The sequence below is a fragment of the Pseudomonas sp. GW821-FHT01D09 genome, assembly GCF_059422465.1.
The window spans coordinates 1-43,438 of the sequence record NZ_JBWKWY010000041.1 but is presented as its reverse complement, the minus strand read 5'-3'; the positions used below and the strand labels follow the sequence as shown (position 1 = coordinate 43,438).

37 protein-coding genes and 1 tRNA gene are annotated in these 43,438 nt (G+C 62.2%); 18 read left to right on the top strand and 20 right to left on the bottom strand.

Annotation, left to right across the window (positions count from 1 at the left end):
- Window positions 1-208: 208 nt before the first annotated feature.
- Window positions 209-667, bottom strand: a complete 459-nt coding sequence (locus AC07W7_RS24740; RefSeq protein ID WP_495040299.1) for a hypothetical protein — start codon at window positions 665-667, stop codon at window positions 209-211.
- Window positions 668-1,023: 356 nt separating this feature from the next.
- Between AC07W7_RS24740 and AC07W7_RS24735 the strand changes: the two genes are divergently transcribed.
- Window positions 1,024-3,282, top strand: coding sequence for a TonB-dependent siderophore receptor (locus AC07W7_RS24735; RefSeq protein WP_495040298.1), 2,259 nt, complete (start codon window positions 1,024-1,026; stop codon window positions 3,280-3,282).
- Between the two features lie 79 nt (window positions 3,283-3,361).
- Here AC07W7_RS24735 and AC07W7_RS24730 read toward each other — a convergent pair whose 3' ends face one another.
- Window positions 3,362-4,945 carry a peptide chain release factor 3 gene (locus AC07W7_RS24730; protein WP_076964048.1) on the bottom strand — a complete coding sequence of 528 codons (1,584 nt, stop codon included), beginning with the start codon at window positions 4,943-4,945 and terminating at the stop codon, window positions 3,362-3,364.
- 329 nt (window positions 4,946-5,274) lie between these two features.
- On the opposite strand from AC07W7_RS24730, the gene AC07W7_RS24725 reads away from it, so the two are divergent.
- The 5 genes from AC07W7_RS24725 to AC07W7_RS24705 all read left to right on the top strand — a co-directional run bounded on the left by AC07W7_RS24725 (window position 5,275) and on the right by AC07W7_RS24705 (window position 10,336).
- The gene (locus AC07W7_RS24725; protein ID WP_495040297.1) at window positions 5,275-5,991 is read left to right on the top strand and encodes an ABC transporter permease; all 717 of its coding nucleotides are present in this window, start codon (window positions 5,275-5,277) and stop codon (window positions 5,989-5,991) included.
- A 20-nt stretch (window positions 5,992-6,011) separates the two neighbouring features.
- Window positions 6,012-6,905 carry a glycine betaine ABC transporter substrate-binding protein gene (locus AC07W7_RS24720; protein WP_076964050.1) on the top strand — a complete coding sequence of 298 codons (894 nt, stop codon included), beginning with the start codon at window positions 6,012-6,014 and terminating at the stop codon, window positions 6,903-6,905.
- Between the two features lie 13 nt (window positions 6,906-6,918).
- Window positions 6,919-7,572: an ABC transporter permease gene (locus AC07W7_RS24715; RefSeq protein WP_076964051.1), complete on the top strand. Its 654-nt coding sequence runs from the start codon at window positions 6,919-6,921 to the stop codon at window positions 7,570-7,572.
- On the top strand, window positions 7,569-8,726 hold the full coding sequence (locus AC07W7_RS24710; RefSeq protein WP_076964052.1) for an osmoprotectant ABC transporter ATP-binding protein OsmV: 1,158 nt from the start codon (window positions 7,569-7,571) through the stop codon (window positions 8,724-8,726). The genes AC07W7_RS24715 and AC07W7_RS24710 overlap by 4 nt, the downstream gene beginning before the upstream one ends.
- A gap of 446 nt (window positions 8,727-9,172) precedes the next feature.
- Window positions 9,173-10,336 (top strand): type III PLP-dependent enzyme, encoded by a 1,164-nt coding sequence (locus AC07W7_RS24705; protein ID WP_032861941.1) that lies wholly within the window; start codon window positions 9,173-9,175, stop codon window positions 10,334-10,336.
- Between the two features lie 26 nt (window positions 10,337-10,362).
- On the opposite strand, the gene AC07W7_RS24700 is transcribed toward AC07W7_RS24705, so the two are convergent.
- Both AC07W7_RS24700 and AC07W7_RS24695 read right to left on the bottom strand, forming a co-directional pair.
- Window positions 10,363-11,109, bottom strand: a complete 747-nt coding sequence (locus AC07W7_RS24700; RefSeq protein WP_495040296.1) for a tetratricopeptide repeat protein — start codon at window positions 11,107-11,109, stop codon at window positions 10,363-10,365.
- A 2-nt stretch (window positions 11,110-11,111) separates the two neighbouring features.
- Window positions 11,112-11,792, bottom strand: a complete 681-nt coding sequence (locus tag AC07W7_RS24695; protein WP_495040295.1) for a Fe2+-dependent dioxygenase — start codon at window positions 11,790-11,792, stop codon at window positions 11,112-11,114.
- A gap of 216 nt (window positions 11,793-12,008) precedes the next feature.
- Between AC07W7_RS24695 and AC07W7_RS24690 the strand changes: the two genes are divergently transcribed.
- Together AC07W7_RS24690 and AC07W7_RS24685 are read left to right on the top strand one after the other, a co-directional pair.
- Window positions 12,009-14,306 (top strand): TonB-dependent receptor, encoded by a 2,298-nt coding sequence (locus AC07W7_RS24690; RefSeq protein ID WP_236309092.1) that lies wholly within the window; start codon window positions 12,009-12,011, stop codon window positions 14,304-14,306.
- A gap of 136 nt (window positions 14,307-14,442) precedes the next feature.
- Complete coding sequence (locus AC07W7_RS24685) at window positions 14,443-16,965, top strand: PepSY domain-containing protein (RefSeq protein ID WP_495040294.1); 2,523 nt, start codon at window positions 14,443-14,445, stop codon at window positions 16,963-16,965.
- A 154-nt stretch (window positions 16,966-17,119) separates the two neighbouring features.
- Here AC07W7_RS24685 and AC07W7_RS24680 read toward each other — a convergent pair whose 3' ends face one another.
- From AC07W7_RS24680 to ptsP, 4 genes are all read right to left on the bottom strand, one after another.
- Window positions 17,120-18,661, bottom strand: a complete 1,542-nt coding sequence (locus AC07W7_RS24680) for an alkaline phosphatase D family protein (protein WP_076963615.1) — start codon at window positions 18,659-18,661, stop codon at window positions 17,120-17,122.
- 78 nt (window positions 18,662-18,739) lie between these two features.
- Complete coding sequence (locus tag AC07W7_RS24675; RefSeq protein ID WP_495040293.1) at window positions 18,740-20,446, bottom strand: PTS fructose-like transporter subunit IIB; 1,707 nt, start codon at window positions 20,444-20,446, stop codon at window positions 18,740-18,742.
- A gap of 11 nt (window positions 20,447-20,457) precedes the next feature.
- Entirely contained in the window at window positions 20,458-21,399 is a 942-nt protein-coding gene (pfkB, locus tag AC07W7_RS24670; RefSeq protein ID WP_495040292.1) for a 1-phosphofructokinase, read from the bottom strand.
- Window positions 21,400-24,258 (bottom strand): phosphoenolpyruvate--protein phosphotransferase, encoded by a 2,859-nt coding sequence (ptsP, locus tag AC07W7_RS24665; protein WP_495040291.1) that lies wholly within the window; start codon window positions 24,256-24,258, stop codon window positions 21,400-21,402.
- 283 nt (window positions 24,259-24,541) lie between these two features.
- On the opposite strand from ptsP, the gene cra reads away from it, so the two are divergent.
- Both cra and AC07W7_RS24655 read left to right on the top strand, forming a co-directional pair.
- Complete coding sequence (gene cra / locus AC07W7_RS24660; RefSeq protein ID WP_169866051.1) at window positions 24,542-25,537, top strand: catabolite repressor/activator; 996 nt, start codon at window positions 24,542-24,544, stop codon at window positions 25,535-25,537.
- A 2-nt stretch (window positions 25,538-25,539) separates the two neighbouring features.
- On the top strand, window positions 25,540-26,343 hold the full coding sequence (locus AC07W7_RS24655; RefSeq protein ID WP_495040290.1) for a TatD family hydrolase: 804 nt from the start codon (window positions 25,540-25,542) through the stop codon (window positions 26,341-26,343).
- On the opposite strand, the gene AC07W7_RS24650 is transcribed toward AC07W7_RS24655, so the two are convergent.
- The 5 genes from AC07W7_RS24650 to AC07W7_RS24630 form a co-directional block, all read right to left on the bottom strand.
- Entirely contained in the window at window positions 26,263-26,703 is a 441-nt protein-coding gene (locus tag AC07W7_RS24650) for a hypothetical protein (RefSeq protein WP_495040289.1), read from the bottom strand. The genes AC07W7_RS24655 and AC07W7_RS24650 overlap by 81 nt on opposite strands.
- A 129-nt stretch (window positions 26,704-26,832) precedes the next feature.
- Window positions 26,833-27,537, bottom strand: coding sequence for a methyl-accepting chemotaxis protein (locus AC07W7_RS24645; protein ID WP_373562103.1), 705 nt, complete (start codon window positions 27,535-27,537; stop codon window positions 26,833-26,835).
- Window positions 27,538-29,150: 1,613 nt separating this feature from the next.
- Window positions 29,151-29,987, bottom strand: a complete 837-nt coding sequence (gene ampE / locus AC07W7_RS24640; RefSeq protein ID WP_076963607.1) for a regulatory signaling modulator protein AmpE — start codon at window positions 29,985-29,987, stop codon at window positions 29,151-29,153.
- Window positions 29,984-30,547 carry a 1,6-anhydro-N-acetylmuramyl-L-alanine amidase AmpD gene (ampD, locus tag AC07W7_RS24635; protein ID WP_076963606.1) on the bottom strand — a complete coding sequence of 188 codons (564 nt, stop codon included), beginning with the start codon at window positions 30,545-30,547 and terminating at the stop codon, window positions 29,984-29,986. The genes ampE and ampD overlap by 4 nt, the downstream gene beginning before the upstream one ends.
- Before the next feature lie 62 nt (window positions 30,548-30,609).
- The gene (locus AC07W7_RS24630; RefSeq protein ID WP_169866044.1) at window positions 30,610-32,766 is read right to left on the bottom strand and encodes a DUF1631 domain-containing protein; all 2,157 of its coding nucleotides are present in this window, start codon (window positions 32,764-32,766) and stop codon (window positions 30,610-30,612) included.
- Between the two features lie 267 nt (window positions 32,767-33,033).
- Between AC07W7_RS24630 and nadC the strand changes: the two genes are divergently transcribed.
- Complete coding sequence (nadC, locus tag AC07W7_RS24625) at window positions 33,034-33,882, top strand: carboxylating nicotinate-nucleotide diphosphorylase (protein ID WP_099167521.1); 849 nt, start codon at window positions 33,034-33,036, stop codon at window positions 33,880-33,882.
- A gap of 66 nt (window positions 33,883-33,948) precedes the next feature.
- Here nadC and AC07W7_RS24620 read toward each other — a convergent pair whose 3' ends face one another.
- The 4 genes from AC07W7_RS24620 to AC07W7_RS24605 form a co-directional block, all read right to left on the bottom strand.
- Window positions 33,949-34,254 carry a DUF6388 family protein gene (locus AC07W7_RS24620; protein WP_076963603.1) on the bottom strand — a complete coding sequence of 102 codons (306 nt, stop codon included), beginning with the start codon at window positions 34,252-34,254 and terminating at the stop codon, window positions 33,949-33,951.
- A 137-nt stretch (window positions 34,255-34,391) separates the two neighbouring features.
- A tRNA-Thr gene (locus tag AC07W7_RS24615) sits at window positions 34,392-34,464 on the bottom strand.
- Window positions 34,465-34,503: 39 nt separating this feature from the next.
- Complete coding sequence (locus AC07W7_RS24610; RefSeq protein ID WP_495040288.1) at window positions 34,504-35,910, bottom strand: O-antigen ligase family protein; 1,407 nt, start codon at window positions 35,908-35,910, stop codon at window positions 34,504-34,506.
- A gap of 63 nt (window positions 35,911-35,973) precedes the next feature.
- Complete coding sequence (locus tag AC07W7_RS24605; RefSeq protein WP_076963601.1) at window positions 35,974-36,384, bottom strand: pilin; 411 nt, start codon at window positions 36,382-36,384, stop codon at window positions 35,974-35,976.
- A 218-nt stretch (window positions 36,385-36,602) separates the two neighbouring features.
- On the opposite strand from AC07W7_RS24605, the gene AC07W7_RS24600 reads away from it, so the two are divergent.
- The 4 genes from AC07W7_RS24600 to yacG are packed head-to-tail and all read left to right on the top strand — an operon-like array spanning window position 36,603 to window position 39,503.
- On the top strand, window positions 36,603-37,808 hold the full coding sequence (locus AC07W7_RS24600) for a type II secretion system F family protein (protein ID WP_495040287.1): 1,206 nt from the start codon (window positions 36,603-36,605) through the stop codon (window positions 37,806-37,808).
- A 2-nt stretch (window positions 37,809-37,810) separates the two neighbouring features.
- Window positions 37,811-38,683: a prepilin peptidase gene (locus tag AC07W7_RS24595; protein ID WP_099167515.1), complete on the top strand. Its 873-nt coding sequence runs from the start codon at window positions 37,811-37,813 to the stop codon at window positions 38,681-38,683.
- Window positions 38,680-39,303 carry a dephospho-CoA kinase gene (gene coaE, locus AC07W7_RS24590; RefSeq protein ID WP_169900958.1) on the top strand — a complete coding sequence of 208 codons (624 nt, stop codon included), beginning with the start codon at window positions 38,680-38,682 and terminating at the stop codon, window positions 39,301-39,303. The genes AC07W7_RS24595 and coaE overlap by 4 nt, the downstream gene beginning before the upstream one ends.
- Window positions 39,300-39,503, top strand: a complete 204-nt coding sequence (gene yacG, locus AC07W7_RS24585; protein ID WP_032861907.1) for a DNA gyrase inhibitor YacG — start codon at window positions 39,300-39,302, stop codon at window positions 39,501-39,503. Before coaE ends, yacG begins: the two co-directional genes overlap by 4 nt.
- Here yacG and AC07W7_RS24580 read toward each other — a convergent pair.
- From AC07W7_RS24580 to AC07W7_RS24570, 3 genes are all read right to left on the bottom strand, one after another.
- The gene (locus AC07W7_RS24580) at window positions 39,500-39,715 is read right to left on the bottom strand and encodes a hypothetical protein (RefSeq protein WP_076963597.1); all 216 of its coding nucleotides are present in this window, start codon (window positions 39,713-39,715) and stop codon (window positions 39,500-39,502) included. The genes yacG and AC07W7_RS24580 overlap by 4 nt on opposite strands.
- Window positions 39,716-39,778: 63 nt before the next feature.
- Window positions 39,779-40,468, bottom strand: coding sequence for an energy-coupling factor ABC transporter permease (locus AC07W7_RS24575; protein ID WP_495040286.1), 690 nt, complete (start codon window positions 40,466-40,468; stop codon window positions 39,779-39,781).
- Window positions 40,465-40,932: an FAD/FMN-containing dehydrogenase gene (locus AC07W7_RS24570; protein WP_495040285.1), complete on the bottom strand. Its 468-nt coding sequence runs from the start codon at window positions 40,930-40,932 to the stop codon at window positions 40,465-40,467. The genes AC07W7_RS24575 and AC07W7_RS24570 overlap by 4 nt, the downstream gene beginning before the upstream one ends.
- Before the next feature lie 101 nt (window positions 40,933-41,033).
- Between AC07W7_RS24570 and AC07W7_RS24565 the strand changes: the two genes are divergently transcribed.
- Genes AC07W7_RS24565 through AC07W7_RS24555 form a run of 3 tightly spaced genes read left to right on the top strand, consistent with a single transcriptional unit; the run spans window position 41,034 to window position 43,235 of the window.
- Entirely contained in the window at window positions 41,034-41,663 is a 630-nt protein-coding gene (locus AC07W7_RS24565; protein WP_029292005.1) for a DUF1780 domain-containing protein, read from the top strand.
- Window positions 41,664-41,702: 39 nt separating this feature from the next.
- Window positions 41,703-41,876, top strand: a complete 174-nt coding sequence (locus AC07W7_RS24560) for a DUF3094 family protein (RefSeq protein ID WP_076963594.1) — start codon at window positions 41,703-41,705, stop codon at window positions 41,874-41,876.
- A gap of 60 nt (window positions 41,877-41,936) precedes the next feature.
- Window positions 41,937-43,235 (top strand): NAD(P)/FAD-dependent oxidoreductase, encoded by a 1,299-nt coding sequence (locus AC07W7_RS24555; RefSeq protein ID WP_076963593.1) that lies wholly within the window; start codon window positions 41,937-41,939, stop codon window positions 43,233-43,235.
- Window positions 43,236-43,438: the final 203 nt, after the last annotated feature.

Here is a 43,438-nt window from a genome sequence, read left to right as displayed (position 1 = left end):
GCCCGCGATAGCATCACCGCGGTTTAACTGACAGCACGAGGCGCCTGCATCGCGGGCAAGCCCGCTCCCACACAAGCCCGCTCCCACAGGGCGATACAGCGTTGTACAGCCTCTCCCGCCAGATTGCGCATCAGTCTGGCGGGAGGGGCTTTTTTCGAGTGTGCCGGCGACAGAACTCCACCTTTGAGCTCAGGTTTGACTAACTGCATTACCTTTCGGGGTTGTCTTCACCTGCTGCGTCCTGCAAAAGCCCTTCATACCGGTTGCAGAACAAGGCCCCCTCAAGGTCACGATACAGAGACGGTGCGGAGTCCATGCTCACTTTCACCTTGAATGTCAGCATAGCCAACGTATTCGACACATCTTCAGCGTCCAACAAGATATCAGCGGTGCCACTTCTACCAAACCATGTACGCTGCAGCGAGTCACTATTCAATGTGTACTCAAAGCGCCAGACTGAGCGGATAGGACTCTCGAATAACCATAATTTCCTGCCTTCGAGAAAAACTTTCAGCCTCCCTGCCGCAGGATGGCTGCTGCTAGCCACAAGAACAACGCTTTGCGAGCTTTGGCCCCAGAGGCTGGCTTCCCCCTGGAAATTCGTATCAGAAATATTGTTGTCCCTGAATATGACTCTGCCAGGGTCAGTATTTTTTTTGCCTACCATGATCTTTCTCCTTATCACATCAACATGAGCCGAGAGATAGTTCTTTGCCAATCCAAACTAGAGCGCCTTAAACCAAACGTCTACTGTCAGTAATGACAGTAGAAAGCCGTACATTTATTCGAAAAAACCAGCGTCGACCAAGCCCATTGCTGTACCTGACCAGCCTGGCGTGAGGCGGTTTTTGTGTTTTTACGGAGCCTGCATCCAGGAGGACCAAAGCGTAAAATTTGTAAATGATATTTACTTGTATTTGATAATCAATACCATTCCGGCGCACAGAGCGCGCCGAATCCTGCTGGAAGGCAATTCTGGTGCATCTCGCTCAGTTGCCACCTTCCCTAAAGGATTCTGCGGACATGTCACCTCGATTCAGGCTCAGCCATTTCTCCCTGGCGTTTATCGCCGCCCTCTCATCGCCCACGCTGCTGGCGGACACCCAGGAAAGAGAACACGGCAAAGTGCCGATAGAGGCAACCGACCTGCCCGTCGATGGCACCTCCCAAGCCCTGGAGCTGAGTGAAACGCGCATCCTCGGCACCGCCGCCGAAGAACTCAAGCAAGCTCCCGGCGTGTCGATCATCACCGCCGAAGACATCAAGAAGCGCCCCCCCACCAACGACCTGTCGGACATCATCCGCCGTGAGCCGGGCGTCAACCTGAGCGGCAACAGTTCCAGCGGCAGCCGTGGCAACAACCGCCAGATCGACCTGCGCGGCATGGGCCCGGAAAACACCCTGATCCTGATCGATGGCAAGCCCTCGACCTCACGCAACGCCGTGCGTTACGGCTGGAGCGGCGACCGCGATACCCGTGGCGAAACCAACTGGGTGCCGGCCGAGGAAGTCGAGCGCATTGAGATCCTGCGTGGCCCGGCGGCTGCGCGCTACGGTTCCGGGGCCATGGGCGGGGTGATCAATATCATCACCAAGCGCCCCACCGACCAGTTGCACGGCTCGCTGACCACCTACGTGTCGCTGCCCGAAGACGATGCCGAGGGCATGAGCAAGCGCACCAACTTCAACCTCAGCGGCCCGTTGAGCGACACCTTGGCCTTCCGCGTCTACGGCGGCCTGAACAAGACCGATGCCGACGACTCCACCATCAACCAGGCCGAGCAGGCCAGCGTCGACTCCCTGGTAGCGGGCCGCGAAGGTGTGCGCAACAAGGACGTCAACGGCTTGCTCAGTTGGCAATTCACCCCCGAACAAACCCTGGACCTGGAAGCCAGCTACAGCCGCCAGGGCAATATCTTCGCCGGCGATACCATGCTCAATGGCGGCGGCACATTCGTGAACAGCCTAGTCGGCAAGGAAACCAGCGTGATCCAGCGCAGCAGTTTCTCGGCCACCCACCGTGGCGAATTTGACTGGGGCTCGACCCTGGCGTCCCTGAGCCACGACCTGACCCGCAACGCACGCCTCAACGAAGGCCTGGCCGGCTCCGGCGAAGGCGCACCTTCCGCCACTGCTGGCCGCTTCGAGTCGCGTTTGCGCAACACCCGCGCCACCGCCGAGGTCAACCTGCCGCTGAGCTTCGGCACCGAACAGGTGCTGACCCTGGGTAGCGAATACCTCTACGAATCGATGAACGACCCAGGCTCATTGCGCCCACAAAGCTACGATCCCGGCACCGGTGGCGTACCAAGCATTCCAGGGATGAGCCGCAGCAGCACCAAGACCACGGCCTCGAGCTACGCGCTGTTCGCCGAGGACAATATCGAGCTGGGCAGCAAGACCATCGTCACCCCTGGCCTGCGCTACGATCACCATGAAGAGTACGGTGGCAACTGGAGCCCAAGCCTCAACGCCTCGCACCAGTTGACCGATGAACTGAGCCTCAAGGGCGGGATTGCCCGGGCCTACAAGACGCCCAACCTGTACCAGTCCAACCCCAACTACTTGCTGTACAGCCGTGGCAATGGCTGCAACGCCAGCGAAGCCAACGCCGGCGGCTGCTACCTGGTGGGCAACCCGGACCTGAAACCGGAAATCAGCGTCAACAAGGAAATCGGCCTGGCCTTCGACAAGGGCACCTGGCGCACCAGCGCGACGTACTTTCGTAATGACTACAAGAACAAGATCAACGCCAGCAACACCGCCGCCTACCGCCTGGACGGCGGGCGCCGCGTATTGGAGTGGGAAAACAGCGGCGCCGCGCTGGTGCAGGGGGTCGAAGGCAACCTGTTCATGACCCTGCGCGACGACCTGGACTGGAACACCAACCTGACCTACATGATCGACTCCAAGAACAAGGACACCGGCGAGCCTTTGAGCGTCATTCCCAAATACACGGTCAACACCACCCTGGACTGGCAAGCCACCGACAAGCTGTCGTTCCAGGTCAGCGGCACCTACTACGGCAAGCAGGAGGCGCCGACCCTCAACTCCCGCAGCGCCAACCGCTATGATCGCAGCGCCCAGCAGGATGTGGACCCGTACGGCTTGATGGGCTTGAGCAGCGGCTACGAGTTCAGCAAGAACCTGAGCGTGCGCGTGGGTATCGAAAACCTGCTGGACAAGCGCCTGTACCGCAAAGGCAATGCTGATGATGCCGGTGCCCAGACTTATAACGAACCGGGGCGGGCTTATTTTGCGTCGGTAACTGCATCGTTCTAAACAGGCCCCGCGCCTACCATGTGGCTACAAAAAAGGGCGAAGCCATCACGGCTTCGCCCTTTTTTGTACCGTTCAGACCTTAGTGGTGTTCACGGGTCGCCCGGAATTTCACATCCGGCCAGCGCTCTTCCATCAGCGCCAGGTTGACCCGCGTCGGCGCCAGGTAGGTCAGGTGACCGCCGCCGTCGATGGCGAGGTTTTCCACGGCCTTGTTGGAAAACTCTTCGAGCTTCTTCTTGTCACTGCAATCAATCCAGCGCGCGGAGTACACGGTGATTGGCTCGTAGGAGCATTCGACCTTGTATTCCTCTTTCAAGCGGCTGGCCACCACATCGAACTGCAGCACACCCACGGCGCCGAGGATGATGTCGTTGCTGCGCTCGGGGAAGAACACCTGGGTGGCGCCCTCTTCCGCCAACTGCTGCAAGCCTTGGCGCAGTTGCTTGGATTTGAGCGGGTCGCGCAGGCGTACGCGGCGGAACAGTTCCGGGGCGAAGTGCGGGATACCGGTAAAGCTCAGGGCTTCGCCTTCGGTGAAGGTGTCGCCGATCTGGATGGTGCCGTGGTTGTGCAGGCCGATGATGTCGCCGGCAAAGGCTTCTTCCAGTTGCTCACGCTCCGAGGAGAAGAACGTCAGGGCGTCGCCGATGCGCACGTCCTTGCCGGTGCGGACGTGGCGCATCTTCATGCCTTTTTCGTATTTGCCGGAGCAGATGCGCATAAAGGCGATACGGTCGCGGTGCTTGGGGTCCATGTTCGCCTGGATCTTGAACACAAAGCCGCTGAATTTCTCTTCCACCGGCTCCACAGTCCGTTCGTTGGCCACCCGGGCCAGCGGCTTGGGAGCCCAGTTGACCACCGCATCCAGTACGTGATCGACGCCGAAGTTGCCCAGGGCCGTCCCGAAGAACACAGGGGTCAGTTGGCCGTCGAGGAACTCCTGCTGGTTGAATTCGTGGCAGGCGCCCTGCACCAGTTCCAGTTGGTCGACGAAGCGGTCGTACTCGTCGCCCAAGTGGGCGCGGGCTTCATCGGAGTCGAGTTTCTCGATGATTTTCACATCGGTGCGTTCATGCCCATGGCCGGCGGTGTAGACAATGATGTAGTCGTCGGCCAGGTGGTACACGCCCTTGAAGTCGCGGTAGCAGCCAATCGGCCAGGTGATCGGCGCGGCCTTGATCTTCAGGACCGCTTCGATTTCATCGAGCAGTTCGATCGGGTCGCGGATGTCACGGTCGAGTTTGTTGATAAAGCTGACAATCGGCGTGTCACGCAGGCGGCACACGTCCATCAGCGCGATGGTCCGTGGCTCGACGCCCTTACCACCGTCGAGGACCATCAAGGCCGAGTCCACTGCGGTCAGGGTGCGGTAGGTGTCTTCGGAGAAGTCTTCGTGGCCTGGGGTGTCGAGCAGGTTGACCATGTGTTCGCGATAGGGGAACTGCATGACCGACGTGGTAATGGAAATACCCCGTTGCTTCTCCATCTCCATCCAGTCGGAGGTGGCATGGCGATCAGACTTGCGGGATTTCACCGTGCCGGCCACCGCGATCGCCTTGCCCATCAGCAGGAGCTTTTCGGTGATGGTGGTTTTACCGGCATCGGGGTGGGAAATAATGGCGAAAGTGCGGCGTTTCGCGACTTCGGCGGCCTGGTGGGTCATGGGAAATCGCCTGGCAGGTGAGTCAAAAAAGGGCGGCGAGTATAGCGTAAACCAAGGCTCCCGAACCACCGCTCACCCGATGGGGGGTGGCTAAATGCTGCCAAGTATGGAACCTTTTAAAAGGTAGAGACGTCCACTCCCCTGTTACCGCACTCGTAACAGGGGCTGAAAAATCAGCAAGTTAGCCTGACGAGGCTGCGCTCATGGCTCGACCTCATGCCGTTTTGCCGGCATTGGCGAGCTGCTTTTCGCGACCACATTTATTGGCAGCCAGGAATGGCAATGCCACACGAGAATGTGCTCGCCGACTGAAATAAAGGAGTCCGCCTGTGGCTATTCGCTATGGCAAAGGGCTGATAGGAGGCGCGGTTGTCGTCGCCCTCCTGGCCCTGCTGATCCACTGGATCGGCATCAACACGATCGAGATGTACCGCGACGATTTGTTGTTTTACCTGCAAGCTCACCTGATTCTTGTACTTGTCTCCATGCTGGCAGCCCTGATCGTAGGGATCCCCGCCGGTATCCTGCTCAGCCGACCGAACAGGGTCGAGCACGCAGAACGTTTCATGCAGATCTTCAACATCGGCAACACCGTCCCTCCCCTGGCCGTACTGGCCATCGCCCTCGGCGTCCTCGGCATCGGCAGTGGCCCGGCGATCTTCGCCCTGTTCCTCGCCTCCTTGCTGCCTATCGTGCGCAATACCTATGAAGGCCTGAAAAACGTTCAAGGCTCGCTCAAGGAAGCCGCCGTCGGCATCGGCATGACCCCGCGCCAGGTGCTGTTTCGCGTCGAGTTGCCCAACGCCGTGCCGATCATCATCGGTGGCGTGCGTGTGGCCCTGGCGATCAACGTCGGCACCGCACCGCTGGCGTTCCTGATTGGCGCCAACAGCCTGGGCAGCCTGATCTTCCCCGGCATCGCCCTGAACAACCAGCCGCAATTGCTGCTCGGGGCCGCGTGTACCGCGCTGCTGGCGTTGCTGCTTGACGGCCTGGTGACCATGGCCAGCCGCCTCTGGCTGGAACGCGGGTTGCGTGCGTCTTAAGGCTGGGTAAAGGAATCGACATGAAAAAACTGACTTTGCTACTGAGCTGCGTCCTGCTGTTTGCCGGCATTGCGCAAGCCGCTGAAAAACCGGTGATCCGCATCGGCGCCCGGGTCTTCACCGAACAGACCCTGCTCGCCGAAATCACCTCCCAGTACCTGCGCACCAAGGGCTACGACACCCGCGTGACCGGCGGCCTGGGCAGCAACCTGGCGCGCAGTGCCCAGGAAAGCGGGCAACTGGACCTGATCTGGGAATACACCGGTGTATCCCTGGTGGCCTACAACCATGTGGACGAAAAGCTCGACAGCGAACAGTCCTACGCCAGGGTTAAAGAACTCGACGCGAAAAAAGGCCTGGTCTGGCTCTCGCCGTCGAAATTCAGCAACACCTACGCCCTGTCCCTGCCGGAAAACGTGGCCAAGGAGTATCCGCAGATCAACACCATCAGCGACCTGACCCAGGCGCTGGCCGAGCCGACCCGTGAGAACCGCCTGGTGGCCCTGGACACCGAGTTCGCCAACCGTTCCGACGGTATGGCCGGCATGGTCAAGCTGTACGGCATGAACCTCACCCGCAAGAACTCCCGGCAGATGGACGCCGGCCTGGTCTACACCGCCCTGCGCAATGGCCAGGTGTTTGCCGGCCTGGTGTACACCACCGATGGCCGCCTCAACGCGTTCAAGTTGAAGCTGCTGGAAGATGACCTGCACTACTTCCCGGACTACACCGCAGCCCCGGTGGTACGCCAGGTTTATCTGGATGCCCACCCGCAATTGGCCGCCGACCTCAAGCCCCTGGCGGCGCTGTTCGACGATGAAACCATGCGCCAGCTGAACGCGCGGGTCGACGTCGACCATGAAAGCCCATCGGCCGTGGCCGCTGATTTCCTGCGCCAGCACCCACTCAACTAAAAGAGGAGAAGACATGGAATTTCTGAACGCCTTTTCCCATCTTGATTGGGCCCAAGTCCTGCACCTGACCTGGCAGCACATCACCCTGGTCGGGATCGCCGTGATCCTCGCGATTGTCGTCGGCGTGCCCCTGGGCGTGCTGATGACGCGCTTCCCGACCCTGGCCGGCCCGTTGCAAGCCAGCGCCACGGTGCTGCTGACCGTGCCGTCGATTGCCCTGTTCGGCCTGCTGCTGCCGTTCTACTCCAAGTTCGGCCAGGGCCTAGGGCCGATGCCGGCGATCACCGCCGTGTTCCTCTACTCCCTGCTGCCGATCATGCGTAACACCTACCTGGCCCTGACCGGCGTCGAGCCGGGCATCCGCGAAGCGGCCAAAGGCATCGGCATGACCTTCGGCCAGCGCCTGCGCATGGTCGAGCTGCCCATCGCCGTACCGGTGATCCTCGCCGGGGTGCGCACCGCCGTGGTGATGAATATCGGGGTGATGACCATTGCCGCCACCATCGGTGCCGGTGGTCTGGGTGTACTTATTCTGGCTTCCATCAGCCGCAGCGACATGTCGATGCTGATTGTTGGCGCCGTACTGGTCAGTCTCCTGGCCATCTGCGCCGACCTGCTTCTGCAATGGCTGCAACGCTCGCTGACTCCAAAAGGATTGCTCAAATGATCGAACTTCAAAACCTGTCCAAGACCTTCCAAAGCAACGGCAAGACTGTCACCGCCGTTAACGACGTGAGCCTGACTGTCAATGAAGGCGAGATTTGCGTATTCCTCGGCCCCTCGGGCTGCGGCAAGAGCACCACGCTGAAGATGATCAACCGCCTGATCAAGCCCACCTCGGGCAAGATCCTGATCAACGGCGAAGACACCACCGACCTCGATGAAGTGACCCTGCGCCGCAACATCGGCTACGTGATCCAGCAGATCGGCCTGTTCCCCAACATGACCATTGAGGAAAACATCGTGGTGGTGCCCAAGCTGCTGGGCTGGGACAAGCAGAAATGCCACGACCGCGCCCGCGAGTTGATGAGCATGATCAAGCTCGAACCCAAGCAGTATCTGCACCGCTACCCCCGTGAATTGTCCGGTGGCCAGCAACAGCGCATCGGCGTGATCCGCGCCCTGGCGGCCGACGCGCCATTGCTGCTGATGGATGAGCCATTCGGCGCGGTCGACCCGATCAACCGCGAGATGATCCAGAACGAGTTCTTCGAGATGCAGCGCGCATTGAACAAGACGGTGATCATGGTCAGCCATGACATCGACGAGGCGATCAAGCTGGGCGACAAAATCGCCATCTTCCGCGCCGGCAAGCTGTTGCAGATCGACCACCCGGACACCCTGCTGGCCCATCCTGCCGACGAGTTTGTCAGCAACTTTGTCGGCCAGGACAGCACCCTCAAGCGCCTGCTGCTGGTCAAGGCCGAAGACGCGGCGGACAACGCCCCGTCGGTCAGCCCGCAAACCCCGGTGGCCGATGCCCTGGAGCTGATGGACGAGCATGACCGGCGCTATGTGGTGGTCACCTGCGCCGAGAACAAGGCGCTGGGGTATGTACGCCGTCGCGACCTGCATCGTCAGACCGGGACCTGCGCCCAGTACCTGCGCGAGTTCAACGCCACGGCGGCGTTTGACGAGCACTTGCGCATCCTGTTGTCGCGCATGTACGAGTTCAACCGCTCGTGGCTGCCGGTGATGGATGCCGAGCGGGTGTTTTTGGGTGAAGTGACCCAGGAGTCGATTGCCGAGTACCTGAGCTCTGGTAAGTCCCGTGGGGGCAAGACCAGTATCGTGTCGCCAGCCGAAACCGCGCAGGCCTGACCCTGATCATTCCCACGCGGAGCGCCTGATCGTTCCCACGCTCCGCGTGGGAATGCCGCCGGGGACGCTCTGCGTCAAGCTCAGGGTGACGCAGAGCGTCACTGGATGCGTTCCCACGCGGAGCGTGGGAACGATCATCAATCCGTCACACCGGTCGGTTACATAAGTAGCTGCACTGCGCCTGGCGACGAACGTGTGTAAAAACGCGACATTTTTAGTTGATCTCAAGCCCCTCACGCCCTAAAGTTCGCGCCGAACGTCCATGCTGGAAACGATCCATCCGGCTCAAGTACTGACGACGAGACAGCAAGGCCAAGGGCAGCTTACCCCATGGCCTTTTTGCTTTCGGCGACATGCCTTGGGAAGTAGGCGAACCAAAGTGGGGATACGGAGGACGTTCATTTGCACCCATTGATCAATTTAGTTTGCCCTTAGGAGTTCCCAGCATGTCGATCAACGTCGAAGACTATTTCGCGCGCGCCACCTTTGACAAAATGAAGGCGTTCGCCGACAAGCAAGAAACCCCATTCGTGGTGATCGACACCGCGATGATCAGCCAGGCCTACGATGACCTGCGCGCCGGTTTTGAATTCGCCAAGGTGTACTACGCCGTCAAGGCCAACCCGGCTGTCGAGATCATCGACCTGTTGAAAGACAAGGGGTCGAGCTTCGACATCGCCTCGATCTACGAGCTGGACAAGGTCATGGACCGCGGCGTCAGCGCCGACCGTATCAGCTACGGCAACACCATCAAGAAATCCAAGGACATCCGCTACTTCTACGAGAAGGGCGTGCGCCTGTTCTCCACCGACTCCGAAGCCGACCTGCGCAACATCGCCAAGGCCGCACCGGGCTCGAAAGTCTATGTGCGTATCCTCACCGAAGGCTCGACCACCGCAGACTGGCCTTTGTCGCGCAAATTCGGCTGCCAGACCGACATGGCCATGGACCTGCTGATCCTCGCCCGCGACCTGGGCCTGGTGCCGTACGGCATCTCGTTCCACGTCGGTTCGCAGCAGCGTGATATCAGCGTGTGGGACGCCGCCATCGCCAAGGTCAAGGTGATCTTCGAGCGCCTGAAAGAAGAAGACGGCATCCACCTCAAGCTGATCAACATGGGCGGTGGCTTCCCGGCCAACTACATCACCCGCACCAACAGCCTGGAAACCTACGCCGAGGAAATCATCCGCTTCCTCAAGGAAGACTTCGGTGACGAGCTGCCAGAAATCATCCTGGAGCCGGGCCGTTCGTTGATCGCCAACGCCGGGATCCTGGTCAGTGAAGTGGTGTTGGTGGCCCGTAAATCGCGCACCGCCGTCGAGCGTTGGGTGTACACGGATGTGGGCAAGTTCTCCGGCCTGATCGAAACCATGGACGAAGCCATCAAGTTCCCGATCTGGACCGAGAAAAAGGGCGAGATGGAAGAAGTGGTGATCGCCGGTCCTACCTGCGACAGCGCCGATATCATGTACGAAAACTACAAGTACGGCCTGCCGCTGAACCTGGCCATTGGCGACCGCCTGTACTGGCTGTCCACCGGTGCGTACACCACCAGTTACAGCGCCGTTGAATTCAACGGTTTCCCACCGCTCAAATCCTTCTATGTCTGACCCCGTAGGAGCCGGCTTGCCGGCTCCTACAACTCTTCTGCGCGTTGTTGGTAGGCAGCAGCCATGGCGCGAATCTGCGGATCATTCGCCGCCGCCAGCGCTTTGTGCGCCACCTGCAAAAACTTCAGATTCCCGCCTTCCAGCGCCCGGTGCAGCCACTCCAGGGCCGCCTCGATCTGGCCTTGATCCGCCAGCACTGCGGCATAACTGAACTGCCCGCGAAAATCCCCACCTTCGGCCGAGCGGCGATACCACTCAAGCGCTGCGGGCAGGTCTTGCGCGCAGAATTGCCCTTCTTCCAGGTACCGCCCCAACAGGTTCATCGACTTGGCATGCCCCAGCTCGGCAGCCTGGCGATAACAGGCCAGTGCCTGCTGCGGGTCTTGCCTCACCCCGCGCCCGGTGGCCAGCAGGTTGGCGTAGTTGTACAGCCCCCAATCCAACCCGGCCTCTGCGGCCTGACGGTATTCCCCGGCGGCCGCCCGCTCATTGGCGGCGCAGCCCCAGCCATGTTCCAGGCAGCGCCCCACCATATTGCGGGCCATCCGGTGGCCGCCCTGTGCCGCAATCTGGAACCAGCGCAGGGCCAGTGCTGCATCGCGCTCGATCCCGCGCCCCTCCAGGAGGATTTGCCCCAGTAGCGCCTGGGCATCGAGCACGCCCTCCTTGGCCGCCATCAGGATCGCCTGGGCCGCACGGGCCGGTGATTCGTCGAGCATGGCGCGCAGTTGCTCGCCGTCGAGGACTTCTTCGCGGCGCAGGTGAAAAGCCATGCTCAGACCTCGACCCAGCGACGCAACAGGTTGTGATAGGTGCCGGTGAGCTGGATCAGCGCCGGGTGGTCCGGCACATCGCGGGTCAATTGCTGGATCGCGCCGTCCATTTCAAACAGCAAGGTGCGCTGGCTGTCTTCGCGCACCAGGCTTTGGGTCCAGAAAAACGCGGCATAGCGCGCGCCCCGGGTCACGGCGTTGACCTTGTGCAGGCTGGAGCCGGGGTACAGCACCATGTCGCCGGCCGACAGCTTGACCCGCTGCAGGCCGAAGGTGTCCTGGATCTGCAGTTCGCCGCCGTCGTACTCGTGCGGGTCGCTGAAAAACAGCGTGGAAGACAGGTCGGTGCGCACCCGCTCGGGGCTGCCCTTGGGCTGGCGCACGGCGTTATCGATATGAAAGTCGAAGCTGCCACCGGCGGTGTAGCAGTTGAGCAAGGGCGGGAAGACTTTATGCGGCAGGGCCGCCGACATGAATTGCGGGTTTTGCCACAGGCGCTCGAGCATGGCCGCGCCGATTTCCTTGGCCAGTGGATGGCCTTCGGGCAATTGCAGGTTGTGCTTGGCCTTGGCCGACTGGTGCCCGGCGGTGATCTTGCCGTCGGCCCAGTCCGCCTGCTCCAGGGCTTCGCGGATGCGCAATACCTCGTCGCGGGAGAACAGGCCGGGAATATGCAGCAGCATGGGGCGTTACCTGAGAGCAGAGGGGCGCCAATGGTATTGATTACTATTGACGCTGTAAAACCCTGATCCGACGGGCAGACGTATAAGCCGGCAAAAACCGTAACCCCTGAAGTGTAAATTTTGTAAATTGAATGCGAATAGCAATGCATCTCAATTGCTATGCATAATTGTTTACAATATATTTCGCGCCCTAACATCCTTGGGGTAGGGAATTTCATGTCGCGCCACATTACAAAAACACCAAACAGTTCACCGCGCTTGCTGGCCTCGGCCATTGGCGTGGCCATCAGCGCCAGCTCTGTCGCCCATCTGGCGCAAGCGGCCGAAGAGACCGAACACAAAGGCGAGCGCAACAGCATTTCCCTGGGTGCCACCAGCATCACCGGCCAGGAACAGGACGCGACTTCCTACCAGACTGAAAAAGCCTCTTCGCAGAAATACACCGCGCCCCTGGTCGACACCCCACGTTCCGTCACCGTGGTGCCGGCGCAGGTGCTCAAGGACACCGCCGCCACCTCACTGCAAGACGCCTTGCGCACCGTACCGGGGATTACCTTTGGTGCCGGTGAAGGCGGCAACCCCCAGGGCGACCGTCCGTTTATCCGTGGCTTCGATGCCCAGGGCGACACCTACCTGGACGGCGTGCGTGATACCGGCGGCCAGAGCCGGGAAATTTTCGATATCGAGTCCATCGAAGTCAGCAAGGGCCCCAACTCCTCGTTCGGTGGCCGTGGCTCGGCCGGTGGCAGCCTTAACCTGGTGAGCAAAACCCCACAAGCACGGGACTTCCTCAACGGCGGTTTTACCTACGGCTCCGACCAGACCCGGCGCTATGCCCTCGACGTCAACCGCCAGTTCCTCGACAGCGCCGCGTTCCGCCTGAACCTGATGAGCCACGAACAGAACGTGGCCGGCCGTGACGCAGTCAATTACGACCGCTGGGGCGTGGCCCCGTCGCTGACCTTTGGCCTGGGCACCCCGACCCGCGTCAACCTCAGCTACTACCATATGGAAAGCAATGACCTGCCGGATTCGGGCATTCCTTATGGCTATAGCAACAGCGCGTCGAATGCCGCCCATGTGCATGACAAACCCACCGACGGCGGCGACAGCAGCAACTTCTACGGCCTCAAGGATCGCGACTTCCGCAAGACCCGCGCCGATATCAGTACGTTCTCCATCGAGCACGACCTGAACGACAACATGACGATCAAGAACACCCTGCGTCATGGCAGCACCGGCCAGGACTACGTGCTCACCCAACCGGACGACAGCCAACACAACGTCAACCAGTTCGGCACCGTCTGGCGCCGCGCCAACAGCCGCGTGTCGACCACCACGACCACCACCAACCAGACCGATCTGTTTGGCAGCTTCCAGGCCCTGGGCTTCAAGCACAGCTACTCCACCGGCCTGGAATTTACCGGTGAAGAAACCCGTGTCAGTGGTTATACCGTCAGCCCTAACGGCAACCCTAGCGGCGGCTGCACACCTGGCAAGGTCGGCAACAGCGGCGGCCAATGCACCTCGCTGGGCAACCCGAACCCGGACGACGCCTGGACCGGCAGCGTCGCCCGCAACTACATGGGCACCAACACCAAGGCCACCAGTCGCGCCGCCTATGTATTCGACACCATCGAGCTCGATCCGCAATGGCTGCTGAACGTCGGCCTGCGCTATGACACCTTCGACACCGAGGCCAACACCAACGCAACCACTGGCCGCACCAAGCTCAAGGATGACAGCCAGTTCTTCAACTGGCAGGCCGGCCTGGTCTGGAAGCCGATGGAGAACGGCAGCATCTACACCTCCTATGCCACTTCGGCCTCGCCCGCTGGCGGCCTGGTGGGTGAAGGTGTCGACTCCAACGCCATCCCAACCGGCATCAACACCAGCGACCTGAAACCGGAAGAAACCGTCAACTACGAGCTGGGCACCAAGTGGGATCTGTTCCACGACCGCCTGTCCCTGACCGCTGCCGTGTTCCGCACCGAGAAGAAAAACGCGCGCATTCTGGTGAACTCCAACACCTATGAAAACGCCGGTGAATCCCGGGTCGATGGCCTGGAGCTTTCCGCCAGCGGCAAACTCACCGAGCAATGGCAGGTATTCGCCGGCTACAGCTACCTGAAAAGCGAGCTGGTGGACCCCGGCAAAAACGGTAACCGCCAGGGCGTGGTGACTGCCGGCTCCAACAAGGGCAACGAAATGCCCAACACGCCGAAGCATTCCTTCAGCCTGTGGACCACCTACGACATCACCTCGAAGCTGACCGTCGGCGGCGGTGCATTCTATGTCGATGACGTCTATGGCGATGCCGCCAACACCGTCTACGTGCCGTCCTACACCCGCTACGACGCCATGGCCAGCTACAAGCTGACCAAGAATGTCGACCTGCAATTGAACGTGCAGAACCTGACCGACAAGACCTACTACGACAAGGCCTACGGCGCGCACTTCGCCAACCAGGCCGCCGGTCGTACCGCCCTGTTGACCACCAGCTTCCACTTCTAAGGCAGCAAACGTTTCAGGCCAAAGCCCCGCGCATCGGATGCCCGGGGCTTTCGTATGTAAGAAAGAATGTTTCTCGAAAACCCACGGCATAATGCCCGCCGTAAAAATCATATCCAGCTCAGCGAGGCCGTCCGACGTGTTGAAGAAAACCCTGTTCCAGTTGCACTGGTTTTTCGGCATTAGCGCCGGGCTGGTGTTGGCCTTGATGGGGATTACCGGGGCCGCGTACTCGTTCCAGGATGAAATCCTGCGGGCGCTCAACCCCACGGTACTGACCGTGCAAAAACAACCCGCCGGGGTGCTGCCACCCGCTGAACTGGTGCGCAAACTCGAAGCCACCGAAGGCAAGGCCGTGGCCATGCTGTGGGTGGAAAGCGAGAGCGGCAACGCCGCCCGCGTGTTCTTCACCCCGCCACCGGGCGAGCGCCGGGGGCAGATGCGCTACTTCGACCCGTACACCGGCGACTACCTGGGCGATGCCGTCGGCCAGGACTTTTTCGGCCTGATGCTGCAACTGCACCGCTTCCTGGCCATGGGTGACACCGGTCGGCAAATCACCGGTGCCTGTACGCTGATCCTGATTTTCTTCTGCCTCTCTGGCCTGTACCTGCGCTGGCCGCGCCAGGTGGCGAGCTGGCGCGCCTGGCTGACCCTGGACTGGCGCAAGAAAGGCCGTAGTTTCAACTGGGACCTGCACTCGGTGTTCGGCACCTGGTGCCTGCTGTTTTACCTGTTGGCCGCACTCACCGGTTTGTCATGGTCCTACGAGTGGTACAACAAGGGCCTGACCCGGTTGCTGTCCGATGCCCCGCAGAACGAGCGGGTGCGCAATCGCGGCCCGGCACCGGCGGGCCCGGCCCTCGTTGCCAACTACGAGGCGATCTGGAGCAGCATCTACAGCACCGCCGGCCCGGAGCTGAGTGCCTACAACATCCGTATGCCTCCCGTTGCCGGGCAACCGGCCACTGTCTACTACCTGTTGCAAAGCTCGCCCCATGACCGCGCCCTGAACCAGATCAACCTCGACCCGGCCACCGGCGTGGTCAAAAGCGTCGAGCGCTATGGCGATAAAAGCCTCAAGGCGCAATTGCTGACCAGCCTCTATGCGCTGCATGTGGGCAGTTATTTCGGCCTGGTGGGGCGGATCATTCTTACCGTCACTGCGCTGTGCATGCCGCTGTTCTTTATTACCGGCTGGTTGCTGTACCTGGACCGCCGCCGCAAAAAACGCCAGGTGCGCGATGCCCGTAAAGGCCTGGGCGACAACCACAGCAATGCACCGGCCTGGCTGATCGGTTTCGCCAGCCAGAGCGGCTTTGCCGAGCAACTGGCCTGGCAGACCGCCGGCCAGTTGCAGGCCGCCGGGCTGCCGGTGAAGGTGCAGCCCCTGGGCAGCGTCAGCGAAGACGACTTGCGCCAGTCGGAACATGCACTGTTTGTGGTCAGCACCTTCGGCGATGGCGAAGCACCGGACAGCGCACGCGGCTTTGAACGCCGCGTACTGGGGCGCGACCTTGCCCTCCAGGGCCTGAACTACTCGGTACTGGCCCTGGGCGATCGTCAATACCCACACTTCTGCGGCTTTGCCCGGCGCCTGCACTTCTGGCTGACCCGCCAGGGCGGCAGCGCCTTGTTCGCCCCGGTCGAAGTCGACAGCGGCGACCAGGAGGCCCTGCGGCACTGGCAACAACAACTGGGCCAGCTCACCGGCCATGCACCGGCCGCCTGGGCCAGTGCCCCCTATGAAAGCTGGACCCTGGGCCAGCGCACTCTGCTCAACCCTGGCAGCAGCGGTTCGGGGGTCTACCTGCTGGGCCTCACCCCGCCGGCACCGCGCGACTGGCTGGCCGGCGACCTGGTGGAAATCCTGCCACGCCATGGCCCGTGGACCGTCGAACATTTCCTCGCCGGGTTGGGCATTGCCGGCACGGACGAAGTGCTGATCGATGGCTTGGCACGGCCCCTGGAACAGGTGCTTGCCAGCCGCCAGTTGCCGGACAATCGCGCCCATCTGGTCGGCCTGCACGCCCAGGCCCTGGTGGAGGCGCTGGTGCCGATGGGCATGCGCGAATACTCTGTCGCCTCGATTGCCAGCGATGGCGTGCTGGAGCTGATCGTGCGCCAGGAACGCCATGCCGACGGCAGCCTGGGCCTGGGTTCGGGCTGGCTGACCGAGCACGCGCCACTGGGCACGGTGATCAGCCTGCGGGTGCGGCGCAACAGCGGCTTCCACCTGCCGACAGACCCGGTGCCAATGATCCTGCTGGGCAACGGCACGGGCCTGGCCGGCTTGCGCAGCCTGCTCAAGGCGCGCATCGCCGACGGCCAGCAGCGTAACTGGTTGCTGTTCGGCGAGCGCAACATCGCCCATGACTATCACTGCCGGGATGAGCTGCAAGGCTGGCTGGCCAGTGGCGACCTGGCGTTGCTGGACCTGGCGTTTTCGCGGGATCAACAAGAGAAAATCTACGTCCAGGACCGCCTGCGCGAGTCTGCCGATGTACTGCGTAAATGGCTGGCCGAGGGCGCGGCGATTTATGTCTGCGGGAGTTTGCAGGGCATGGCGGCCGGTGTGGATCAGGTGTTGGTGGATGTCCTGGGCAGCGAGGCGGTGCAACGCCTTATCGAACAGGGCCGCTACCGCAGGGATGTCTACTGACCTACACCCATCAAAATGTGGGAGCGGGCTTGTCGGGTCGCCGCATCGCCGCGATGGCGGTCTGTCTGTAACCCATAGGCTGGCTGATCCACCGCAATCGCGGCGATGCGGCGACCCGACAAGCCCGCTCCCACAGGTTTAATCGTATTTCAGGTCAGGTGGGTTGGAGTTTTTGTTCAAATACCGACACGCCATCGAGGTCGCGTAGCGTGACTGTCAACTCCGCCGTCTGCCCATCAATCTGCACCTCGCCAAAAAACTGGAAACCGGCAAACGGCGATGTGTTTTGCACCGGTGGGGCTTTTTCAAATATCACTTGCGGGCCAAAGGTCTTATCCAGCGGATTGGGCCCAAAGCTCCCGGCATTCAGCGGCCCCGCGACGAATTCCCAGAACGGCTCGAAATCCTGGAACGCCGCCCGGTCCGGGTGGTAGTGGTGTGCCGCGCAGTAGTGCACATCGGCGGTCAGCCACACATGGTTACGCACCTGTTGTGCGCGCAGGAAGCCCAGCAATTCGGCAATTTCCAGCTCACGGCCCTGGGCCGCGCCCGGGTCGCCGTTGGCCACCGCTTCCCAGCGCGGTACGCCGGGGCTGACTTCGCCGTCGGGCACGCCGAGGCCGATGGGCATGTCGGCGGCGATCACCTTCCACTGCGCTTTCGACGCCTTGAGTCCGCCCTTGAGCCAGTCCAGTTGCGCCCGCCCCAGAAACGGTTTGGCCCCGCCCAGGTTGTCATCGTTGGCCCCGCGATAGCTGCGCATATCCAGCACAAACACATCGAGCAACGGCCCGTAGCTGAGCTTGCGGTAGATACGCCCCCCCTGGTCGGCGCCCTGCAGGCGCATCGGCGCATATTCCAGCCAGGCCTGGCGTGCGCGGCCCACCAGGGTGGTGATGTCCTGGGTCTGGTAACGCTCGTCCAGTTGCTTGCCGGGCGACCAATTGTTGACCACTTCGTGATCGTCCCATTGCCAGATCTGCGGCACCTGGGCATTGAAGCGGCGCACGTTTTCATCCATCAGGTTATAGCGGTAGTTGCCACGGTATTCATCCAGGGTTTCGGCAACTTTGCTCTTGGCCTCGGTGGTGAGGTTGCGCCAGATGCGTCCGCCTTCGGTGGTCAGTTGCGCCGGCACCGGGCCGTCGGCGTAGATGGTGTCGCCGCTGTGGATAAAAAAATCCGGCAGGCGCAGGCGCATGGCTTCGTAGATGCGCATGCCGCCAATATCCGGGTTGATCCCGAAGCCCTGGCCGACGGTATCGCCGCTCCACACAAAGCGGATATCGCGCCGTTGTTGCGGCACGCTGCGCAGGTGGCCGAACCAGGGCTCACTGGCCACGCCGGTCTGCGCATCCTCAAAGTGCACACGGTAGAAAATCGCCTGGTCGGCCGGTAGCCCGGTCAGCTCGACGCGGGCGGTGAAGTCGCTGCGGCTGTCGGCCAAAGGCGAGATGAATCGGCGCGGGTTGCTGAACAGGCTGCGGGTGTCCCACTCGACCACCATCCGTGCCGGGCGGTCGCAGCGGCTCCAGATCATGGCGCGGTCGCCCAGCAAGTCGCCAGACTGCACGCCATCGGTCAATTGCGGCCGGTCCTTGACTGAAGCAATCACCGCCGGCGCCAGCCCCGGCAGCAACAGGCCAGCGCCGACACCCTGGATCACCCGGCGGCGGCCGGGGTTGAAGTGGCTCATAGGTGTTCCTCTGCACAGCAAAAGGAAAACTAAAGCATGGCCGTATGAAACACAGATGACAGGTGTCGATACCTACATTCAGGCAACGGCCAGTTCGACGGCCTCCGGGCGTTTGATCACGGCGTACAGCAACCCGGTGAGCACGCTGCCGGCCACGATCGCCAGCAGGTACAACAGCGCATGGTTGATCGTATTCGGAATCAGCATCACAAACAGCCCGCCGTGAGGCGCCATCAACTTGCAACCGAAGTACATCGACAGGGCACCGGTCACTGCGCCACCGGCAATGCTGGCCGGGATCACGCGCAACGGGTCCTTGGCAGCAAACGGGATCGCCCCTTCCGAGATAAAACACAGCCCCAGAATCAACGCCGCCTTGCCGGCTTCGCGCTCGGTCCGGGCGAACTTGCGCCGGGCCAGGAACGTGGCAATGGCCATGCCAATCGGCGGCACCATACCAGCTGCCATGGCAGCGGCCATCGGCGCGCCGCTCTGGGAGGCCAGCAGGCCGACGGAGAAGGCGTAGGCCGCCTTGTTGATCGGCCCGCCGAGGTCGGCGCACATCATCGCGCCCAACAGGATGCCCAGCAGCACCGCATTGGTGGTGCCCATGGTGCTGAGGAAGCCCGTCAGGCCAACCAGCATCTGCGCCACGGGCGGGCCGATCAGGTAGATCATCGCCAAGCCGGTGACCAGGCTTGCCAGCAACGGGATGATCAGGATCGGCTTGAGCGACGCCAGGCCTTGCGGCAACGGCACCGCGCGGGTGATCAATTTGACGCTGTAGCCGGCGAGGAAACCGGCGAAGATCCCGCCGATAAACCCCGCGCCCAGGGTACTGGCCAACAGGCCGCCGATCATCCCCGGCGCAAGGCCCGGGCGGTCGGCAATCGAGTAGGCGATATAGCCGGCGAGCAGCGGCACCATCAGGGTGAAGGCATGGTCACCGACCGCCCTCAGCGCCGCCGCCAGGGTGCCGGGCTGTTCGTAGGCGTGGATACCGAAGACGTAGGACAGGGCAATCAACAAGCCGCCCGCCACCACCATCGGCAACATGAACGACACGCCGGTCAGCAGGTGTTTGTAGACCCCGGTGTTCTCCGGTTTGGCCACCGCGCCACTGGCGGCGCTTTCCTGTTGGCCTTCGGCCAGGGCTTTGTCGAGGATCGCGGCAGATTGCTTGAGGGCAATGCCGGTGCCACAACGGTAGATTTTCTTGCCGGCAAAGCGCTCGGTGGCCACTTCGATATCGGCGGCCAGCAGCACCACGTCGGCGTCGCGAATGGCCTGCTCGCTCAGGGGCGTACGCGCCCCTACCGAACCCTGGGTTTCCACCTGCAGGTCATACCCCTTGGCCTTGGCGGCCTGCTGCAACGCTTCGGCGGCCATAAAGGTGTGGGCCACGCCGGTGGGGCAGGCAGTGATGGCGACAAGGCGCGGTGCGTGTCTGGCCGTTGGCACTGCGCTGCTGGCAACGTACAACCGGGCCTCTTGCGCGCCCCGTTGCAGCAGCGCGTCCACGTCCTGCAACGCCTGGGCCGGGGTGCTCTGGTACACGCGCTTGCCGACAAAGCGCTGCATGTCCACCGGGGTGCTGGCAACCAGCAACACCCATTCGGCCGCGTCGAGGGTGGCCTGGGAAAGGGCGCGCTCGGGGTGGTTCGCGTCCACCACCTCTACGCCGGTGCTCCAGCCCTGGCGCTGGGCGGCAGCCTCCAGTAAGCGGGCGCACAGCACACTGGTGACCCTGCCGTTGGGGCAGGCGGTAACAATGGCTAACTTCATGAAAAACCCTCTTATTGTTCTGTCAGCGGGCGTACCTGCACGCCACTTTCGAGGCACGCCAGGTGCGCGCCGTCGCTGATGCCGAAACCGATCTGCGTGACGGCCATGGCGGCAATCGCGGTGGCGCGGCGCAGGGTCTGCTCGGGCGCTTCGCCGCTGAGCAGACCGTGCAGCATGCCCGCCAGCAAGGAGTCGCCGGCCCCCACGGTACTGGCGACGCTGACCTTGGGCGCCGTGGCGTGCAACGCTCGGTGGGGGCTGAACCAGTTCACACCGTCGGCCCCATGGGACACCACCACATGTTCCACGCCCTGGGCGTGCAAACGCTCAGCCGCCCGGGCTTGCTGGGCGACGGTTTGCGTGGGGCAGTCGAGTGCTTCGGCAAGTTCTTCAGTGTTGGGCTTGATCAACCACGGCGCGGTCTTCAAGCCTGCGCGCAACGCTTGGCCACTGGTGTCCAGGGCGACTTTCAAACCAAGGTCCTTGAGGCACGCCAGCAAGCCCTGAAACCACTGCGGGCTGACGCCACGCGGCAAGCTGCCGGCGACCACCACCGCATCGAACTCGGGGCCGATCGCGGCGATCAGCTTGAGCAACTGTTCTTGCGCCTGCTCGCTCACCAGCGGCCCCGGGGCATTGATGTCGGTGACCCGGCCATCCGCTTCGGCAATCTTGATGTTGCTGCGGGTTTCGCCCGGCACACGAATAAACGCATCGCCAAACCCTCGGCTGGCGATCAGGGCATCGAAAGCCTCGGGGTTTTGCGCACCGAGAAATCCCCCCACGCTCACGCAATGGCCCAGATCAGCCAACACCTGCGCCACATTCACGCCCTTGCCGGCGGCATGGGTGAGCAGGGTTTCGCTGCGGTTGACCGCCCCAGGTTCCAGGCGCGCCAAACGCACCGTCAGGTCCAACGCCGGGTTCAACGTCAGAGTCAGAATGTTCGCCATTTACACGGCCTCCACAAGGGCACGCACTTGAGCAGGGGACCCCACTGCCAGTGCTTGTTGCGCCAGGCTCCGGGCCTCGCTCAGGCTGAATTCACGCACCCGCGCCTTCACTTCGGGAATGCTGCGCGCCGACACACTCAACTCATCCACCCCCAGGCCCACCAGCACCGGCACCGCCAGCGGATCGGCCGCCAACTCGCCGCACACCCCGACCCATTTGCCATGGGCGTGGGCCGCGCGCACCGTGATGTCGATCAGTTGCAACACCGCCGGGTGCAGGCCGTCAGCCTGGGCCGACAGGGTTGGGTGACCGCGGTCGATGGCCAGGGTGTACTGGGTCAAGTCATTGGTGCCGATGCTGAAGAAGTCCACTTCCTTGGCCAATACCGGCGCCAGCAGGGCCGCCGAGGGGACTTCGATCATGATGCCCAATTGCAAGTCAGCCACCGGGATTTCCAGGCGCAGGCGCTCAGTCATGTCGCGGGCCGCACGCCACTCATCAACGCTGCCGACCATGGGGAACATGATGCGCAGCGGGCGACCGTCCGCCGAACGCAGCAGTGCGCGCAGTTGCGCCTCCATGATCGGCGGGCGCTGCAGGGTCAGGCGAATACCGCGCACGCCGAGAAACGGGTTTTCCTCCTTGGCAATCGGCCAGTAAGGCAGCGGTTTGTCCCCGCCCACATCCAGGGTGCGCACCACCAGCGGCCGGCCGCCCAGGCCATCGAGCACACGGCGGTATTCGGCTTCCTGGGTGGCCTCATCCGGCGCTTGCGGATGGGCCATGAAAATCAGTTCGGTACGCAGCAAGCCAATGCCTTCGGCACCCTGCTCGACAGCGAGCGCCACACCGGCGCTTTCGCCGATATTGGCGAATACTTCGACAGCGTGTCCGTCGCGGGTCAAGGCCGGCTCATGGCGTTGCGCGGCGGCAGCCTGGAGACGTTGCTCGCGGTTATCACGCTCTTGGGTGGCGCGCTGCAAGGTTGCAGCATCGGCATCCACATGCAGGCGCCCGCATTGGCCGTCGAGCAACAGCGGCGTGCCCGAAGCCAGCAGCAGCACCGCCGGGCCCGCGCCGACCAGCGCCGGGATCCCCAGGGCACGGGCCACGATGGCGCTGTGGGCGGTGGCGCCGCCGCGTGCGGTGAGGATCCCGGCGACACGCGCCGGATCCAGCCGGGCAACGTCCGAAGGGCCGACTTCCTCCATGACCAGAATGTAGGGTTCGCTTGGCTCTTGTGGGGTTTGGATCCCACACAGTTGGGCCAGCACCCGCCGGCCAATGTCCCGCAGGTCGGCGGCGCGCTCGGCGAGCAACGTGTCCTGCAAGGATGCCTGCTGCTTGGCGGCGGCTTCGATCACGCTCATCCACGCGGCTTCGGCGCTTTCGCCTTGTTTGAGGCGGGTGTCGACTTCATCGCTCAGTTCCGGGTCGTCGAGCATTTCCTGGTGGGTGATGAAAATCTCGCGGATCGCCTTGGACGTGCTGCGCTCGATCAAGCCCTGGATATCGTGGCGCACCTCCCGCAGCGCGGTGGATAGGCGCTCGCGCTCGACGTTGGCCGACTCGCCGCGCAATGGATAGTCAAACGGCTGCAATACCTGGAGATGGGCCGGGCCGATGGCGATCCCCGGCGCGGCAGGGATTGCCTGGATCAGGCTGCCAGAGAGCGGCGCGCTGATTGGTGGTTCAACCTCAAGGGCTTCAACCCGTGCACTGACGGCCGGCAGCGGCTCGACGTCTTCACCAAGCCCCGCTTGCACCGCCGCCAACAGCGCCGGCAGCGCATCGTCGGCAATGCCGGGCTCGGCAACAAACTCCAGCACCTGGCCACGCCGGGCGCCGAGGCTGAGCAGCTTGCTCAAACTCTTGACCGACACCGCGCCGCCCTGCCCGTCGACGATGCGCACGCGGATCTCGCCGTCGAAGCCCTTCGCCAGTTGGGCCAGGGCCTTGGCCGGCCGCGCATGCAGGCCGTGGGCGTTGGCCAGGGCGATACGGGCACTGGGCCAGTCGGCAGGCAGTTCGCCCCCCAGCACTTCGAGCACCGCACGGCGGCTGGTGGCGCGCCCCAGTTCCTGGCCGCGCCCTTCAATCAGCAAGGCACACAAACGCTCAAGCAAGGCCTGGTGGGCCTCGCCGAGGCTGGCCAGGCAGAACAGGCCGTTCAAGGGCTGGCCCAGGTAGCGCATGGGCTTGTCCGGGGTGACAAAGGCCAGGCCCGGGCGCTTGACCGTTTGTTCGCTGTGCAGCCACCACAGGCCATCGCCCAGGGGCAGTGCATCGACTTGTTGCAGCACGGCCGCGAAACCATTGCTTACACAATCGGCCTGGCGCAACAGACGGGCGCCGCGCCACACCAGTTCTTCAAAATCGTCGGCGGACACCCCCAGGCCGATCATCTGCGCATCCAGCGCCAGCTCCTGGGGCGCGCCTTGCAGCAGTTTGAGCAAGGCGTCGGCCGAGGTGGCGCGGCGCAGCGCCTGGCCCAGGTCGGTTTCACCGAGGGCGCGGGTCAGCAGTTGCAGCAGGCGCAGGTGCTCATCGGACTTGGCGGCAATGCCAATCGCCAGGTAGACGATCTGGCCATCGCCCCAATCCACACCGTGGGGAAATTGCAGCAGGCGCACGCCGGTGGCGAACACCTGGTCGCGGGTTTCGGGGGTGCCGTGGGGGATCGCAATACCTTGGCCGAGAAAGGTCGAACCTTGCGCTTCACGGGCTTGCAGGCCGCTCAGGTAGCCCTCGGCGACCAGGCCATCGGCCACCAGCTGTTGGGCGAGCAGTTGCAGGGCCGCAGACTTATCCACAGCCCCCTGGCCCATGGATATCTGCTCTACGGTGAGCTCAAGCATGCCTTTCTCCTAGTTAGTGCGGGGTGCGCACTAGGTATTGTTTTGATTAAACGGTGCAAAAATAACTGACTGAGTGGTCAACTGGCAGTGGTTACTCAGCGGCGATCGTCGTAAAAATACGCTTGCTGAAACGTTTAATCTAGATTTTATGGCAGATTACTGGGTAATTCTGCATCCTTGAAGCACCACTCGGCGCTTGAGCTGCGACAATGGTCGCGTGCAGGAATCGGTTAGGATTGGACAAAATGTCGGGGCAAGCTCTAAAAAACAAGGAAATCCCGGTTTGAAACTCAGTGATATTGCACGCATAGCCGGTGTGTCCGTGACCACCGCCAGCTACGTCATCAACGGCAAGGCCCAACAGCAACGGATCAGCACCGCCACCGTCGAACGGGTGCGGGCGGTGGTCCAGGAGCATGGCTTTACCCCCAATCCCCAGGCTGCCGGGTTGCGCAGCCGGCATACCCGCACCCTGGGCTTTATCCTGCCGGACCTGGAAAACCCCAGTTACGCACGGATCGCCAAGCTGCTGGAACAAGGCGCACGGGCCCGTGGCTATCAGTTGCTGATCGCCAGCTCCGACGATGATGCCAACAGTGAGCGCCAATTGCTGCAACTGTTCCGCGCGCGGCGTTGCGATGCGTTGTTCGTTGCCAGCTGCCTGCCCGCCAGCGACGACAGTTATCGCGAGCTGCAAGCCAAGGGCCTACCGGTGATTGCCATTGACCGGGTGATGGACGCCGGACAGTTCTGCTCGGTGGTCAGCGATGACCGCCGGGCCTGCCAGCAATTGACCAGCAGCCTGCTGCACCCGCTGCCCCGGCAAATCGCGTTGATTGGCGCCCACCCTGAGCTGAGTATCAGCCAGGAACGCGCAGCGGGTTTCCGCCAGGCGCTGCAAGGCTTTGAAGGTGAGGTCCTGGTCGAGCACGGCGACGCGTTCAGCCGCGACTGTGGCCGCCAGTTGATGGAAGAACTCCTGCAACGCCTGGGGCATTTACCCGATGCGCTGGTCACCACTTCCTACGTTCTGCTGCAAGGGGTGTTTGACGCGCTGCACGACTTCCCGCTCAAGTCGCGACCGCTGCGCCTGGGCACTTTTGGTGACACCCAGTTGCTGGACTTCCTGCCGCTGCCGGTCAACGCCATGGCCCAGCAACACGCGCTGATCGCCGAAACAGCCCTGCGCCTGGCGCTGGCGGCGATTGAAGAACAGCACTACCAGCCGGGCGTGCATGCCATTGGCCGGACCTTCAAGCAGCGGATTCACGAGGCGTAGGCGTGGAGCTGATCGACAGCCACACCCACCTCGACTTCGAGGACTTCGATGCTGACCGCGACGAAGTGCTCAGGCACAGTCGCCAGCTCGGCGTGCGACGCATGGTGGTGCTGGGGGTGTACCAGCGCAATTGGCAGCGGCTATGGGACCTGGCGCAACAGGACCCGGACCTGCATGGGGCCTTCGGCCTGCACCCGGTGTACCTGGATGAGCATCGCCCCGCCGACCTGATCGAATTGGGCGACTGGCTGACCCGCCTCCAGGGCCATCGCCAACTGTGCGCCGTGGGGGAAATCGGCCTGGATTACTTTCTTGAGCACCTGGACCGCGAGCGCCAGCAAGCGCTGTTTGAAGCCCAATTGCAGTTGGCCGTGGACTTCCGCTTGCCGGCGCTGCTGCATGTGCGGCGCAGCCATGCGGCGGTTATCGCCACCCTCAAGCGCATCCGCCTGCCCCGGGGCGGGATCATCCATGCCTTCGCCGGCAGCCGCGAAGAAGCCCGCGAATACATCAAGCTGGGGTTCAAGCTGGGCCTGGGCGGTGCGCCGACCTGGCCCCAGGCCCTGCGCATGCACAAGGTCATCGCTCAGTTGCCGCTGGACTCGGTCGTACTGGAAACCGACTCGCCGGATATGGCGCCCGCCATGTACCCCGGCCAACGCAATAGCCCGCAGCACTTGCCGGCGATCTGCGGGGCCCTGGCCGCACACATGGGCATCAGCCCTTCAGTGTTGGCCGAAGCGAGTACCCGCAACGCCTGCGAAGTGTTCAACTGGCCGCTCGATAACGGGGTTGACCGCCTGTAGCGTCAGGGTCATGCGATGCCGATGCCGGGCGTGGCGCAGGGTCAGGAAGTGAATCAGGATCGCCACCAGCGACACGTTCAATTGCCCGACCTTGCTGATCAAGCCGACCCACTCCACCACCAGGGCCACCAACAAGGCCACGCAGGTCAGCACCAGCATGCTCGGGCGGAGCAGGGCCAGGTTGTCCAGGGACCTCAACTGACGCAGTTGCCTGGGACAATTGAGCAGCAGGACTTTGTGGCAATACGGGCAGTCAAAGGGCTCACTGATAGCAATGGCATTGAGCTGCCAGGGCTTGAGTACAAAGGTGATATCACAATGGGCGCAATGCCCTTTCACGCCTGGAGTTGTCGCGGTCATGGCCCTGCCTCCCGGAAGCGCTGGATGGGGTGTGAAACAAATTCTCACCCAATCCCGCGACAAAAAAAGCTCACACGGGAAAACAGGACATGCACTACATCACCAACAAACAAAACCTACAGACATGCCTTACACGCGAAAGGCACCGATCAGCTTTTTCAATTCAATCACCTGCAAAGACAATTGCCGGCTGGCCTCTTCGGTCTGGTGCGCGCCTTGGGACGCGTGCTCGCCAGCCCGATTAATCTCAACGATGTTCTGGTCGATGTCATGGGCCACCGCCGTTTGCTGCTCCACTGCTGCGGCGATTTGCTGGTTCTGATCGACAATCATGCCCACTGCGCCGAGGATATTTTCCAGGGCCAACTGGACCTTTTCCGACTGCCCGACCGTACCGCTGGCCATGGTATGGCTGCTGCCCATGGCCTTCACGGCCGCGCCAACGCCCAGGTGCAACTTGGTAATCATCTGCTCGATTTCTTCGGTGGACTGCTGGGTGCGCCGGGCCAGGGTTCGTACCTCATCGGCCACCACGGCAAACCCACGGCCCTGCTCACCCGCCCGCGCCGCCTCGATGGCCGCGTTCAGTGCCAGCAGGTTGGTTTGTTCGGCAATGCTCTTGATCACTTCCAGCACGCTGCTGATCGATTGGCTGTCGATGGCCAGTTGGTTGATCACCAGTACTGACTGGTCAATCTCCGAGGCCAGTAGCGCGATGCTGCCCTGCTGGGATTGCACCAGGCCCCGCCCGTTGAGGGTTTCATCGTTGACACTGTGGGCACTGCTGACAGCCGCTGCGGCGCTGCGCGCCACTTCATGGGCGGTCGCCGACATCTGGTTCATGGCCGTCGCCACCTGCTCGATCTGGCAGCGCTGGCCCGACACCGCCTGGTTGCTGCGCGCCGACACCGACTCCACTTGCCCGGCCTGATGCTCGACTTCCTGGACGGTCTGCCCGACCCGCTCGATCAGGTCATGGATTTTCGCCACGGTGCCATTGAACACCTCGCCCAATTCACCCAGCTCATCGCGACTCTGGGATTTGAAGCTGACGGTCATGTCCCCGGCGGCGACCTTATCCATCATCGCGCCCAGGTGGCGCAGGGTGGTACGGGTCGACGCGTAGAAACCGCCGTACAGATAGAAGATCAGCAGGAACACCGCCGCCAGCGCCGCGACCAGCACCACCATGTGCGTGCGGTTCTGGGCCAGGCGCTGTTGCAGTTGCTGGTCGAGGAAGGACAGGGTCGCGTCGTCCAGTTGATAGGTCTTGGCCATCAAGGCCGTCACTTCGTCATAGAAGGTCTGCCACGGGGCCTCCAGGGTTTCGGCCATCACCACCTGCTCTTCAAACAACTCGCTGGCCTGCTTGAGGCTGGCCTGGCTGGCTTGGGCCAAGGCATCCAACGAGGCATGGGCGGCCTTGCTGGAACCGAGGGCGTCCTGCACTTTCAAGCCGTATTCGGCCTGGAGTTTTTCCAATTGCTGCAGCAGTTCGTCAAAGCGCGTGCTGGACGATGAATTGAGAAAGCCCTGGCCCAGGGAGTACGCGCCCATGGCCCGGCCTTCGCCCAGGGTCTGGGTGACTTGCGGGGTGACGCTGGTCACCAGTTCGCTGAGTTGGCGTACATCGCCCTGGGCATCGCGGCTCAACCCCGAGTGGCTGGCGATGATCTGGCTGAACATCTGCGCCGTGTTCAGCAATTTGCCGATCAAGGCACTTTTGCTCAGCAGTGAAGATTCCGTTTGCTGGGCCTTGAAGGCGGCGATCATCTCATCGCGCTTGCCCTCGAACACTGCAACCTGCTCGGGGTCGGCGGTCATCGCCTGGAAACCCTGCATGCGCTCAAGTACGCGCTGCTCCAGGGCGGTGATGCGGCTTTCGATATCCCCCGCCTTGCCCGCCTGGCCGAGGGTGGCGTTGATCTGCACCTGATTGTTCAGAGTTTCCAGGTCGCGGCGCAGGATCAGGCTGCTGCCCAGCAGGTCCAGGCTCTGCAACTCAACCTGCGTGCCCTGAAACTCACGCCAGGAGTCGCGTACCAGGTAATAGTTGGTCACCAGCATCGGCAGGAAAAACAACACACTGATCAGGCTGAACTTCATGCCGAAGCTCAGGCGATTCATCAGGGCGATGGCGGGATAGAGCAAGCTCTTCACAGATGAACTCCCTTTTCTTTTATTTTTATTGACGGCGCAGGGCAGCGGCAGAAAGCCACTATTGGGCGCGCTGTCTGTATAGCTTAAATCGGCGGGGAGTTTTGTAACTTAAGGTTAACGCGATCAACGGGGCCTGGCGGCCGACCGATTTTTGAAGCCACTACGGGCTCTTTGTGGGAGCGGGCTTGCCCGCGATAGCGGTGTGTCAGTACCGGATTTTTTGACTGCTACACCGCATCGCGGGCAAGCCCGCTCCCACACAAGCCCGCTCTCACAAGAGCTGTTTTTCAGGGCAAGACAGTCCAGATCGCAAACCCGGCGTACCACAACACGGCGGCGCGCAGCAGCAGTTCCCACAACCGGTCCAGGCTATTGATCCCTTCGGCACCCACCACCGGCGCAGGAATTTCGCCGGCCACCAGGCCCACTTTTTCCACCAGTTGCGCCGCACTGATATCCCAGCTCAGCAGCTCATGCAGCATCACCCGGCTGACCGCGACAAAGTTGCCGACCAAGGCAAAGCTCGCCGCCAATAACCGCACCGGCAACCAGTCGAATGCATGGCGCAATTGCCCGGCACGCTCGACCACCAGCGGGTTCTGCCCGTGTTCACTGGCCAGCGCCAGCAGGCGGTAGGCCAGGGCCACCACCGGGCCGAGGAGGAAGTACCAGAAAATTACCGCAAAAAAGCTCTGGTAGGCCTGCCACAGCAAATGGCCCTGGACCCGCTCCAGCAGTTGCTCGCCGCTGTCCGCGCCAATGCCCAGGTCACGTTCGGCAACATGTTCCGCCGCTTGCAGGTCCCCCCGGCGCCAGGCATCGCGAAACGGCCCCAACTGGCCCAGCAGATCGCCGCGGCCCAGGCTGTAGATCACCACCAGCAGGTGCACCGGCAGCGCCAGCAAGCCATAGGCCACTGGCTCCAGGACCAGCAGCAACAGCCCCAGCAGCGCCACCGGCAGCAATACCAGCAGCACCAGGATCAGCCAGGGTTGTTTGCCCAGCCGCGCGCTCGATTCAAGCCGGGCCAGTTCGCGCAGCCAACGGCCATCGCGCTGTACCCGCGAACGCAAGGCCGAGAACTTCTCGATCCACACCGCCAGCACCAACACCAGGAAACTCATTGTGCATGTCCTCCATCCTGCAAGGCGCCGCGAAAACGCGCCCAATCAAAAGCCGGTCCAGGATCGGTCTTGCGTCCTGGGGCGATGTCACTATGACCGCAAATACGCTGGAGCGTGATTCCCGGGTAAGCGGCCAGCAATTGGCGACTCAGTTCAATCAGGGAGTGGTACTGGGCATCGGTAAAGGGTTGCTCGTCAGTCCCTTCAAGCTCGATCCCCAGGGAAAAGTCATTGCAGGTCTCGCGCCCCTCGAAACAGGAGACGCCAGCATGCCAGGCACGGTCCTGGCAGGAGACAAACTGCGTCACCGCACCGTCGCGCTCAATCAGAAAGTGCGCAGAAACCCGTAAGTCGGCAATGCCTTCAAAGTAGGGATGTTCCGTGACATCCAGGCGATTCTGGAAAAATGCCTGCACTTTGCCTGTGGCGAACTGGGCCGGTGGCAAGCTGATGTTATGCACCACCAACAGGGAAATCTCGCCGCCCGGGCGTTCATTGAAGTTGGGCGATGGGCAATGGGCAATGCCCTGGCACCAACCGCTGGTGGGGTCCAACTGCATACAGGTTCCTTGCGCAAGACTTGAGAGCGCTCAGTATGCCGTGATCCGCCGGGTGGTTGCGATCACTTGGCACGATTGAGTTGGCGCAGGCTGCCAATCACCGACGCCAGCGCACGGTCGAACAACAAGGCATCATCCAGGGTGCGGACCGCGCCACGCTTGAACTCCAGGGCCAGCTCGGTGCAGGTTTTCTCCAGCACCTTGAGGCCGGTACGATTGACAAATATATAGCTGTTGGCCGGCGCGATAATCGCCGTCAGCTTGCAGCGCAGGGTGTTTTCCTCATCTTCGCGAAACTCCACCCAACTGCCGATGCGCAATTGGCGGACCTTGAGCAGGTCGGGATCATCCTCCGCCAGGCTGACCGTCTCGCACGGCAGCGCCGCGCTCGAGTCCTCGCGCACCTCGACCAGCGCCACGCTGGGCAGCGTCGCCCCCTGGAACGCCTGGGTATGCAAGGCCTGTAACTGGATAAAAAACTCGCGGGTGACAAAGGAATCAAACGCCGCCTCGCTCAGCCCATCACGCAGGGCCTTGAGCAATGCGGGCAATTGCTCCAGCAAACGGCGACCGGCCTCGGTGTCCTCACTCAGGCCGACACTCCAGATCAATTCGTCCATGGCCCGCAACCGCGCCTGCCATTGCGGCGAGTGCTGCCCGTGCTTGAGGCATTCGAGCAACAGGACCTGGCTCCAGGCCTGTTGCAGGAACTGCACCACGACATGCGGCAAGACCTTGCCCAACAAACGCTGGTTGACCGCATCGGCGACCCGCTGCCGGGCCTGCTCGGTGCGGGCGCGCCCTTCCTCGGCGTCGCGGGTACGCTGTTCCAGCAGCTCACTGCGGCGGCGCTCGTCCTGGGTAAAGGCGGTGAACTCGTGCAGGAGCACGGAGAAAATCGCCGGGTCATCGACAAAATCGTTCAACAGGCGCTGCACCACCTGCTCGATGCGCACGTACAGGCTGTCGCGTTGATAGTCGTCACGCTTGCCCCACCCCATGGCGGCGGTCCCGATTTCATTGAGCAGGCGCCGCGCCGGGTGGCTGCCACGGCTGAAAAAACTCTTGTCCAGCACGGCCACTTTCAACATGGGAATCTGCAGGCGCGCAATCAGCACCTTGAGGGACTCAGGCAAGGTGCGGTCGTCGAGGATAAACTCGAACAACATGGCGATCAGGTTGATCACATCCTCGTCGGCCTCTTCCACTACCCGCGACTTGCCACTCTTGACGCTGACCCGGGTGAGCAGTTCTTCCAATTGGCGGCGCAGGTCAAAATCGTCCTCGACCGCCGGCTCCGGCACATATTGCTGCAGATGGGACAACAGGCGCAGTAGGTCGCGGGTCGAAATGGGCTGGGCCTGGGCGCTGGCCTCCAGGGTCGGGGCCACGCTGCCGCGTACCGTCAGCAGCAGTTCTTGCAGGGCGGCGAAGACTTGTTGCTCGGCCTCGTCGGCCTGGCCGGCCGCCGGGGCCGCCTCGACGGGCGGACGGGCCCGGCTGGCGCGCTCGCCGGCCCGCCGTGACGGTACGGCCTTGAGTTCAGGCAGCACGCCGGTGGCGACCAGCAACTGGTTGGCCTCGCCGTACAGCAGGTCGGCATCGCTGAGGACGTACTTTTCAAACAGTTTCAAAATGATCAGCTTGACCCGGATCTCCACCCCCAGGCTGCGCCCGGCCCGCAGGAAGAACTCGCAGAGCATCGCCGGGCCCAGGGGGTTTTCCCGGTCATCCAGGCGCTTGCCCAACAACGCGCCCAGACGGGCGGTCAATTGCCCCAGGGCCAGGCCGTCACGGTGCATGACCTTGTCGAGCATGGCCTCCAGGGCCACGGCTTTTTCCAGGTCGTCGGCCGACACACCCGGCGCTGCGTCGTAGGAGACCGTCGGCAACAGCAACTCACCCTGCCCCGCCTGCCCCAGGTTGGCGAACGCGGCAAAGAGCTGCTCCATGAACACACGCTCGAAGTTCTTGCGCTTGAGGCGCAGGTCGCGCATGGCTTCAAAGAAAATATTGTGGTCGGCACTGTTGCGGGCCTTATCGGCCATTTCAAACAGGGTGTCGTCGGCGTTATCGAACAGCTCCTGCAAACCCCGGTCGAGCTGCTGCGTGGCCTTGTCCCGCACCTGGAGCACGATCACGGGCAGGCGGGCGAGCGGCGACGGCATCGCTTGTGCGGCGATCTTATTGATCGGCACCACCTTTGCGTCATTGTGCATGCTGGCCTCCTGGAACGACGGGTTCGGTTTTGTGAACGCTCGCAGCAACCGCCGATGGAATACTGGCGGGGACTGCGATTATCTGTAGATCACCGAGACGTCAAAGCTATGACGCCAATTGCAAGGCGCGAGATTATCTTGCAAATAGCCCCTCTAGCGCCAGCAAACTCTGTAGGCGCTTTGTAATCAGGCAGGTTATGGCGGCATACCTTGGGTTCGGCGCTGCCATGCCCCTATAATCAAGGCACTTTGTATGTGGAGCCCGCTATGCCGAATCTACGCCTCGCCGACCTCACCGCCGAAATCGAAGCCAACGTGCGCCGCGCACTGCTGGAAGACATCGGCAGCGGCGATATCACCGCGCAATTGATCCCGGCCGAACGGCTGGCCAAGGCCACGATCATCACCCGTGATACCGCCGTCATCAGCGGCACCGCCTGGGTCGATGCTGTGTTCCGCCAGTTGGACCCACGGGTTGCTGTGCATTGGCAGGTGCGCGACGGTGAACGCGTCAGCCCCAACCAGGCGCTGTTCCACCTCGAAGGCCCCGCCCGCTCATTGCTGACGGGGGAACGCAGTGCGCTGAATTTTTTGCAGCTGTTGTCGGGCGTGGCCACGCGCGCGCAGTACCTGGCGGACTTTGTCGCCACCACCCAGGTCAAGTTGCTGGATACCCGCAAGACCCTGCCGGGCCTGCGCCTGGCGCAAAAATACGCGGTGACCTGCGGCGGTTGCCACAACCACCGCATCGGCCTGTATGACGCGTTCCTGATCAAGGAAAACCATATCGCCGCCTGCGGTGGCATTGCCCAGGCCATTATTGCCGCCCACAAGATCGCCCCAGGCAAGCCGGTGGAAGTCGAAGTGGAAAGCCTGCAAGAGTTACGCGAAGCCCTGGCGGCAGGCGCCGATATCATCATGCTGGATGAGTTGAGCCTGGACGACATGCGCGAAGCCGTACGCTTGAACGGCGGCAAGGCCAAGCTGGAAGCCAGTGGCGGGATCAATGAAAGCACCTTGCTGCCCATTGCCGAGACCGGTGTGGACTACATCTCCATCGGGGCGATGACCAAGGATGTGAAGGCGGTGGATTTGTCGATGCGGCTCAGTCTCTGAGTCGCTGCACGCCTCAAGCTGCAAGCGCGCCTGGCGACACTTGCGGCTTGAAACCTGCCACTGCTTTTAGACCACCAAATCATTCATCTCGCAGTACTCTTCCCACTCGACACCCAACACCTCGGCCGCCTCTTTGTGTAGGGCCAGGCGTGCCGTCTCGAACTCTTCCGGCGTGGACGTGTACTTGAGGGTCAGTTCCCAAGGCTGGAAGCCCTGGCTCTCGGCCTCGTCCTCGAATGCCCACTGGATCTGGTCGCGCTGGTCATCAGCGCTCAGGTCCTTGATCTCTTCCTTAAGCTGCGGCGACTCCTCGAGGTACTGCTTGAGGGCTGCTGCGTGCCGCACTTCCTGGGTCATTGCTGTCGTGGTCATGTCGTTCTCTTAAGATCGAGGAATGGGGATGCATCTGGGTCATCAAGGTTGCGCAGATACAAAAGAACGGGCATGAATACCGGTTCATCTGGCCTTCAGAACCATTCTGGGATCATCTGAAAACTGTGGTGCCTTTTTGCCCGAGACAGGAATCGAACCTGCGACCTTCGCGTTACGAGTGCGCTGCTCTACCAACTGAGCTACACGGGCGGTGGGCTAAAGCTAGCACTGCATTGGGCGCCCGGCAACTTACCGGATGTGCGGCGCAATGACGCCCTGGACCCAGAAGCGTGGCTGCAGATGGCCTTTGGCAATATCGATGTAGTGTTGGCTGCGCTCGGTGGCGCCTGGCAGGTCGCGGAACACGACCAATACCAGCAACGCCACCGAGAACACCGCCGACGCCTGCCAGGCCCGGTACAACAGCGGTATCGGCTCGATAGCCGGCGTGCGCCACGGATGCAATGCCATCAACCAGCCCACCACCAGCGCCAACCAGAGTTGCGAATAGGGCATCACCATCACCCCATCGACCATGGCCTGCAGCGTTGCGCCCAGCAGCGCGGCAAACAGGCACAGGCGCAGCAGGTCTTGCGCTGACCCTACCGCCCCTTGCCGATAAATGACCATCAACGTGGCCCAACCGCCGCGCAGCGCCAGCAGCGCCACACATAGGGCCGAGGGCACGCCCCATTCGCTGGCCCATTGCAGGATTGCCTGGTGCGGATGGGCAGCAATCGGGTTGGGGATATCGGCAAAGTGCATCGGCCCGAAACCGAGCCATGGCCGTTCGCGGATCATCTCCCAGGCTTGCCACCAGATCACTTCACGACCGGAAAGGCTGGTGGTGAGCCGGTCATTGGAAAGGCTGGCAATTTCCAGCCCCAGGTAACGCGCCAGGGCCGTGAACAACAACCAGTACAAGAACAGCCCGCCGCACAGTGCAGCCAACTGCCAGATCAACCAGCGACGCCCCGCTGCCCCCAGGCAAGCCAGGACGATTGCCGCAACGCCGATGCCCAGCCAGGTGCCACGGGTACCGCCACTGATTGCAATCAACCACCAGGCACACAGCAGGGCGAACACCAGCCCACGCGCCAACCGCGAGGTACTCGCAAGCAGCAGCGGCAACGCCAGCAAGGGCAAGGTAAAGGTCTGGAACTGGCCGTAGAAGCGCTTGTTGGAGAACCCGGAAAGCAGCAGATCGGTGTCCAGTGTCGGTTCGCCATTGGTAAACGCCAGCACGCCTGCATACCCATATTGCAGGACCTTGATCAGGCACAGCAGCAACACAAACAGGATCAGCACCTGATCCAGGGTTTGCTCGCCATTGCGCCGCAACCGGGCAAAAGCCGCGGCAATCACCCCGCAGGTGATCATCAACGCCCACTCGGTCAACGCCCAGAGTGGCTGGTGGGCCCACCACGCAGAGACCAGGCCCAGGCCGAACACCAGTGCCAGGCCGATAGCGGTGGGCTTGTCGACCAGGCGCATGGCAGGAGTCGCCAGGCCATAGAGCAACGCACACACGCCGACGCCGACCTGCATCACACGCTGCCAGTCATGCCCACTGAAGGCCAGGGTGATGCCCAGTAGCAAAAGGCTCAGCGCCACCACCAGGAACACGCTGCCTCGTTGTTGCACGGATAACGTCATGGGCAACCTGTACTTGGGGGCCCGTCATGCCGGGCCCCCGTCACTGATGTGGGTGGCCAGGGCTCAGTTGCCAGCAGCGCAACCCTTGGCCACATACTGCTCGTCAGCATTGGTGGTGCACGTCCAACCGTCACGGGCACTGCGCGCCAGAGTAATGAGCTTGCCCTGGATCGGCGCAGGCGCATCGAGGATCTCGCAGGCGATCGAGCCCGTCCCCGCAGCCACATCACCCGCCACGCTGATCACGCAGTTGGCGGTCGGGCTGGTGCCGCCGATCAGCGCCAGCGTGGGCACCGTGCCCTGGTTGAAGGTGTCTTCAAAGCCCGCCTTCAACGCCGAGATTTCCGCCAACCCCGCCGTGAACTTGGCCTTGGCCTGGTGCTTGGTATACATGGGCAGGCCAATGGTGGCCAAGATGCCAATGATCGCCACGACGATCAACAACTCGATCAAAGTAAAGCCGTTCTGACGCATCACACTCACTCTCCAGAATAAAACCCCATCGCAAGGCACATCCTGCGCCCTGCCCTCAACAACCGCGCCAGTGTACTCATCCGCGCCGGGCCAGGCCCTCATAAGACGCACAATCTGACATTTTTCCCCTGCCCAATAGCCTGACAGACACAGAGGCCTGGCTAAGCTGTCAATCGTCACTTGCCGATGAGCTGCCGCACCCGATGAAGGATGTCACCGTGAACCCCACCGCCACCTACGCCTGGGAAGGCACGCTGCGCAATGGCCGCAAGGTGTCCGGCGAAACCCGTGGCCATAGCCCGGCCGTGATCAAGGCCCAATTGCGCCGGCAAGGTATCAACCCGGTGCGGGTGCAGATGCGCTCCAGCCTGCTTGCCGGCCTGCGCGACCCCATCACCCCAGCCGATATTGCGCTGTTCACCCGTCAACTGGCGACCCTGCTGAAGGCGGGAATCCCCCTGCTGCAAGCCTTCGATATGATTGGCGAAGGCTTTGACAGCCGGGCCATGCGCACGATGGTCCAGGGATTGAAGCAGGAGATTGCCGCCGGCAACAGCCTGACCGGCGCCCTCTTGAAACAGCCGCAGTGCTTCAACCCCCTGTATTGCAGCCTGATCGCGGCCGGCGAACAGGCCGGCACCCTGGAAACCCTGCTGGAGCGGGTCGCCACCCACCTGGAGAAGAGCCAACGCCTCAAGGCGCGGATCAAAAAGGCCATGACCTATCCGCTGGTGGTCCTGCTCGTGGCTACGCTGGTCAGCAGCATCTTGCTGATCCACGTCGTGCCTCAATTTGAAAGCCTGTTCGCCGGCATCGACACACCGCTGCCGCGCTTTACCCTGCTGGTTATCATGCTGTCCGAATTCATGCAGGGCGCCTGGTGGATGCTGTTGCTGGCCCTGGCCGCGACTGCCTGGGGGATACGCCACGGCTACCGTCGACATAGCGGTTTTCGCCTGTGGCTGGATGCCGGTTTGTTGAAACTGCCGTTGGCAGGCACACTGCTGAAAAAAACCGCAGTCGCCCGCTACGCCCGTACACTTGCCACCACCTTTGCCGCCGGCGTACCGCTGGCACAGGCACTGGACTCAGTGGCCGGCGCCGCCGGCAACGAGCGCTTCACACGAGCAATCACGCGGATGCGCCAGGACGTGGCAATAGGCATGCAATTGAATCGAACCATGAGCGCCAGTGGCCTGTTCCCAGGCATGGCGGTCCAGATGACGGCCATCGGCGAAGAGTCGGGCGCGCTGGACAGCATGCTGGAGAAGGTCGCTGACCATTATGAAACGGACGTCGACCATCTGGTGGACAACCTGACCAGCCTGATGGAGCCGCTGATCATGGTGGTGCTGGGCAGCATTGTCGGGGCGCTGGTGATCGCCATGTACCTGCCGATCTTCCAGCTTGGCACGGCGTTTTGAACATGACCCTTGGCCAACTCCTGATCCTTCATCCCTGGCTGTTCGTCTGGGCTTCCCTGGTACTGGGGCTGATCGTCGGCAGCTTCCTCAACGTGCTGGTGTGGCGCCTGCCAACCATGCTCGAACGGGACTGGCGCGCCCAGGCCCATGAAATACTCGGCCTGCCCCCCGAACCCAGCGGCCCGACCTATAACCTGCTGCACCCCAACTCCTGCTGCCCACACTGCTCGCAGCCGATTCGCCCCTGGGAAAATATCCCGGTGCTCAGCTACCTGCTGCTCAGGGGGCGCTGCGCACGGTGCCACGGCTCCATCAGCCCACGCTACCCGCTTGTCGAACTGGCCTGCGGGCTGCTCTCGGCCTTTATTGCCTGGCACTACGGCTTCGGCTGGCCGGCCGCCGGGGTGCTGTTCTTGAGCTGGGGCCTGCTGGCCATGAGCCTGATCGACGCCGATCACCAACTGCTGCCGGATGTGCTGGTGCTGCCACTGCTGTGGCTGGGGCTGATCCTCAATTATTTTGAACTGTACGTAACCTTGCCCGATGCTCTGCTGGGCGCGGTCGTTGGTTACCTGAGCCTGTGGTCGGTGTTCTGGCTGTTCAAGTTATGCACAGGCAAGGACGGCATGGGCTATGGCGACTTCAAGCTCTTGGCCATGCTCGGCGCCTGGGGTGGCTGGCAGATCCTGCCACTGACGCTGCTGCTGGCCTCGCTGGTAGGCGCGATAGCCGGGGTGATTGTGTTGCGCCTGCGTCATGCGCAGACGTCGACGCCCCTGCCTTTTGGTCCCTATCTGGCAATTGCCGGCTGGATTGCATTGCTCTGGGGTGGTCAAATAACCGACTTCTATTTGCAGTCTGTCGGTTTCAGATGACCACTTCTGTCGCAACACCCTGGATTCTTGGCCTGACGGGCGGCATCGGCAGCGGCAAAAGCGCTGCAGCCCAGCACTTTATCGACCTTGGCGTGGACCTGATCGACGCTGACCACGCCTCACGTTGGGTGGTGGAGCCCGGCCGCCCGGCGCTGGCCAAGATTGCCGAACACTTCGGCGGCGCGATCCTGCTGCCCGATGGCCAGTTGGATCGCGCGGCCTTGCGCCAGCGCATTTTCCAGGCACCGCAAGAACGCCGGTGGCTAGAGGCCCTGCTGCACCCGCTGATTGCCGACGAGATCCGCAACCACTTGGCCCGCGCCCGCTCGCCCTATGCGATCCTGGTATCGCCGTTGTTGATCGAGTCGGGCCAGTCCGCCATGACCCAGCGCATCCTGGTGATCGATGTGCCGCAAGCAACACAGATTCAGCGTACCCTGCTGCGCGATGGCATCAGCGAAGAACAGGTGCAGGCGATTCTCAAGGCCCAGGCCTCCCGGGAAGAGCGCTTGCGCCATGCCGACGATGTACTGGTCAATGACCAGGACCTGGCCTGGCTACAGGCCGAGGTCGAGCGACTGCACCACTTTTACCTTACTTTGCGTGGAGGCCGAACATGAGCCAACCCTTGACCGTCGAATGCCCAACCTGCGGCGCACCCGTGGAATGGAAAGCGACCAACCTCAACCGGCCATTCTGCTCGGATCGCTGCAAACTGATCGACCTGGGCGCCTGGGCTGCGGAGGAACACAAGATTCCGGTCAGCCCGGACGCTGAAGACGAACTGTTCTCCGAAGACCTGCCACCGCGGGCCCACTAAGGTCGCATAAAGCCGTAGTCCTGCTGGTCGTCGAGGTTTTCTGCAAGAAACAGCAACTCGTCGGCCAGGTCTTCGGCACTGCGTACGCCCTTGCTCTGCTGCACCACCGCACTGAGCAAGGCGCGCAGGCTCAAGCCCGGGTCAAAACCGATTTCCTGTGCCGCATCCTGGCTTCTGCGCAACTCCTGCCGTGCCCACTCGTACACACTCATGATCGTGCTCCTGGAAGTTTCGCAGAGCATGCGACCACTTTTGCGTTCCGCCTTTGATTTGGATCAAGGGCGTGAATTGTCATCTTTCCAGGGCGCCGAGAGGTAGCGCGTACGGTTGAACGTCTCCAGCCACTCCGGGCAAAACACCACCAAGGCACTGATCACCATGCCGTTGATAAAGGCTTCGGGAAAGATGATCAACCACAGGTAACCGATAAAATCCTCGATCCACTCGGGCATGGCAAAGCGGCCGTCCAGCCACAGCAGGCCCAGGCCAGCCAACAGGCACAGCAACGCCGACAAGGCGGCGGCAAAAAAACCGGAACAGAAGATATACACAAAGGGATTGCGCGGCTGCGCCCGCTCCACCAGCAGCGCGCACGTCTCGGTCACCAGTACCGGCAGCAGGACCAGCAGCGCGCCATTGACCCCGACCGCCGCCAAGTCCTGGCGCCCGAGCAGCACAAGGCCCAATTGCGCCGCTAGCCCACCGACAATTGCCAGGGGCCAGTCGAGTAGCAGGGTCACGGCGGTCATGCCGATAAAGTGGTAGGACACCCCGCTATCGAAGTCCCGGCGCACCAGCCACAACATAAACAGCGCGAACACCGTGCCAAACAACAGATGCTGGCGCCGCCGGTCGGCAAACAGCTCGACCCAGGACGAGCGCAGGATCGCCCAGACAATCACCGGTGCATACAGCAGCCAGCCCAGCCGCAGGGTTTGCGGCGCCAGCATGGCGGCACTGATCACGGCTGTACCTGCTCCAGGGCCTGGCGCAGTTCGGCGGCAGAGGCGTACTCATGGCGCGCGACCAGCTTGCCGTCCTCCAACTGCAACCACAGCACTTTATCCACAGGCGCCGGATAACGCACAGCGATCCGCGCATCACGGTCGAGCATCACCCGGTAGTTATAGGCCTGCATCGCCGGGACGGCGAAGAGCTTGGCAATCAGCCTTGGCATGCGCTGGATATCGGCGACAAACACCACATGGCGTGCCTCCAGATACCCCTTGGGCCGGCCCTGCAAGGCCGCATCCACCTGCTTGGCGGCGTCCATGCTGCGCGCTACCAGCAGGACCTGCGCCTGGTTATCCAGGGTATAGGCCTGGTCGAACTGGTCGAGCAGGGTCCACGGCGCCAGCCGCTCCCCCAGCTCAACCGCTTGGGCCCAAAGGGGCAAAAAGCTCAGCAACACCGCAACCCAAAACTTCACCGCGAACTCCTTGTGTAAACCGTCAACTGAAGCGCCAGTCTACACCGAGCCTTTTCACACGGGACTTCCTGCGGTCATCATTTGAACGCTAAGCTGCAAGCATGGATGACTCAGATTATTTGCGCCTGCTCACCATAGCGGCCGAACAAGCCAACGCGTTCCTGTCCAATGCCCGCAAATGGGAGCGTGAGCGTTGGGTCTGCCAGCGCCTGCTGCAAGGCCTGAATGTGCCCTACCGTGCCGAAGAGTTTCATGCCGCCGGTCAAGAACCGCCGGACGTGCTGTTTCGCGATGCCAGTTTCGAGGTGTTTTTTGTCCTCGACGAAGGCCGGCGCCTGAATGACGAATGGCGCGACGAACTGCTGCGCCGGCGCAGTGCTTTTTCCCTGAGCCAACTGGTACGGCGCGAGGCCAAGCCCAGGCGCATTCCCGCCCATGAGTTCCTCCTGCGCCTGGCGCCGACCTTGCGCAAGAAGGCCCATAACTACAAAGAGCGCGGCATGGACCTGGGAGAGCTGGATATCATCGCCTTTGCCAGCCTCAAGCGCGAAGTGCTGGACCTCAACAGCCATTTCCCACCGCCCACCGAATACCTGCGCCAGGGCTGGCGCTCGCTGTCATTGGTCGGCCCGACCTTTGCGCGGGTGTTATTCGCCCACCCGGACGCACCGGATTTCTTGCGCAACAACCTGGGGCGCAGCATAGTGTTCGACGTGGGTATCAGCCTGTAACGTGATCCCCCTCAGCAACGTCTACCTGACGAGGCCTTTATGACCAGCCGCCTGAACCCTGACGACCAACAACATGTCGAAGAGTACCTGCAACTGTCCCAGCACCAGGTTGAGCGCAAGCCTTTCCGGCCGTGGCTGCTCCTTGGGGTGGTACTGGTTGTGGTGATTGCCCTGGGCTTTCTGAGCCGCCTTTTGAGTTACCTGACGCTATGAGCTGCCTGGCGCTCGCTCGGGTAACCGCACCGATTTCTTTTAGCCTTGCGAGATACCCCCATGACCCATCGTATTATTATCGTCGGCGGCGGCGCCGGCGGCCTGGAGTTGGCTACCCGTCTGGGTAAGACCCTGGGCAAGCGCGGCAGCGCCAGTGTCACGCTGGTGGACACCAACCTGACCCACATCTGGAAGCCCCTGTTGCATGAGGTGGCCGCCGGTTCGCTGAACTCCTCTGAAGACGAACTCAATTATGTTGCCCAGGCCAAATGGAACCACTTCGAGTTCCAACTGGGGCGCATGAGCGGGCTTGATCGTGAACAGAAGAAGATCCAGCTGGCCGCGACCCTTGATGAAGAAGGCCGCGAGCTGGTGCCCGCGCGCGTGCTGGGTTATGACACCCTGGTGATTGCCGTCGGCAGCACCACCAACGACTTCGGCACCGAAGGCGCGGCACAGCATTGCCTGTTCCTCGATACCCGCAAGCAGGCCGAACGTTTCCACCAGCAATTGCTCAACCACTACCTGCGCGCCCATGCCGGGCAAACCGATGTGGTGGAACAGATCAGCGTGGCAATCGTTGGCGCCGGCGCCACCGGAGTCGAACTGGCCGCCGAACTGCACAATGCCGCCCACGAACTGGCGGCCTATGGCCTGGACCGGATCAAGCCGGAAAACATGCACATCACCCTGATCGAAGCCGGCCCTCGGGTATTGCCAGCCCTGCCAGAGCGGATCAGCGGGCCTGTGCATAAAACCCTGGAAAAACTTGGCGTGACGGTCATGACCAACTCGGCCGTGAGCGAAGTCACCGCCGAGAGCCTGATTACCAGCAGTGGCCAGGTGATTCCCGCCAGCCTCAAGGTGTGGGCCGCCGGGATTCGCGCGCCAGGTTTCCTCAAGGATATCGACGGCCTGGAGACCAACCGCATCAACCAACTGCAGGTGCTGCCAACGCTGCAGACCACCCGTGACGAGAATATCTTCGCCTTCGGTGACTGCGCCGCCTGCCCGCAGCCAGGCACCGACCGCAACGTTCCACCACGGGCGCAAGCGGCGCACCAGCAGGCGTCGCTGCTGGCCAAGTCCCTGAAGTTGCGCATCGAAGGCAAGGCACTGCCCAGCTACAAGTACACCGACTATGGCTCCCTGATCTCGCTGTCGCGTTTTTCGGCTGTGGGTAACTTGATGGGCAACCTGACCGGCAGTGTGATGCTCGAAGGCTGGCTGGCGCGGATGTTCTATGTGTCGCTGTACCGCATGCACCAGATGGCGCTGTACGGGTTCTTCCGCACGATGATGCTGATGCTGGGCAGCAAGATTGGCCGAGGCACCGAGCCGCGGCTCAAGCTCCACTAACAACGCGGTCCCGGGTGGGGCTGCTCAATGTGGGAGGGGGCTTGCCTCTTCCCACATTTGATCGAGGTAACTTCAGCTTTTGCACAGGCCAAAAAAATCCCCGTATCTTTCGATACGAGGATTTTTAATATGGTCGGGGTAAGGGGATTCGAACTCCTGACATCCTGCTCCCAAAGCAGGCGCGCTACCGGACTGCGCTATAC

Bases quoted from the DNA above. Each gene is read 5' to 3' on its own strand.
- AC07W7_RS24710 (WP_076964052.1), top strand. From the start codon at position 7,569: ATGATCGAACTTCAAAACCTGTCCAAGACCTTCCAAAGCAACGGCAAG.
- AC07W7_RS24580 (WP_076963597.1), bottom strand. From the start codon at position 39,715: ATGAGTGTGTACGAGTGGGCACGGCAGGAGTTGCGCAGAAGCCAGGAT.
- AC07W7_RS24555 (WP_076963593.1), top strand. From the start codon at position 41,937: ATGACCCATCGTATTATTATCGTCGGCGGCGGCGCCGGCGGCCTGGAG.
- nadC (WP_099167521.1), top strand. From the start codon at position 33,034: ATGCCGAATCTACGCCTCGCCGACCTCACCGCCGAAATCGAAGCCAAC.
- AC07W7_RS24610 (WP_495040288.1), bottom strand. From the start codon at position 35,910: ATGACGTTATCCGTGCAACAACGAGGCAGCGTGTTCCTGGTGGTGGCG.
- AC07W7_RS24715 (WP_076964051.1), top strand. From the start codon at position 6,919: ATGGAATTTCTGAACGCCTTTTCCCATCTTGATTGGGCCCAAGTCCTG.
- AC07W7_RS24595 (WP_099167515.1), top strand. From the start codon at position 37,811: ATGACCCTTGGCCAACTCCTGATCCTTCATCCCTGGCTGTTCGTCTGG.
- AC07W7_RS24680 (WP_076963615.1), bottom strand. From the start codon at position 18,661: ATGAGCCACTTCAACCCCGGCCGCCGCCGGGTGATCCAGGGTGTCGGC.
- AC07W7_RS24650 (WP_495040289.1), bottom strand. From the start codon at position 26,703: ATGACCGCGACAACTCCAGGCGTGAAAGGGCATTGCGCCCATTGTGAT.
- ampE (WP_076963607.1), bottom strand. From the start codon at position 29,987: ATGAGTTTCCTGGTGTTGGTGCTGGCGGTGTGGATCGAGAAGTTCTCG.
- AC07W7_RS24720 (WP_076964050.1), top strand. From the start codon at position 6,012: ATGAAAAAACTGACTTTGCTACTGAGCTGCGTCCTGCTGTTTGCCGGC.
- AC07W7_RS24605 (WP_076963601.1), bottom strand. From the start codon at position 36,384: ATGCGTCAGAACGGCTTTACTTTGATCGAGTTGTTGATCGTCGTGGCG.
- AC07W7_RS24565 (WP_029292005.1), top strand. From the start codon at position 41,034: ATGGATGACTCAGATTATTTGCGCCTGCTCACCATAGCGGCCGAACAA.
- AC07W7_RS24630 (WP_169866044.1), bottom strand. From the start codon at position 32,766: ATGCACAATGACGCAAAGGTGGTGCCGATCAATAAGATCGCCGCACAA.
- AC07W7_RS24730 (WP_076964048.1), bottom strand. From the start codon at position 4,945: ATGACCCACCAGGCCGCCGAAGTCGCGAAACGCCGCACTTTCGCCATT.
- AC07W7_RS24740 (WP_495040299.1), bottom strand. From the start codon at position 667: ATGGTAGGCAAAAAAAATACTGACCCTGGCAGAGTCATATTCAGGGAC.
- AC07W7_RS24560 (WP_076963594.1), top strand. From the start codon at position 41,703: ATGACCAGCCGCCTGAACCCTGACGACCAACAACATGTCGAAGAGTAC.
- ampD (WP_076963606.1), bottom strand. From the start codon at position 30,547: ATGCAGTTGGACCCCACCAGCGGTTGGTGCCAGGGCATTGCCCATTGC.
- AC07W7_RS24645 (WP_373562103.1), bottom strand. From the start codon at position 27,537: ATGTCGGCGACCGCCCATGAAGTGGCGCGCAGCGCCGCAGCGGCTGTC.
- AC07W7_RS24690 (WP_236309092.1), top strand. From the start codon at position 12,009: ATGTCGCGCCACATTACAAAAACACCAAACAGTTCACCGCGCTTGCTG.
- AC07W7_RS24675 (WP_495040293.1), bottom strand. From the start codon at position 20,446: ATGAAGTTAGCCATTGTTACCGCCTGCCCCAACGGCAGGGTCACCAGT.
- AC07W7_RS24705 (WP_032861941.1), top strand. From the start codon at position 9,173: ATGTCGATCAACGTCGAAGACTATTTCGCGCGCGCCACCTTTGACAAA.
- yacG (WP_032861907.1), top strand. From the start codon at position 39,300: ATGAGCCAACCCTTGACCGTCGAATGCCCAACCTGCGGCGCACCCGTG.
- pfkB (WP_495040292.1), bottom strand. From the start codon at position 21,399: ATGGCGAACATTCTGACTCTGACGTTGAACCCGGCGTTGGACCTGACG.
- coaE (WP_169900958.1), top strand. From the start codon at position 38,680: ATGACCACTTCTGTCGCAACACCCTGGATTCTTGGCCTGACGGGCGGC.
- AC07W7_RS24695 (WP_495040295.1), bottom strand. From the start codon at position 11,792: ATGCTGCTGCATATTCCCGGCCTGTTCTCCCGCGACGAGGTATTGCGC.
- AC07W7_RS24700 (WP_495040296.1), bottom strand. From the start codon at position 11,109: ATGGCTTTTCACCTGCGCCGCGAAGAAGTCCTCGACGGCGAGCAACTG.
- AC07W7_RS24620 (WP_076963603.1), bottom strand. From the start codon at position 34,254: ATGACCACGACAGCAATGACCCAGGAAGTGCGGCACGCAGCAGCCCTC.
- AC07W7_RS24735 (WP_495040298.1), top strand. From the start codon at position 1,024: ATGTCACCTCGATTCAGGCTCAGCCATTTCTCCCTGGCGTTTATCGCC.
- ptsP (WP_495040291.1), bottom strand. From the start codon at position 24,258: ATGCTTGAGCTCACCGTAGAGCAGATATCCATGGGCCAGGGGGCTGTG.